Consider the following 53,624-nt stretch of genomic DNA (forward strand, 5'->3'; position numbering starts at 1 on the left):
CAGCAGCGCTTCGAGGACCTGGACTACCTGCACGACCTGGGCGATCTCAGCCTGAACATCTCCGGCTGCATGAACGCCTGCGGCCACCACCACATCGGCAACATCGGCATCCTTGGCGTGGATAAGAACGGCAGCGAGTGGTACCAGATCACCCTGGGGGGCGCGCAGGGCGTGAAGAGTGCGCTGGGCAAGGTGATCGGCCCATCGTTCGGTGCCGCCGAGGTGCCGGATGTGATCGAGGCGCTGGTGCAGACCTACGTGGAGCAGCGCGGCGCTGGCGAGCGCTTCGTCGAGACGGTCGAGCGCATCGGCCTGGAGCCTTTCAAGGCGCGGGTCTACCGCCAGGCGGAGGAACCGGCATGAAGAACCTGATTCGCCTGCGCGATGGTGTGGCCGAGCTGGCGCCGAATGATCCCTGGACCTTGCTGCGCGAGGTGCCGGAGGAACTGTCCGAAGGCCGACTGATCCTGCCGTTGAAGAGCTGGCTGGCGCTGGAGTCCGGTGACGGTTACGGCGTCTGGCTGGCGCCGGACGAAGACCCCGAGGAGTTGATCTGGCGGCTGAAGGAGCCGGCGCTGATCGCCATCGATTTCCCCAGCTTCCGCGACGGCCGCGGCTACAGCCTGGCCTACCTGCTGCGCAGCCGCCTGGGCTGGCGCGGCGAGTTGCGCGCGGTGGGCGATGTGTTGCGCGACCAGCTGGCGCACCTGCGCCAGTGCGGTTTCGACACCTTTGCCGTGCGCGAGGACAAGTCCGTGGAAGACGCCTTGAAGGGGCTCGCAGGGCTCAGCGTACTCTACGGGCGCTCGGTCATCGAGCCGCGCCCGCTGTTCCGGCGACGCTCCTAGGGCGTCACTATCGCGCACGGCCAGGGCTGCAGTGGGTCGGCCAAGCTTGACGCTGTGCCGGGGGGCAGGAAAAATGCGGGCATCATCCACGGCGCCCGCGCGCCGCTGGTAACCCACGTATTCGAGTGACCCCCAGAATATGCGCATGCGCCTGATGCTGTTGGGTGGCGGTAATGCCCTTGGACAGGCGCTGATCCGCCTGGGCGCCGAGGAAGACATCGGCTTCCTCGCCCCCCGACCGCCCGACCAGGGATGGGACGCCGCCAGCCTCACCGTGCTGCTGGACGAGACCCGTCCCGACGCGGTGATCAACCTTGCCTACTACTTCGACTGGTTCCAGGCCGAGGCTGTCGAGGCCGCCCGCCTGGCCAGCCAGGAGCGCGCGGTGGAGCGTCTGGCCGAACTCTGCCAGCACCACGAAATCCTGCTGATCCAGCCCTCCAGCTACCGCATATTCGATGGCGCCCGCGCCACTGCCTATAGCGAGAAGGACGAGCCGCTGCCGCTCGGCCCGCGTGGCCAGGCGCTGTGGCGCATGGAACAGTGGGTGCGGGCGACCTGCCCGCGCCACGTGCTGCTGCGTTTCGGCTGGCTGCTCGATGACAGCGCCAATGGCGTGCTCGGCCGCTTCCTCGAACGGGCGGAAAAGGAGCAGGTGCTGTTCCTCGCCGACGATCGGCGCGGCAACCCGACCCCGGTGGACGATGCCGCCCGGGTGATCCTCTCGGTACTCAAACAGCTCGACTGCCAGGCGCCGCTCTGGGGCACCTACCATTACGGCGGCCTGGAGGCGACCACCACCCTGTCCCTGGGCCAGGTGGTGCTCGGCGAGGCGCGCGCCTTCCGTGCGCTGGCCGTCCAGGAACCGAGCCCGCAGGCCCATGCCGCGCGCCCCGATGCCGGTGACGAACCGCAGCACGCGGTGCTCGCCTGCAAGAAGATCCTCCACACCTTCGGTATCAAGCCGCGCGCCTGGCGCGCCGGCCTGCCCGCCCTGCTGGACCGTTACTACCGCCATGTCTGATCGCCTCATTCCTTCCGCGCAGCCCATCCTCATCACCGGCGGCGCGGGGTTCATCGGTTCCCATCTGGCGGATGCCTTGCTGGCGCAAGGGTTTGCCGTGCGCGTGCTGGATGACCTGTCCACCGGCAAGCGCGCGAACCTCGATCCGCGCGTCGAGTTGATCGTCGGTGATGTCGCCGATGAAGCCGCGCTGCGCGGTGCGGTGAGCGGTTGCCAGGGCGTCGTGCACCTGGCGGCGATCGCTTCGGTGCAGGCCTCGGTGGAAGACCCGGTGGGTACCCACCGCGCCAACTTCATCGGTACGCTGAACCTCTGCGAAGCCATGCGCCAGGAAGGCATCCATCGGGTGCTGTTTGCTTCCAGCGCGGCGGTCTACGGACAGAACGGCGAAGGCAGCGCCATCGACGAGGACGTGGTCAAGGCGCCACTGACGCCCTACGCCTCGGACAAGCTGGCCAGCGAGTACTACCTGGACTTCTATCGCCGCGAGCACGCGCTGGAGCCGGCGATCTTCCGCTTCTTCAACGTCTACGGTCCGCGCCAGGATCCGTCTTCGCCGTATTCCGGAGTGATCAGCATCTTTGCCCAGCGCGCCGAACAGGGCTTGCCGATCACCGTGTTCGGCGACGGCGAGCAGACCCGCGATTTCATCTACGTCGGTGACCTGGTGAAGCTGCTGATGACCGCGCTACTGGCGGACGAGGTGGCCGAGTCGGCGATCAACGTCGGCCTGGACCAGTCCACCAGCCTGAACCAGCTGCTGGCCGAGATTGGCAAACTCACCGGCGGCCTGCCGCCAGTCACCTACCAGCCGGCGCGCCACGGCGATATCCGCCATTCCCGCGCCGACAACCGCCGCCTGCTGGCGCGCTATCGCCTGGATGAGCCGACGCCGCTGGCCGAAGGCCTGGCCCAGCTGATCACCACCAGGGTTTGTTGATTGCCAGGAAGAAAACGCCTGCCAGCGAACTCAGGGCGAGCACGCTGAAGACTGCCTTGGGTGCCCGCGAGGTACTGCGCAGGGCGAAGGCTGCGAGCAGGATATAGAGCACCAGCAGGCCGATCTTCACCTGCAGCCAGACCGGCAGCGGCCAGGGCATCGCCAGGTGCACCAGGCCCAGGGCGCTGAGCAGCAGCAGGGTGTCGATCAGGTGAGGCAGGCCGCGCTGCCAGCCCGAGGGCCGTTTGCCCCACCAGCTCAGTCCCAGCCGCAACAGGAAAAGGGCGGTGCTGATGATGGCGAGGCTGACGTGCAGTGCTTTGAGTTCGAGATACATACCGGTTCCCTGAAAATGAAAAAGGCGCCCTTGGGCGCCTTTTCATGTTTGCTCCGTTAGAAACGGTAGCCGAAACCAACCATGTAAACCCAGGGGTCGACGTCGACATCGACCTTGGTTTTCTGGATGCCCAGTGCGGACGGGCCGTCGACACTGGCCTTGGTGTCGATGTCCATATACCAGACCGCGGCGTTGACGAAGGCGTGCTCGTTGAGCATGTAGTCCATGCCCAGTTCAGCGGCCAGGCCCCAGGAGTCCTGCAGCTTCAGGTTGCTGAAGCCCTGGTCCTTGCGAGCACCGGTGAGGTCTTCGTCGAAGAAGGTGGTGTAGTTGACGCCGAGTCCGCCGTAAGGCTGGAAGGCCGAGTTGGTACCACCCATGGGGTAGTACTGCAGGAGCACGGTCGGCGGCAGCTGCTTGATGTCGGCGAGCTTGCCATCGAGACCGCCGCCCAGGCCTTTTACATCGACCTGATGCTTGAACGGAGTAGCGGCGACCAGCTCCACGCCGATCTTGTCGGTGAGCAGGTAGGCGAAGGTCAGACCCAATTGGGTGTCGCTATCGACGGTGGCCTTGGTGCCGCTGGCTTTTACGCCATCGAACTTGAGGGCGCTGCTGCTATCGTCCGGCGCAACGGTGGCGATACCGCCGCGGACGAGGAAGTCGCCAGCCTGGTGGCCACGGATGTCGGCGGCCTGGGCTGCGATCGGTGCTGCGACGGCGAGTGAGAGAAGCGAGGCGGTGAGCCAGGACTTACGCATGATGAGCTCCAATATCTCTTTGGTATAAGTGTTGGTGCTCAGAATAGTAGAGAGCGCTAAAAGCGCTCTTTTGATTTGGCTCAATAAAGACCCCAAGCTTCCCATGGCAAAGGCGTGCGGCAAGATGCCGCACGGTCGTCACTGCCCGGTGTATTCGTAGGGTTCGATGCTGCTGGCCTGCATCTGGTAGCCGGCCTCGGCGAGGTCGCTCTCCACCGCTTTCACGCTCAGCGTGCCGATGATCCAGAACGGTTGGTAAAGCTCGTCGACTTTTACACCCTTGCCGCCTCGAACATAGACGATCTGGTTGGACGGCGGCGGTGGCACGTGGATGCACGCGCCGTAGTAGGGCACCAGCAGGAAGTCGCGGACGGTCTGGCCGTCTTCCTCGACTTCCAGCGGCACGATGTAGCCGGGCATCTTCACCTGCTGGCCATCCAGCGCCTTGACCACCGGGGCGTCGGGTGTCTGTTGCTTCACCGCCGGGCCGCTCTCGGCGTTGAGCACGTCGGAGAGCTTGGACATGTCATGCAGCGGCACGGGCGGTGGAGGCGGCGGCGCGCCCTCGGGGATCAGCTCGGGCCAGGTCAGCTCGCGCGGCGCCGCCCAGACGGCGGCGCTGGTGAGCATCAGCAGCAGGAATAGCAGACGGCGCATGGGACTTCTCTGTAAGGGGCTGGCTCAGAGGCGGATCGACAGGCCATCGGCCAGCGATTGCCGATAGGCACGCCACGCCGGCACACAGCCGATCAGCAGCGCGGCCAGAAGTATGCCGCCCAGCAGCGACCATTCATAGGCGCTGGGCAGCGCCAGTGGCAGGAAGATGCCGTAGTTCGCCTGCACGTAGGCCTGGCTGCCGGCGACGCCGGCATACAGCAGCCCGACGCCCAGCGTCACGCCGGCCAGCGCCAGGGCAAAGGCTTCGGCCACCAGCAGGCTGAAGATGTGCCAGGGGCGTGCGCCCACCGAGCGCAGGATGGCCATTTCCCGGCGGCGCTCGTTGAGGCTGGTGAGAATGGCCGTGAGCATGCCGATCAGGCCTGTCAGTACGACGAACAGCGAGACCACGAACAGTGCCTTCTCCGCCGTGCCCATCAACCCCCAGAGTTCCTGCAACGCCACGCCGGGGAGAATCGCCATCAGCGGCTCGCCGTCGTATTCGTTGATCTGCCGCTGCAGGGTGAAGGTGGCGACCTTGCTCTTGAGGCCCAGCAGGAAGGCGGTGATGGCCTTGGGCTGCAGGTCCATCGTCCGCGCCTGGTCCTCGCTGATACGCCCGGCGCCACGGGCCGGTACGCCGTTCTTCCAGTCGACGTGCAACGCTTCCATGCCCTGCAGGGAAATGTGCAGGGTGCGGTCCACCGGAGTGCCGGTGCGCTTGAGGATGCCGACCACGGTGAACGGCTTGTCGTCGTGCTGCACCAGGCTGATGGTGCTGACGCCGTGGGCCAGGACGATCTTGTCACCCAGCTTGTAGTGCAGCGCTTGGGCCACTTCGGCACCGAGCACCACGTCGAACAGGTCCTGGCCGAACGGCCGGCCTTCGGACAGTTCCAGCATCTGCCCGCGGCCGAAGCGGTAGTGCTCGAAATAGCCGGTGTCGGTCCCCATGACGCGGTAGCCGCGGTGCGAGTCGCCCAGGGAAATCGGGATCGCCCACTTCACCAGGGGGCTGTGGGTGACGGTTTCGTAGCTTTGCCAGCGGATGTTGTTGGTGGCGTTGCCGATGCGGAACACCGAGTAGAGCAGCAGGTTCACCGAACCGGAGCGGGCGCCGACGATCAGGTCGGTGCCGGAGATGGTGCTGGCGAAGCTGGCCTTGGCCTCGGTGCGTACGCGCTCCACCGCCAGCAGCAGGCAGGCGGAGAGGGCGATGGCGAAGATGGTCAGCAGCGCGGTGAAGCGACGGTTGGAGAGGCTGGCGAGCGCCAGGCGCAACAGGTACATGCTCAGATTCCCGGGGCGCGGGCGGCGCGGTTGAGGTCGGCGAGCGAGACGCTGCGGTCGAACAGCGGCGCCAGGCTCTGGTCATGGCTGACGAACAGCAGGCTGGCTCCGGCCTCGCGGCATTCGGCGAACAGCAACTGGAGGAAGGCTTCGCGGGCGTCGGCGTCCAGTGCCGAGGTGGGCTCGTCGGCGATCACCAGTTCCGGCTGGCCGATCAGCGCTCGGGCAGCGGCGACGCGCTGCTGCTGGCCGATGGACAGGCTGTCGGCGCGGCGCTCGATCAGCGTCGCCTCGCCCAGCCCCAGGTGCTTGAGCAGTGCCTCGGCAGCCTTGGTCACGCTACCATGGCGCAAGGTGGCCCGTTCGGCGCGGCTGTGGGAGAAATGACAGGGCAGTTCGACGTTCTCGCGGACCGAGAGAAATGGCAGCAGGTTGAACTGCTGGAAGATGTAGCCGGTGTGGTCGACGCGGAAATGATCGCGGCGCGCCGACTTCATCTGCGCGATGTCCTCGCCCAGCAGCTTCACGCTGCCGCGCTGCGGGCGCTGCACACCGCCGAGCAGGCCGAGCAGGGTGGTCTTGCCGCTGCCGGAGGGCCCCTTGAGGAACAGGGTTTCGCCGCGGGCCAGGGTGAAGGCGGGAATGTCCAGCAGCTCCGCCTGGCCGGGCCAGGCGAAGCCGAGGTTGTCGAGTGCGAGCAATGCGGTCATCTCAGCGCGTCGTGATCAGAAGTTCAGGGTCGGGTTGGCGGCGGTCAATTCTGCACCTTGCTGGCCGCTCGGGCCGATCAGTTGTACCTGAATCTTCTGGGTCGCCGGGAAGCGCTTGAACAGCGGCGCGAAGTCGAGAGTGGCCAGGTCCTGCGGTTGGGCGCAGGTCAGCTGGTAGTGGGCGTCGATATCGGCGTGGTGGTGGCCTTCGTGTTCGTCATGGTCGCCGTCGTCATGGTCATGCTCTTCTGCCTTGGGCGCATCGCCGAACAGCGGGCTGGAAAGCTCCACCGACTGCACGCTGCACTTGGCCGAGGCGGGCAGGGCAAGCAGTTGCAGCGGTTGCTTGAGCTGGGCCTGCACGGTGGCGACCGTGGCCTTGTCGGCGTCGCTGGTGGCGGCATGCTCGAAGCCGACGAAGTTCATCGCCGGGCTGTCCACCTGCAGTTCCAGGGTCTTGCCGTCGAGGGCAACGTTGAGCTGGGCGACGCCATGCTCGTGCTTGCCGAGGCTGCCGTGTTCATGTTCGTCGTGGGCTTGGGCCGCGAGGGGCAGCAGGGCGACAGCGAGGAGCAGGGGGCGCATGGGAGACTCCGGTCTGATGAATGATTTTGTTACGTTATAACAGATGAAAAATTAAGGCCAGCTTAGCGTGCGTTTGGCGTGGCGCCGATGCCGTGGGAGCATGCGCGAAACCGCGTGAGGAGAAGGGCGATGCTGAGAATCAAGGGCACCATCGGCGACTGGCCGGTGGACCTGACTGTGGAGATGGATGACGCCGACTGGGCCCGGCTGGCGCAGAGCCTGCCGGTGGCGGCCGTTGTGCCGTCCGCGCCGGTTACCGCTCAGCCAGCGGCTGCTGGCCCGGCGGACAAGCTATGGCTGGCCGCGCAGGACCTGTTGCGCCGCAGCGGCAGCACGGAAGGGCCGGAGTTGATGGATGAGCTGGAAGCGCTGGCGGGCAGCACGGGAGCGGCGAAGGGATTGCTAGTGCGCCTGCGGCACAGCCCGCAGGTGAAGATCGAGGTGCGCGATGGCGTGCAGGTCTTCACCTGGGCAGATGAGTAGCCGGGAGACTACAGAAAGAAAAGGCGCCTCGCGGCGCCCTTTTCATCAATACAGCAGATTCGCCAGCTTGCGGCGGTAGGCGATCACCAGCGGGTGATCGTTGCCCAGCAGGTCGAACACCTGGACCAGCGTCTTGCGCGGCAGGTCCTCGCCGTAGCCGCGGTTGCGCGCGAAGAGCTTGAGCAGGGCATCCAGTGCCGCCTCGTACTGCTGGCGCGCCAGTTGCTGCACGGCCAGCTGGTAGGTGGCTTCGTCGTCGTTGGCGTCAGCGGCCAGGCGGGTCTTCAGGGTAGCGGCGTCGGGCAGGTCGGCAGCCTGGCGCAAAAAGGTCAGCTGGGCCTTGGCGGCGGCCAGCGCCTGCTTGTGGTCGTCGCTCTTCACCGCGTCGAGCACGGTTTCGGCTTCACCCAACTCACCGCGCTCGGCGAGGCAGCGGGCGTAGAGGATCAGCGCCGCAGCGTTGCTGTTGTCTTCGCCCAACAGGACTTTGAGCTGCGCTTCGGCCTCGGCGAAACGGCCTTCGTTGAAGGCTGCCTGCGCCAGCTCCAGCGGGTTGCCGGCGGCCGGGGCGGGCGGCTGGACGTGCTGCTCCAGCATCTGGCGGATCGCCGATTCCGGCTGCGCACCGGCGAAGCCGTCCACCGGCTGGCCGTCCTTGAACAGCACCACGGTGGGCAGGCTGCGGATGCCGAAGCGCATCACGATGTCCTGCTCGACGTCGCAGTTGACCTTGGCCAGCAGCAGCTCGCCCTGGTACGACTCGGTGATCTGCGCCAGCAGCGGCATCAGCGCCTTGCACGGGGCGCACCAGTCGGCCCAGAAGTCGACCAGCACCGGCTTGTGGAAGGAGTTCTCGATGACGACCTGATCGAAGTTAGCGATGCTGGCGTCGAAGATGTAGGGCGTATCGCTCATGGGAAATCTCGAATCGAGTGGGGCGATGAAGGTGGTTGCCACTATAAGTGGGGGCGCTGCCTGACGGAAACAACCCGCCCGGTCGGGCAGCGTAATTCCCTTCAGGAGCAATATGGGACGGTGATACGGCCGGGAAGGCCCCAGCGTGCCGATGTCACCCGCGGCGTGCGTGATACAGGCTTACATGGCGGAATTCGGCCGGCTCGGCCAGGTCCGGCCAGGTGCAACCGTCGAGTATGCCCAGGCGCTGGTACAGCGGATGGCTGAAGTCGCGGACCCGCGAATCCGCCACCAGGGCTTCGCGGCCGCGGCTGAGGAACTCGTCCAGCAGCGGCAGGTTGGCGCGGTCGTAGAGCACGTCGGCGACGATGATCAGATCAAAGCGGTCCTCTTCCTGGAAGAAATCCGCCGAGTAGGTCAGCTCCACGCCATTGAGCTCGGCGTTGGCGCGGCAGGCGTCCAGCGCCAGCGGGTCGAGGTCGCAGGCCACTACCTCGGCGGCACCGGCCTTGGCGGCGGCGATGGCGGCGATGCCCGAGCCCGCGCCGAAGTCCAGCACGCGCTTGCCCCGCACCCATTCGGGTTTCTCGGCCAACCAGTGCGCCAGCACCAGGCCGCTGGCCCAGCAGAAGCACCAGTAGGGCGGCTCTTCGAGGATGCGCCGGGTCTCGTCGGGGCTGAACTCGCGGTCCATGTTGTTCGCATCGATCAGCCACAGGTCGATGTCGGTACCCGGCAGGCGTTCTGCGCACAGGCGTGCGTCGCCGAGCAGTTCGCCCAGGGCCTGTTGCAGGGAAAACGGTGGCGTCACGGTGCGCGCTCCAGCCGCAGTTCGCCCAGAGCGCGGGTTTCCGGTTGGGTGATGCGCACCGGCGGCAGGCGCCAGGCCAGTTGGCCGGACTGCGAGACGCGGCCATGCAGTTCCACGCGGGCATTGGCCGGGAAGGACTGCGGATTGAAGATCAGCCGGAAGGGCAGCGCCTGGCCGTTGGCGATGAGCTTCTCGCTGGAAAGCAGTTGTTGCGGACGGTCGCGCTCGTCGATCACCAGCAGCGCGACTTCCACTTCACTACCCGCCGGCAGGTAGCCCTGGGAGCTGCTGAGCTGGCCGGAGAGGGCACGCATGTGCGCCGGCACCGGTTCCAGTGCGGCAGGCGCCGAGTTCTTCGGTGCGGGCGCCGGCGCAGCGGCGGGCACGGGTTTTTCGCTGGCGCAGGCGGCCAGCAGGGCGGTGAGGGACAAGCAGAGCAGGCGGGTGTACATGGCGGGCTCCATCGCGGCAGATTCCAGGCGGGCGCTTATATAGCGTAATGCCTGCGGCTTGTCTGCGGGGAGCAGGGTTTCTTCGGCCAGGCGATGCGCTACCATGGCCCCTTACCTCTTCCTCCGACAAGACTGCCCAAGACTCGCCATGCATTGTCCTTTCTGCGGCGCCCACGACACCAAAGTCATCGATTCGCGCCTGGTCGCCGAGGGCGACCAGGTCCGCCGGCGCCGCGAGTGCCTGGCCTGCGGCGAGCGTTTCACCACCTTCGAGACCGCCGAGCTGGTCATGCCGCGCCTGATCAAACAGGACGGCAGCCGCCAACCTTTCGACGAGGACAAGCTGCGCGCCGGCATGCAGCGCGCGCTGGAGAAGCGCCCGGTGAGCATCGAGCGGCTGGAAGAGGCGCTGGCGCACATCAAGCACAAGCTGCGCGCCACCGGCGAGCGCGAGATCAAGTCGCGGGTGCTGGGCGAGCTGGTGATGGCCGAGCTGCAGAAGCTCGATGAAGTCGCCTACATCCGCTTCGCCTCGGTCTACCGCCGCTTCCAGGACCTCAACGAGTTCCGCGAGGAAATCGAGCGCCTGGCCCGGGAGCCGGCGAAAGAATGAGCGGCGTCGATTCCGTGAACTGCCCGGATGAAGCCTGGATGGCCCGCGCCATCGAGCTGGCCCGCAAGGGCTGGTACACGACCCATCCCAACCCTCGCGTCGGCTGCGTCATCGTCCGCGATGGCGAAGTCGTCGGCGAAGGCTGGCATGTGCGCGCCGGCGAGCCTCACGCCGAGGTCCACGCCCTACGCCGGGCCGGCGACAAGGCCCGTGGCGCCACCGCCTACGTCACCCTGGAACCCTGCAGCCACTTCGGTCGTACGCCGCCCTGCGCCGACGCCTTGATCGGCGCCGGCCTCGCCCGCGTGGTCGCGGCCATGCAGGACCCGAACCCGCAGGTCGCGGGCAGCGGCATGCGGCGCCTTGCCGAAGCCGGTATCGAGGTGCGCTCCGGCGTGCTGGAAAACGAAGCCCGCGCCCTCAACCAGGGCTTCCTCAAGCGCATGGAGACCGGCCTGCCCTTCGTCCGCGTGAAGCTGGCGATGAGCCTGGACGGCCGCACCGCCATGGCCAGCGGCGAGAGCCAGTGGATCACCGGCCCGGCCGCTCGCCGCGCCGTGCAGCGCCTGCGCGCGCAGGCCAGCGTAGTGCTCTCCGGCGCCGATACCGTGCTGACCGACGACGCCCGTCTGACCGTACGCCCGGATGAGTTGGGCCTGGACGCCGAGCAGACCGAGCAGGCCTCGCAGCGCCAGCCGCTGCGCGTGCTGATCGACGGGCGCCTGCGGGTGCCGCTGACCGCTACTTTCTTCCAGGCCGGTCCGGCGCTGGTGGTGAGCACCCAGGACGACCCGAACTACGCGGTGGTCGGCCACGAACTGCTCAACCTTGCCGGCCTCGACGGCCAGGTCGACCTGCTGGCACTGCTGAGCGAGCTCGGCCGCCGTGGCGTCAACGAAGTGCTGGTGGAAGCCGGGCCACGGCTGGCCGGCGCCTTCGCTCGCCTCGGGTTGGTGGACGAGTACAACATCTTCATGGCGCCCAAGCTGCTCGGCTCCTCCGCGCGGCCGCTGCTGGAGTTGCCGCTGGAGCGCATGAGCGAATCCCGCGAGCTGAAGATCGTCGACATCCGCGCCGTGGGTGACGACTGGCTGGTCACCGCCAGACCGCTGTGATGGCGCGCCGGCGTAGCCCTCGCCGGCCAGTCGGCGGACGCGCAGTGATCAATAGGAAGCTTCCGACTTGCGCCGGCCTGTGGTAAAACGCCACACGCGGTCGACGCTGTAACGACCGCGATTGACGTTCTCAGGGCGGGGTGCAAGTCCCCACCGGCGGTAATGACGCGCAATGCGTCTAGCCCGCGAGCGCCTGTCCAGACCGGTTCGCCGGATGGCCAGGGTCAGCAGACCCGGTGTGATTCCGGGGCCGACGGTCATAGTCCGGATGAAGAGAGAACGGGATAGCCATCGGGGCGTGCCTGCGCGCGTCCGAGAAGTCCCTTCGATCCGATACGCCCTGTTTTCTAACGAAAAACAGGAGTTCGCCTCATGCAATACCTTTCCCTGTTGGCTTCGCGGGCCTGTCGGCCGGCTGCCTTCTCCGTGTGGGAGGCAACATGTTCACCGGCATAATCGAATCCATCGGAGCCATCGCATCCATCACCCCGAAAGGCGGTGACGTGCGCCTGTACGTGAAGACCGGCAAGCTCGACCTCGGCGACGTCAAGCTGGGCGACAGCATCGCCGTCAACGGCATCTGCCTGACTGCGGTCGAGCTGCCCGGCGACGGCTTCTGGGCCGACGTCAGCCGCGAGACCCTGGCGCGCACCGCGTTCGCGCAGCTCAAGATCGGCAGCCGGGTGAACCTGGAAAAGGCCCTGACCCCGACCACCCGCCTGGGCGGCCACCTGGTCAGCGGCCACGTCGACGGCGTCGGCGAGATCGTCAAGCGCGAGGAAAACGCCCGCGCCATCCAGTTCACCGTGCGCGCACCGCGCGAGCTGGCCAAGTACATCGCGCTCAAGGGCTCGATCACCGTGGACGGCACCAGCCTGACGGTGAACGCGGTCAACGGCGCCGAGTTCGAACTGACCATCGTCCCGCACACCGTGCAGGAGACGATCATGGCCGACTACCGCGGTGGCCGCCTGGTCAACCTCGAAGTGGACCTGCTGGCGCGCTACCTGGAGCGCCTGCTGCTCGGCGACAAGGCGGCTGAACCCAGCGCCGGCGCCGGCGGCATCACCGAAGCATTCCTGGCCGACAACGGCTTCCTGAAACACTGAAAAGGCTCGTCCCCGTATGGCACTCAACAGCATTGAAGAACTGCTCGACGACATGCGTCAGGGCAAGATGGTCATCCTCATGGATGACGAGGACCGCGAGAACGAGGGCGACCTGATCATCGCCTCCGAGTGTGTCCGCACCGAAGACATCAACTTCATGGCCCGCTTTGCCCGCGGCCTGATCTGCATGCCGATGACCCGTGAGCGCTGCGAGCGCTTGGGGCTCCCGCTGATGGTGCAGCGCAACGGTTCCGGCTTCGGCACCAAGTTCACCGTCTCCATCGAGGCCGCCGAAGGCGTCACCACCGGCATCTCCGCCGCCGACCGCGCCCGCACCGTGCAGGCTGCCGCGGCGAAGAACGCCGTCGCTGCCGACATCGTCAGCCCCGGCCACATCTTCCCGCTGATGTCCCAGCCCGGTGGCGTGCTGGCTCGCGCCGGCCACACCGAAGCCGCCTGCGACCTGGCGCGCATGGCCGGCTTCGAGCCGTCCGGGGTGATCTGCGAGATCATGAACGACGACGGCACCATGGCCCGTCGCCCGGAACTGGAAGAGTTCGCCCAGCAGCACGGCATCAAGATCGGCACCATCGCCGACCTGATCCACTACCGCCTGATCCACGAGCGCACCGTCGAGCGCCTCGCCGAGCAGCCGCTGGATACCGAGCTGGGCCAGTTCAACCTGATCACCTACCGCGACTCCGTGGAAGGCGACGTGCACCTGGCGCTGACCCTGGGCAAGGTCTGCGCGGAAGAGCCGACCCTGGTGCGCGTGCACAACCCCGACCCGCTGCGCGACCTGCTGATGGTCAACCAGGCGGGCCGCTGGAGCTTGCGTGCGGCCATGGCCAAGGTAGCCGAGGCCGGCACCGGCGTGGTCCTGCTGCTGGGCCACCAGGTTGGCGGCGACGACCTGCTGGCGCACGTCCGCGAGATCACCAATACCCCGGCGCCCGCGCAGAAACCGACCACCACCTACAGCACCGTGGGTGCCGGTTCGCAGATCCTGCGCGACCTGGGCGTGCGCAAGATGCGCCTGATGTCGGCACCGATGCGCTTCAATGCGATATCCGGCTTCGACCTGGAAGTAGTAGAATATCTGCCCGCTGACGGGCAGCCCTGATCGCTGCTGCGCTTGGTCAGGCCGCGTTGGAAGCCGCCTCAAAATGCTCATTTACTTCAGTAAACTGCGCTTTTTCGGCGACTTCCGCCTTGCCGGACCTGCGCTCGCGACGCGCTCAGGACTACCCGAATGAACCTCGCCGCCGTGCCCTGGCACGGCGGTGCCGTTCTTCTACCCTATTTGCGGAGCGTCACGCTGACGCTCCGGCTCTTTAACAGTGAGACTTGTCCATGACCCTGAAGACCATCGAAGGTACCTTCATCGCCCCCAAAGGCCGCTTCGCCCTGGTGGTTGGCCGCTTCAACAGCTTCGTGGTGGAAAGCCTGGTGGAAGGCGCCATTGACGCGCTGGTGCGCCACGGCGTTGCCCAGAGCGACATCACCGTGATCCGTGCTCCGGGCGCCTTCGAAATCCCGCTGGTGGCGCAGAAAGTCGCCCAGCGCGGCGAGTTCGACGCCATCATCGCCCTCGGTGCGGTGATCCGTGGCGGTACCCCGCACTTTGAATACGTTGCCGGTGAGTGCACCAAGGGCCTGGCGCAGGTTTCCCTGCAGTTCGGCGTGCCGGTCGCCTTCGGCGTCCTGACTGTCGACTCCATCGAACAAGCCATCGAGCGCTCCGGCACCAAGGCCGGCAACAAAGGCGCCGAGGCAGCCCTGTCCGCCCTGGAAATGGTGAGCCTGCTGTCGCAGCTGGAGGCCAAGTGAGCACCCAGGACGGCAACACCCCGGCCAAGCCCGCCAAGCCGAACAAGATCGCCATGCGTCGCAAGGCCCGCAGCCTCGCGGTGCAGGCCCTGTATTCCTGGCAGATGGCTGGCCAGCCGCTCAACGAGATCGAGGCGACCTTCCGTACCGACAACGATTTCAGCGATGTCGACGGCGCCTACTTCCACGAGATCCTGCACGGCGTGCCGCGCCTGAAGACCGATCTGGACGAGGAATTCACGCCTTGCCTGGACCGTGCGCTGGAAGAGATCGACCCGGTGGAGCTGGCCATCCTGCGCCTGGCCACCTACGAGCTGCGCAATCGCCTGGACGTGCCGTACAAGGTCGTCATCAACGAAGGCATCGAGCTGGCCAAGACCTTCGGCGCCACGGACGGACACAAGTTCGTCAACGGCGTGCTGGACAAGCTCGCTCCGCGCCTGCGCGCCGCCGAACTTCGGGGCGCCAAGCGCTGAGAACCTGCCCATGATCCTACTGCGAGACCGTGATCGGAGCTCATGCGCTGCTCGGAAGCCTCATTTATGGCTCATAAACTCCGGTTCCTGCGCTGCTCTTCGCTCCGCTGACGGCCTCTCGCTACAGATCCTGAACAGGTTCTGAGCATGGGTGAGTTCGAGCTGATCCGTCGCTACTTCGCCTCGGCCGCCTGTGCGGCCGGCGGCGAGGCAGTGGCTCTGGGGATCGGCGACGACTGCGCGCTCCTGGCGCCCCGCGCCGGCGAACAGTTGGCGATTTCCACCGACACGCTCGTGGTCGGTGTGCATTTTCCCACCGTCTGCGATCCCTTCCTGCTCGGCCAGCGTGCCCTGGCGGTGTCTGCCAGCGACCTGGCGGCCATGGGCGCTTCGCCCATCGGCTTCACCCTCGCCCTGACCCTGCCCGAGGCCGATCCGGCCTGGCTGGAGGGCTTTGCCCGTGGTTTGAACCAGAAGGCGCAGGAGTGCTCGCTGGCACTGATCGGCGGCGATACCACCCGTGGGCCGCTGGCGATGACCGTCACCGTGTTCGGCGGCGTGCCCGCCGGGCAGGCGCTGACCCGTGCCGGTGCGCGTCCCGGTGACCTGCTCTGTGTCGGCGGCCCGCTGGGCGAGGCGGGCGGGGCATTGCCGCTGGTGCTGGGCGAGATGACCGCCGAGCCGTCCGTCGCCGAGCCGCTGCTGGCGCGCTACTGGTCGCCGCAACCGCAGCTGGACTTCGGCCAGGCGTTGCGTGGCAAGGCGTCGGCGGCGCTGGATATTTCCGATGGGCTGCTGGCCGACTGCGGGCATATCGCCCGTGCTTCGGGCGTAGCGCTGGTCGTCGAGGCTGAAAAGCTGCCGCCCAGCCCCGCGCTGGAAGCCCTGCTGGGCGCCGAGCGGGCATTGCAGCTCAAACTGGGCGCTGGCGACGACTATGTCCTGGCCTTCACGCTGCCGCCTGAGCACCTGTCGGTGCTTTCGGCGAACTGGCCGCTGCTGTGCGTGGTCGGTAGGGTGGAAGCCGGTTCGGGCGTGTGCGTGCTCGACGGCAACGGTGCCGATATCACGCCGCGTCAGGGCGGCTACCTGCATTTCATGGAGTGACCGTGACAGAACACCCCAACCAGGCCCCGGCCCAACCCGTGCCCCATTCGGTATGGCGCAATCCCTGGCATTTCCTGGCCTTCGGCTTCGGCTCGGGCACCCTGCCGAAGGCGCCGGGCACCTGGGGTTCGCTGGTTGCGCTACCCTTCATACCACTCTGGCAGATGCTGCCGGACTGGGGTTACTGGCTGATGCTGGGCGTCACCATGTTGTTCGGCTTCTGGCTGTGCGGCAAGGTCGCCGACGACCTGCGCGTGCACGATCACGAAGGCATCGTCTGGGACGAGATGGTCGGCATGTGGATCACCCTCTGGCTGGTGCCGGAAGGCTGGTGGTGGCTGCTGGTCGGCTTCGCGGTGTTCCGCATCATCGACATCGCCAAGCCCTGGCCGATCAGCTGGATCGACCGCAACGTCCATGGCGGCGTCGGCATCATGCTGGACGATGTGCTGGCCGGCGTTTTCGCCTGGCTGGTGATGCAAGGCCTGACATGGGGTTGGGCCCACTGGCTGATCTGAGGACGTTCGATGCGCCGACTGTTGTGCCTGCTCCTGTGCCTGTGCTGGCTGCCGGTGGCGTTCCTGTCGATGGCCGTGCCCGCGGCCGCGGCTGCTGACAAGCCCGCCCGGACGCTTGCGGGTGTTCCCGGGGAAATCCAGGTGGTCAGCGAGGTCTGGGTCAACTACACCCAGGCTGACGGTCGTGGCCTGGCCTGGGACCTGTTGCGGGCCATCTACGAGCCAGAAGGCGTACGCCTGAAACTGCGCAGCGAGCCCTACGTCCGCTCGGTCGGGCTGGTGCAGCGCGCCGAGGCGGATGCCTGGGTCGGTTCCTACCGCCACGAAATCGACAACATCATCTATCCGCGCTGGCCTTACGACGTCGACCCCATCGGTGCGCTGGGCCTGAACACTTCTCCCCAACCGACGCTCGCCACGCTGGATCGCTACCGCTTGGCCTGGATGCGCGGCTACGCCTTCGACCGCTATCTCGATCACCTGAAGCAGCGCAATGAATTGCAGCGGCGCAGCTCGGCGCTGCCGATGCTCGATGGCCACCGCATCGACTACTTCATCGATGCCCGCCCCGAGCTGGAAGAGATGATCGAGGCCAAGGGTGTCGACGCCAGCGTCTACCACATCACCGATGTCGGCTCGATTCCGCTGTATCTTGGCTTCGCCAACAACGACCGCGGGCGGGCGCTGGCGAAGCTCTACGATTCGCGCATGCAGGCGCTTTACCGCAGCGGCGAGCTGGAGCGCATCTTTGCTCGCTGGCACTGGCCCTACGCCCCGCTGAAACCACTGCTGCCGCCCAAGGAGTGATCGAATGCGCCTGTCCGCCCTGATCTGCCTGTCCCTGTGTTCCATCGCTGCCGTGGCAGCCCCGCAGGTGCAGGTGGTCGGTCTGTTCCCCGGTGCTGCGGTGCTCAATATCGACGGCCAGCGCAAGCTGGTGAAAGTCGGCCAGAGCGGCCCGGAAGGCGTACAGGTGGTCAGCGCCGACAGCCACAAGGCGGTACTGCGTATCGGCGGGGTCGAGCAGACCTATGAGCTGAGCCGCGAGTACAACAGCGGCGGCTATGCCGCGCCCTCCGCCCGCACCGAGATGAGTATCGCCCGCGGCACCGGCGGCCACTATTGGGTGGCGGGCACCATCAACAACCAGAACGCGCAGTTCCTGGTGGATACCGGCGCCACCTCTATCGCCATGAACGAAGGCGAGGCCCGGCGCCTGGGGATCGATTACCGCGCCAGCGGTACGCCGATGATGGTCTCCACGGCCAGCGGCACCGTCAGGAGCTGGCGGGTGATGCTCAACAGCGTGAAGCTGGGCGGTATCGAGTTGCTGGGCGTCGAGGCGGCGGTGGTCGAAGGCGATTACCCCACCGAGATTCTCCTGGGCATGAGCTTCCTCAACCGCGTCGGCTGGCGGGAGGAACAGGGCATGATGTACATCCAGGCCAAGCACTGACGGCAGGGCTTCTATCAACCGCATCGATGCTTATCTTGCAGAATTCGCAATGACGGTGCGGCCGGCGCTGCTGCTACAATGCCGGTCCTCCTTCCTTAGATAAATCTTTCAGGAGTTTCCGGTGTCTGTCGTTTTCGTCGCCGCCTCCAAGCTGCCCACCCCCTTCGGCGAATTCACCATGCATGGCTTCCTCGACGAGGAAACCGGCAAGGAACACGTCGCCCTGACCATGGGCAAGCTCGATGACGGCCAGCCGGTGCTGGGGCGTCTGCATTCCGAATGCCTCACCGGCGATGCGCTGTTCAGCCTGCGCTGCGACTGCGGTTTCCAGCTCGAGGGTGCACTGTCGGCCATCGCCAAGGAAGGCCGCGGCGTGCTGCTGTACCTGCGTCAGGAAGGCCGTGGCATCGGCCTGATCAACAAGATCCGCGCTTATGCTCTGCAGGATGAGGGCGCCGATACCGTGGAGGCCAACCTGGCACTGGGCTTCGGCGCCGACCAGCGCGACTACGCCATGTGCCTGCCGATGCTCAAGCACCTGGGCGTCTGCTCGCTGAAGCTGATGACCAACAATCCGCGCAAGGTCAAGGCGCTGGAAGGATATGGCCTGACCGTCGCCGAGCGGGTGCCGCTGCACAAGGGCCTGAACCCGCACAACAAGCGCTACCTGCAGACCAAGGCAGGCAAGCTGGGCCATATGCTGGGCAATATGCATCAGGGCGAAGCCGAGGCCGAGGTCTCCGCGTCGTGAATCGCGCCGCTGCCCGGCGCCGGCTGAATCTGATCTGGTGGCTGCTGCTGGCGCTCGCACTGGCACCGCAGCACCTGATGCTGGCGCTGGTGGGCGATGCGCCGTTCTCGGACAAGCTGGCCACGCCGGTGTTCGTCGTCGGCCTGGTGTCGATGTTCCTCACCCTGCCGTTGTTCCGTCGCTACAAGCACGCACTGATCGCTACCGGTAAGGCTCGCGATGGCGCGGACGAGCCTGCGGCCTGGCAGGCACTGGGTGCCGCGCAGCGCCGTGGTGCGCTGGTGGGCAGTATCCCGGCCTGGATCGGCGCCCTGGCGGTGCTGGTCGACCTGCATGGTGTGCCGGTCCTGCTGCTGGGCTTCGCCAGCCTGGTCATCCTCTGGCTGTATCGCCTGCCGCGCCAACTGGCCTGATGCGCCGCTTCCTGTGCCTGCTCCTGCTGATCGCCGGTTTGCCGGTGGCGGCGGCAGAGCGGGTGATCAGCCTGGCGCCCTCGCTCACCGACATGGTCCTCGAACTGGGCGCCGCCGACCGGCTGGCCGGCCTGCTCGACGGCGGGCCACGTCCCGAGCCCCTGAAAGGCCTGCCGTCCGTCGGACGTTACGGTCAGGTCAATCTCGAACAGATTCTCGCCTTGCATCCCGACCTGTTGCTGGTCTGGCCTGGCGCGGTGCCTGATGCGCAGTTGCGGCGCCTGAAGGCCGTGGGTATTCCGCTCTACGTGGCCGATCCGCACCGTCTGGACGATATCTCCCGGCAATTCCGCGAATTGGGCGAGCGCCTGGGGCAAGCGGAGAAGGGCCGCGCGTTGGCGCAAGCCTTCGATGTGCAAATGGCGCAGTTGCGTGCGCAATACCGGCGCGAGCAGCCACTCAGGGTGTTCTACCAGGTGTGGGACCGCCCGCTCTACACCGTCGGCGGTCGACAGATCATCAGCGAGGCGCTGGAAGTCTGCGGTGGCCGCAACCTGTTCGCCGATCTCGACCTGCCGGCGCCACAGGTGGGGCAGGAGGCCGTACTGGCCCGTGATCCGCAAGTGATCCTGGCGGCCAGCGACGAGCAACTGAGCAGTTGGACCGGCATGCGGCAACTCAGCGCTACGCGGCTCAAGCAGCTCTGGGTAGTGCCGGATCGCAACCTGGAGAAGCCGAGCTTCGCGATGCTCGATGCCACCGGGAAGCTTTGCCGGTTGCTCGCGGGTGCCAAGGCCGACGACTGAGTCGGCCGGGTTCGCGAGCAAGCTCGCTCCTACAGGTAACCGGAAGCACCAGTGCGCTCTTTGTAGGATCGACGGGGACGCCTAGTTCTTGCTCGCGAACCTCCGTATCCGGCGACAAGGAGCAGACCGCAGGGCGGAAAACCCCGAACGGGTTATCCGCCCTGCGTCCACGCCCCTCGGGGCCTGAGGTCAGAACCCCTCCAGTACGATCTTGCCCTTGGCCGTGTTGCTCTCCAGCAGTGCGTGGGCGCGGCGCAGGTTGGCGGCGTCGATCTTGCCGAAGTGCTCGCCCAGGGTGGTTTTCAGCACGCCGCTGTCGATCAGCCCGGCCACGCGCTGCAGCAGCTTGTGCTGTTCGATCATGTCGTCGGTCTGGAACATCGAGCGGGTGTACATGAACTCCCAGTGCAGCGACAGGCTCTTCTGCTTGAGCAGGCGCACGTCGAGGTTCTCCGGGTCGTCGATCAGCGCCAGGCGGCCCTGCGGGCGCAGGCTGGCGACGATTTCGGGCAGGTGCTGCTCGGTCTGGTTCAGGCTGGCCACGTGGGTGACTTCGCCGATGCCGATGCGCTTGAGCTCTTCGCTCAGCGGCTTGCGGTGGTCGATCACGTGGTGCGCGCCGAGGTTACGCACCCATTCCTGTGTTTCCGGGCGCGAGGCGGTGCCGATCACGGTCATGCCGGTGAGCTGGCGCGCCAACTGGGTAAGGATCGAACCGACGCCGCCGGCCGCGCCGACGATCAGCAGGCTCTGGCCTTTGCTGGCGCTGCCCGCGGCCACCTGCAGGCGGTCGAACAGCAGTTCCCAGGCGGTGATGGTGGTCAGCGGCAGGGCGGCGGCGTGGGCGAAGTCCAGGCTCTGCGGCATGGCGCCGACGATGCGCTCGTCGACCAGTTGCAGTTCGGCGTTGCTGCCGGGGCGGGTCAGGTCGCCGGCATACCAGACCTTGTCGCCCGGTTTGAACAGGCTGACCTCGCTGCCCACGGCGCGGACCACGCCGCTAGCGTCCCAGCCGAGCACCTTGTGCTGGCCTTCGGCGGGCTGTGCGCGCTGGCGCACCTTGGTGTCCACCGGGTTGACGGAGACGGCGCGCACCTCCACCAGCAGGTCGCGCGGGCCGGGCGTGGGTTCGGGCAGCTGGATGTCGAGCAGCGAGTTGGCGTCGCTGCTGGGCAGGCTCTGGGTGTAACCAATGGCTTTCATGGGAATTCCTATTCGCTTTGAACGGTCAGTCGATGCGGTTCATCAGGCGGATATCGAGTTCCGCCAGGTCAGGTTCGGCGGCCTTCACGAAGGCCTGGAAGTGTGGGCTGGCCTCGTGCTCGGCCAGGGCATCCTCGTCGCGCCACTGCTCGATCATGTAGATCAGCTCGGCGTCCTTGATATCGCGGTGCAGGTCGTACTGCAGGCAGCCGGCCTCGGCGCGGGACGGCGCGAGCATGCCGTGCAGGCGCTCCTGCAGGCTGTCGGCGCGGCCGGGCTTGGCGCGAATGATGGCGATCAGGGTCAGGCTCATCCGGGTATCTCCAGTTGGGCAGGGAAGGTGAGGGCATGCTGCTCTCTTTCATCGGGAAGAAAAACCGCGTAAGTAGAGAGTCTCTTTCAAAGGATTTTTGAAAATGCTGCGCTTCGACGACCTGCAGATATTCGTCCGCACCGCGGAGCGCGGCAGTCTCTCTGCTGCCGCCCGAGAGCTGGAGCTGTCGCCAGCCGTGGCCAGCGCCGCGCTCAAACGCCTGGAAAGCGAGCTGGACGTGCGCCTGTTCGCCCGCTCGACCCGCAGCCTGCGCCTGACCGCCGAGGGTGAGCTGTACCTGGCCCACGCCCGCGCTGCGTTGCAAAGCCTGGATGACGGTCGTCAGTTGCTGGCGGGCGGCAAGAGCGAGATCGCCGGCAACTTCCAGGTATCGGCGCCCTCGGATTTCGGCCGCAACGTGCTGCTGCCCTGGCTGGACGAATTCCAGGCGCTGCACCCGCGCATGAACCTGCGCCTGCTGATCAGTGACCGTCAGGCCGATCTCTACCGGCAACCGGTGGACGTGGCTTTCCGCCTGGGGTTGCCGGGGGACTCGAACCTTGTCGCGCTTCCGCTGGCGCCGGACAACCGTCGGGTGCTCTGCGCCGCGCCCGAGTACTTCGCTCGCCACGGCAAGCCGCAGCACCCGGACGAGCTGCAAAAGCACAACTGCCTGCTGTACATGCTGGGCGGCCGAGCCCACGAGCGCTGGCGTTTCAGCGACAGCCGCAAGCAACACGAGGTGACGGTGCGCGGCGATCGTCTCTGTGACGACGCCGACGTGGTGCGGCGCTGGGCCGTGGCGGGGCAGGGGCTGGTCTACAAGTCCTGGCTGGACGTGGCGGCCGATGTGCGTGCCGGCCGGCTGGAGGTGGCGCTGGCGGATTACCTGGGCGAAGCCACGCCGATGAACCTGTTCTGCACCCACCGCGCGCAGCTCAGCCGGGCGGTGACCCAGCTGCGCGAGTTCGTCCAGTTGCGCTGCGCCGAACTGATGCGCGAGCGCCCCTGGGCCTGAAGCCGGGTCAGAGCGGTGTGTAGCGGTGAATGGCCGACGACAGCCCCCAGGCGCTGGCTACCGCCAGCAGCACCATGGCGGTCGGCAGCAGGCTCCACCAGACGCGCGGCGCCAGGGCCGGCAGCTCGCTGCGGCGCTGGCTTATCCACAGGCTGGCGGCGCACACCGCCGCGCCGAGCAGGGCGCCGGCGATGATGTCGCTGGGCCAGTGGGCGCCCAGATAGACGCGGGACAGCGCAATGCTCGCCGCCGGAATCACCGCCAGCAGCATCCAGGTCAGGCGCACCCGCGGGGATTTCTCCCGGCTGGCCAGCACCCCGAGTACCAGGAAGAAGGCGAAGGACGCCGAACTGTGGCCGCTGGGCATGCTGAAGGCGGACAGCGGATCGGCGATCACCTCGGGCCGGGCGCGGCCGAAGAGATGCTTGAGCGCGGTGTTGAGCAGCGCGGTGCCGACCATGGTGCCAGCCGCGAAGAAGGCATGGCGCCAAAGTCGCAGGGCGGCCAGCAGCGCCGCCAGCAGCGCACCGGCGATGAACTGGGTGCGGAAGTCGCCGACGCGGGTGACGGCCACCATCACATGGTCCAGCCACGCGTGGCGGTGTTCCTGCACCAGCGCCATCAGGCCCTTGTCCAGGGCGTCCAGGTGCGGCCAGCCGATCAACATGGCGAACAACAATACGAAGCAGCCGACGGCGCCGATCAGCGGAGCATTGCGCTCCTTGCGCAGCTCGGCGTGGATCACCAGGGCGAACACCACTGCGATGCACGCGGCAACCACACCGGCCTCCGGCCAGAAGCCTTCGGGCAGCGGCAGGCGCATGGCCGCACCGGTGGCCCAGCCAGGCACCAGGTAGGCGATGGACCAGCCGGCGGCGGCGATGATGGAAACGCTGACGAAGCGGCCGAACGGCATGTCCAGCATGCCCGCAACCATCGGCAGGAACGGCCGCAGCGCGCCGATGAAGCGGCCCACCAGCAGGCTCGCCACGCCATAGCGGTGGAAGAACCCTTCCGCGCTGGCAATCCATTCCGGATGGTGGCGCAGTACTGGCAGGCGGCGGATGTCCTGGTGGAAGTGGCGGCCGATCCAGTAGGACGACAGGTCACCGAGCAGGCCGCCGAGGAACGCCAATGCCAGGGTTTCCCCCAGCCCCAGGGCGCCGCTGCCGGCCAGCACGGCGATGGCGAAGAGCATCACCACGCCGGGCAGGATGATGCCGATGATGGCGGCGCATTCGAGGAAGGCGACCAGGAACAGGACCAGGGCGAGCCATTGCGGATGGGTGGCCATCCAGGTGTTGAAGGCGGCGAGATCGATCATCGGAAGGTGGCGTCCTGGGTTCCGAGCAGGTGGTAGTCATGGCCTTCGACCTGGCCGCGGCGCAGTGGGTTGCGCGTGCAGAAGGGCGCGAAGGCGGCATCGACGAAGCGGTACTGCAGGTGTTCGTCGCGGCCGTGGGGAATGCCCAGGCGCGCGGCCTGGATAACGTGCGCGGGCGTTTCGCCAAGGTCGTCGACGAACAGGCGCTGCGGGTCGAAGCGCTGGGCGTCCCACTCCGGCACTTTCAGGCCCATGGAGCGGCAGAGCAGGGTCTGGCCGTTGCACAGCTTGCCCAGCGGGCGCTCGCTGCCGTCGGCGGCGGGGTTGAGCCGACGCATGGCGGCCAGTGATTCGTCACCGGAGATGCGATCCATCCAGGGGTGCCCGGACTTGATCAGTACGGCATTGCCGGCGCCGCCGGCGCTGAAGTTCAGCGAGTCGCCGCCACGCGCGTAATACATGTAGATGTGCCCGCCATCGAGGAACAGCGCCTTGCGCTTCTCGGTGTAACCGAGCGATGCGTGGCTGCCTTTCTCGGCCAGGTAATAGGCCTCGGTCTCGATGATCCGCGCGGAGAGCCACAGGTCGCCGACCCGATGGCGGATCACCTTGCCCAGCAGTTCGCGGGCGACGGTCAGGGCATCGCGATTGAAGAAGGCGTCCGGCAGGGGATTGGCCCCTGGCCAGGGCAAACTTAGGTTGGGTTCGGCGGGCATCGGATTGTCGCGGTTCTCGGGCCGGTCTTAGGCTGGGGAATCATAACAACAAGATTCTTAAGCATGGCTGAACGGATCCGGGCCGACAGCGCCCACATTACCCCCAGCGCGCACTACACCGGTTACGTCTGGTATCGCCACCAGCTTGCCGATCCGGCCTTCGCCACGGCGTTCGGCCGCTGGGTGCACGGTTGCGTGGCGCCGATCAACTGGGGCGCGCGGGTCGGCTTCGGACTGAATATCGAAGACTTCCTGTTACAACGTCACCTGCTGATCGATGCCCGGCTGACCCAGGCCATCGAGTCGCGCGGCGTTTCCCAGGTGGTCGAGATAGCCTGCGGTTTGTCGCCCCGGGGCCGGCGTTTCCGTCAGCGCTATCCCCAGCTGACCTACCTGGAAGCCGACCTGCCGCCCATGGCCGCGCGCAAGTCGGCGTTGCTGCAGGAGCAGGGCTGGCTGGACGGCAAACATCGCGTGCGTGCTGTGGATATCCTTGCCGAAGACGGCGAACAGAGCCTCGCCGCGTTGCTCTCCGGACTGGACCCTGAGCGCCCCGTGGTGGTGATTACCGAGGGGCTGGTGAATTACTTCCAGCGCCCGGTGATCGAGGGCTTCTGGCGTCGATTGGCCGTGGCCCTGCGGCGTTTCCCCGAGGCGACCTACCTGACTGAACTCTATCCCGACCTGCGCGAACACCCGCGCTACCGGCAGATTCGCTGGGGCGTCGGGCTGATCGGCAAGCTGACGCGGGGTGGCTATCCGCTGCATTACCGCAGCGCGGCGGAAATCGAGCAGGCGTTCGTTGGTTGCGGGTTTGGCCGGGTGGGCGTGCTCGATCCGCAGGTGGACGGTGTGGGGCTGGGCTTGCCGAAAGGGCGGATGCCGAGTCTGGTGCGGGTGATCGAGGCGCGGCTTTAGGTTCGGGACTGTTCGGGGCTGGGCGGTTCGCGAGCAAGAACTAGGCGTCCCCCTCGGTCCTACGAAGAGCCGCCGCGGCTTATTCGGGGGGCATGCAGGGGCGAGCTTGCTCGCGAACAATATCAATGCAGGACGCTTGTGCCCGCGCTTCCCCCTCACCCCAGCCCTCTCCCAGGGGGAGAAGGAGTCATCCGGTGCAGGCCTGCGCAGCTGACGCTTCGCATGATGCCGTTCCAGTCCCCTCACCCTTCAGGGAGAGGGAAGAGCCCGGCCTCCGAAATCGCCACATTCAAACCGTCAAGCCGCACACGCCCCCTGCTGCATCGGCACCACCATCGCCGCCAGCGCTGCGCTGGCCTGCGGGTCGCCGTGGGCGAAGATGAACGCCAGTCCGTCGCCGCTGTAGCGCAGCGGCAGGATATCCAGTTCCGGCAGCCCGGCGGCGGCGAGCTTCCAGCCGCGCGCAGGGCGATCCGCCGGCAGCGCGACGCGGATCAGGCCACCGAAATAGCCCAGCTCCGCCAGCTCGCAGCGCCATTCGCCGCCCTCGCCGTTGCGCAGTACGGCGCGCCGATCGGCCGGCGCCAGGCGCGCTTCGAAGCGGCGCTCCAGGTGCAGCAGTTGCTGGCGCTGAAAGCGCGTGCTGCCGGCGGCGCTGCGTGGCAGCGGCTCGCCGAGCAGGAACGGGTTGTAGAGCCGCGCACAGGCATCGCGGCGTTCGAACTGGGCCAGGTGGTCGGCGTCGTGGATCAACGCAAACTCGGCATCGGCGCATGCATGGGCGAACTCGGCGTGCTCCCACGGCTGGGTGAAGTGGTCGTACTCGCCGGCCAGCACCAGGGTTGGGCATTGCGGGTGACGTTCGAAGCCGCCGAAGGCCAGCAGGCGCTGGCTGTTCTGCCGGTAGCGTTCGATTTCCGCTGGTGTCAGGCGCTGCAGCTGGCGCAACAGGGCCTTGCGGAACACCGGGGATACACCGGTATCGCCCAGGCGCAATGGGTTGATCAGGCCGGTCAGCACGCCATGGGCGAAGGGCTCCTGCTCGCCCAGCTCCAGGCGCGCCAGGGCTTCGACCAGCAGGGCGCGGGCGCCGGGTCGGCCGAAGGCGGTGATGCCGGCTAGCAGCAGGCGACCACAGCGCGCCGGGTGGCGGGCGGCGAACAGCGCTGCCAGCGCCGAGCCGTACGACAACCCGATCGGCATCAGGGGCGGCAATTGCAGGGTTTCGGCGAAGGCGGCGATGAGGTCGGCCAGGTCTTCCAGGCTCAGCTGGGGCGCCAGTTGCAGGTTGCCGCCCTGGCTGGGCAGGTCGAGGAGGATCACCGGGTGCCCGGCGAGCAGCTCGGAAACCTCGCTGGCGAAGGAGCGGAAGCTCTGGAAGGCACCGCCCAGCAGCAGGACCGGCGGGCGGGTGTCATCTTCCCTGGAGGAAAAGGCCTGATAGTGCAGTTGCCAACCGTCCAGTTCCAGCGCCGCCGGGGCGGCGGTCAGGGCCTGGGCGCTGTAATCGGTGCGATAGCGCATGGCAGTTCTCCGGCGGTGGGCCGCCTCTTGTTGTTCTTCCCTGGCGTGCCTCCCTGGCTATGCGATCGCAACGGGGGCAATGAGCCATGCTTGCAAGGTAACCAGCCGATACGAATTTGGTTACCCAACCTTCGGGCGGCAGAAGCGGGCGGGGGATGGGCGGATGTCACCGTTTGGCCGATGGGGCGCGGCGTGGGAGGGGGTTGGCGTTACGTGCGGTGCGCCGCTGACCGGCCGGCTGCTGTGGCTGGCCGCTGAGGGGGCGCTCCCGCTATACTTGCGCATTTCCCTCACGCAGACGCGTTTGATCATGACCGAGTCCGTTCTCGACTATATGAGCCGCCTGGGCCGCGCCGCCCGTGAAGCGTCGCGCGTCGTCGCGCGCGCCACGACCGCGCAGAAGAACCAAGCCCTGCTGGCCGCTGCCGATGCCCTGGATGCCGCCCGCGCCCAGCTGACCGAAGCCAACGAGCAGGATCTGGCCAATGGCCGTGCCAATGGTCTGGAGCCAGCCATGCTGGACCGCCTGGCCCTGACTCCGGCACGCATCGACGACATGATCGAGGGCCTGCGCCAGGTCGCCACGCTGCCGGACCCGATCGGCGAGATCCGCGACATGCGCTATGTGCCGTCCGGTATTCAGCTGGGCAAGATGCGCGTGCCGCTGGGCGTGGTGGGGATCATCTACGAGTCCCGTCCGAACGTGACCATCGACGCCGCCAGCCTGTGCCTGAAGTCGGGCAACGCCACCATCCTGCGCGGCGGCTCCGAGGCGATCCATTCCAACCAGGCGATTGCCGCGTGCATCCAGACGGGCCTGGCCAAGGCCGGCCTGCCGGCCAGCGTCGTACAGGTGGTGGAAACCACCGACCGCGCCGCCGTGGGCGCGCTGATCACCATGCCCGAGTACGTGGACGTCATCGTTCCGCGCGGCGGCAAGGGCCTGATCGAGCGCATCAGCCGCGATGCCAAGGTGCCGGTGATCAAGCACCTGGACGGCATCTGCCACGTCTACATCGACGTCGCCGCCGATCTGGACAAGGCCATCCGCGTCGCCGACAACGCCAAGACCCAGCGCTATGCGCCGTGCAACACCATGGAGACGCTGCTGGTGCACGCCGGCATTGCCGACCGCGTGCTGCCGCCGCTGGCCGCCATCTACCGCGACAAGGGCGTTGAACTGCGTGGCGACGCCGCCACCCGCGCGCTGCTGGGCGCCGACGTGCTGGAAGCCACCGAGGAAGACTGGCGCACTGAATACAACGCGCCGATCCTGTCGATCCGCATCGTCGACAACCTCGATGCGGCTATCGAGCACATCAACACCTACGGCTCACAGCACACCGACGCGATCATCACCGAGAACTTCACCGATGCCCGCCGCTTCCTCACCGAAGTGGACTCGGCCTCGGTCATGGTCAACGCCTCGACCCGCTTTGCCGATGGCTTCGAGTACGGCCTGGGCGCGGAGATCGGCATTTCCACCGACAAGCTGCACGCCCGCGGTCCGGTCGGCCTGGAAGGGCTGACCAGCGAGAAGTACGTGGTGTTCGGCGACGGTCACGTGCGGACCTGATGAACAAGGCGCGTTCCCGGCGTGTCGGTCTGTTCGGCGGCACCTTCGATCCGGTGCACATCGGCCACCTGCGCAGTGCGCTGGAGATGGCAGAGCAGCTCGAATTCGACGAGCTGCGCCTGATCCCCAACTTCCGCCCGCCGCATCGCGACACCCCCCAGGTGCTACCTGCGCAGCGGCTGGCGATGGTCGAGCTGGCGGTTGCCGGCGTAGACCCGCTGGTGGTCGACGACCGCGAGCTGAAGCGTGACAAACCCTCCTACACCATCGACACCCTGGAGTCGCTGCGTGGGGAGCTGGATGAGCAGGACCAGTTGTTCCTGCTGGTCGGCTGGGACGCATTCTGCGGCCTGCCGACCTGGCATCGCTGGGAAGAGTTGCTGGAGCACAGTCATATCGTCGTGCTGCAGCGCCCGGATGCCGACAGCGAGCCGCCGGAAGACCTGCGCGACCTGCTGGCGGCGCGCAGTGTTGCCGACCCGAAGGCGATGATCGGCCCCGCCGGGCAGATCACCTTCGTCTGGCAGACGCCGCTTGCAGTTTCCGCCACGCAGATCCGCCAACTCCTGTCGCAGGGGCGCTCGGTGCGCTACCTGGTGCCGGATGCGGTATTGAACTATATCGAGGCGCACGGCCTGTACCAGGCGCCCCACTGAACAAGTCAGAGAGTCATACATGCAAACCGAACAACTGGTCGAACTGACCATCGCCGCCCTGGAAGATCTCAAGGCGCAGGACATCACCGTCATCGACGTGCGCGAGAAGACCAGCATCACCGACGTCATGGTCATCGCCACCGGCGCCTCCAGCCGTCAGGTCAAGTCGCTGGCCGACAACGTGCTGGAAAAGGTCAAGGAACAGGGCGTGCGCCCGATCGGCAGCGAAGGCCAGGAAGGTGGCGAGTGGGTCCTGATCGACCTCGCCAACGTCGTGGTCCATGTCATGCAGCCGGCCACCCGCCAGTTCTACGACCTGGAGCGTCTGTGGCAGGGCGCCGAGCAGAGCCGCGCGTCCCACAGCGCCGAGTAAGCGTGCCGTGCGCCTGCGTCTGATCGCGGTTGGCTCGCGCATGCCGCGCTGGGTGGAAGAGGGCTGGGCGGAGTACGTCAAGCGCCTGCCCTCGGAGCTGTCCCTGGAACTGGTGGAAATCCCGTTGAACACGCGCGGCAAGAATGCCGACGTGGCACGGCTGATCCGCCAGGAAGGCGAGGCCATGCTGAGCAAGGTCCAGCCCGGGGAACGCATCGTCACCCTGGAAGTCGAAGGCAAGCCCTGGAGCACCCCCCAGCTGGCGCAGGAACTCGACCGCTGGCGCCTGGACGCGCGCACCGTCAACCTCATGGTCGGCGGGCCGGAAGGCCTGGCGCCGGAGGTCTGCGCGCGCAGCGAGCAGCGCTGGTCGCTGTCACCGCTGACCCTGCCGCACCCGCTGGTGCGCATCCTGGTCGGCGAGCAGATCTACCGCGCCTGGACAGTGCTGTCCGGGCACCCCTACCACAAGTAGTCGTAGCCGTTTTCGATGCCGCAGCCGATACAGCTCAAGGACCACGAGAAGGACGCCCGCCTGGTCCGCGCCCGCGTCATCGTCGGCGGGGTGGCGATCTTCCTGCTCGCCCTTGTGCTGGTGGCGCGTATGTATCACCTGCAGGTGACGCAGTACGACTACCACTCGACGCTGTCGGAGAACAACCGCGTCCACGTGCAGCCGATTCCGCCCAATCGTGGGCTGATCTTCGACCGCAACGGGGTGATCATCGCCGACAACCGTCCCAGCTTCAGCCTGACGATTACCCGCGAACGTACGGAGAACCTGCAGGATACGTTGAAGAACCTCGTCGAAATCCTCGGATTGACCGAGGAAGACAAGGCCATCTTCGAGAAGCGCATGAAGCAGGGGCGGCGGCCGTTCGAGCCGGTGCCGATCATGTTCGAGCTGTCCGAGGAGCAGATCGCCCGCATCGCGGTGAACCAGTACCGCCTGAACGGCGTCGACGTGGCCGCGCAATTCGTCCGCCATTACCCGCTGGGCGAGCACTTCGCCCACTCGGTCGGCTATGTCGGGCGGATCAACGAGGCGGAACTGAAGAAGCTCGACCCGGTGGCCTATTCGGGCACCCACCACATCGGCAAGACCGGCGTGGAAAAATTCTACGAGGATGCGCTGCACGGCACGGTTGGCTACGAGGAAGTCGAGACCAACGCCCGCGGTCGCGTCCTGCGCGTGCTCAAACGTACCGAGCCGGTCTCCGGCCGTGACATCGTGCTGAGCATCGACAGCAAGCTGCAGGCTGCCGCGGAAACCGCACTGGCCGGCCGCCGCGGCGCCATCGTGGCGATCCAGCCGTCCACCGGCGAGGTGTTGGCGATGGTCAGCCAGCCGGCCTACGACCCCAACCTGTTCGTCACCGGCATCAGTTTCAAGGATTACGCGGCGTTGCGTGACTCCGAAGATCGCCCTCTGTACAACCGCGTGCTGCGCGGCCTGTACCCGCCGGGCTCGACGGTGAAACCGGCGGTGGCCATTGCGGGGCTCGACGCGGGTGTGGTGACGCCCACCAGCCGTGTGTTCGACCCCGGCTTCTACCAATTGCCCAACTACGACCACAAGTACCGCAACTGGAACCGCACCGGCGACGGCTGGGTCACCCTGGAAACCGCGATCATGCGGTCCAACGACACCTACTTCTACGATCTCGCCCACAAGCTGGGGATCGATCGGCTGCACGACTACATGAGCCGGTTCGGCTTCGGCCAGCGCGTGGCCCTGGACATGTATGGCGAAGCTGACGGCCTGATGCCGTCCCGCCAGTGGAAGCGTGCCCTGCGCCGGCAGGCCTGGTTCCCAGGGGAAACCCTGATTCTGGGCATCGGCCAGGGCTACATGCAGTCCACCCCGCTGCAACTGGCGCAGATGACCGCGCTGCTGGCGAACAAGGGCAAGTGGATTCGCCCGCACCTGGCCAAGACCATCGACGGCAAGCCGCCGGTGGACGAAGACCCGATGCCGGACATCCAGCTCAAGGATCCGAACAACTGGAACCTGGTGGACTACGGCATGCAGCAGGTGGTCCACGGCGCCCGTGGTACCGCCCACAAGGTCGGCGCCACGTCCGTCTACCGCATTGCCGGCAAGTCCGGTACCGCGCAGGTCGTGGCGATCAAGCAGGGGGAGAAGTACAACCGCTCCAAGCTGCTGGAGCGCCATCGTGACCACGCGTTGTTCGTCGGCTTCGCCCCGGCGGACAATCCGCAGATCGCCGTGGCGGTGATGGTGGAGAACGGCGAGTCCGGCTCCGGCGTCGCCGCCCCGGTGCTCAAGGCCGTGACCGATGCCTGGCTGCTGGACGAGACCGGCAAGCTCAAACCCGAATACGCACCTCAGGCCACGGCGGAGGCGCCCAAACCATGACCAAGAACGGAAACTTCGACCGCACGCTGTCCAGCGAAGATGTGATGAAGCGGCGCTCCAGTCTGCTGCAGCGCCTGCATATCGACGGCCTGCTGCTGCTGTTGCTGGTGACCCTCGGCTCGGTCGGCCTGTTCGTCCTGTACTCTGCCAGCGGCAAGAGCTGGGACCTGCTGATCAAGCAGGCGTCTTCCTTCGGCCTGGGCCTGGGCGCGATGTTCGTGCTGGCACAGATCGAGCCGCGCTTCCTCGCTCGCTGGGTGCCGCTGGGCTACCTGATCGGCGTGGCCCTGCTGGTGGTGGTGGACGTGATGGGCCACAACGCCATGGGCGCGACCCGCTGGATCAACATTCCCGGGGTGATCCGCTTCCAGCCGGCGGAATTCATGAAGCTGCTGATGCCCATGACCATCGCCTGGTACCTGTCCAAGCGCGCCCTGCCGCCGGGTTTCAAGCACAGCGTGATCGGCCTGGCGCTGATCGTCGTGCCCTTCGTGCTGATCCTCAAGCAGCCGGACCTGGGTACCGCCATGCTGGTGCTGGCCTCCGGTTCCTTCGTGCTGTTCGTCGGCGGCCTGCGCTGGCGCTGGATCATCACCGCCGTCTCGGCAGCGGTGCCGGTCGCGGTGGGCATGTGGTACTTCGTCATGCACGACTACCAGAAACAGCGCGTGCTGACCTTCCTCGACCCGGAAAGCGACCCGCAGGGCACCGGCTGGAACATCATCCAGTCCAAGGCAGCCATCGGTTCGGGTGGCGTCTTCGGCAAGGGCTGGCTGCTGGGTACGCAATCCCATCTGGATTTTTTGCCCGAAAGCCATACGGACTTTATCATTGCCGTGCTCGGCGAAGAGTTCGGCCTGGTCGGGGTGTGCCTCCTGCTGGTGCTGTACCTGCTGGTGATCTACCGGGGGCTGGTGATCACGGCGCAGGCGCAGACGCTGTTCGGCAAGTTGCTCGCCGGCAGTATCACCATGACCTTCTTCGTGTATGTGTTCGTCAACATTGGTATGGTCAGCGGGTTGTTGCCAGTGGTGGGGGTACCGCTGCCCTTCATTAGTTACGGCGGAACTTCGCTGGTGACCCTGATGTCAGGGTTCGGCGTTTTGATGTCGATCCATACCCATCGGAAGTGGATCACCCAGGTTTGATGACAAGAGTGAAGAACGGAATGCAAGTACTGCGCGCCTGGGCTGCCAGGGGGGTACATTGGGTCGGAATCGCGGGGGCGATCGGCGTGTCCGGCGTTGCTGCCGCGGGCGACTACGATGGTTCGCCCCAGGTCGCCGAGTTCGTCAGCGAGATGACCCGTGACTACGGCTTCGCCGGCGAGCAGCTCATGGGCCTCTTCCACGATGTGGAACGCAAGCAGTCCATCCTCGACGCCATCTCCCGCCCTGCCGAACGGGTGAAGACCTGGAAGGAATACCGTCCGATCTTCGTCACCGACGCGCGCATCAACCGCGGCGTGGACTTCTGGAACCAGAATGCCGAAGCCCTGGCCCGCGCGGAGCAGGAATACGGCGTACCGGCCCAGTACATCGTCGCCATCATTGGCGTCGAGACCTTCTTCGGCCGCAACACCGGCAACTTCAAGGTGATGGACGCGCTGTCCACCCTGGGCTTCGACTACCCGCCGCGTGCCGAGTTCTTCCGCAAGGAGCTCAAGCAGTTCCTGCTGCTGGCCCGCGAACAGCAGGTCGACCCGCTCAGCCTGACCGGCTCCTACGCCGGTGCAATGGGCCTGCCGCAATTCATGCCGAGCAGCTTCCGTGCCTATGCCGTGGACTTCGACGGCGACGGCCACATCAATATCTGGAGCGACCCCACCGATGCCATCGGCAGCGTCGCCAACTACTTCAAGCAGCACGGCTGGCACACCGGCGAGCCGGTGGTGTCGCAGGCGGAAATCGGTACATCCACTGCCGAGGACGCGCTCACCCAGGGGCTCGAGCCGCAAATGAACCTCGGCCAGCTACGCTCTCAGGGCTGGCGTACCCATGACGTGATCCGCGATGACCTGATGGTCACCGCCATGCGCCTGGAAGGCGCGCAGGGCACCGAGTACTGGGTCGGCCTGCCGAACTTCTATGTGATCACCCGTTACAACCGCAGCGCCATGTACGCCATGGCGGTCCATCAGCTGGCCGGCGAGATCGCCAAGGCACGAGGTGTCCATTGAGCAAGCGAATCGCAAGTCCCGGCCTCTGGTCGTTGGCCGCCTGCGTTGGCCTGAGCACTGTGTTCCTCGCCAGTTGCACCGGCAACCGCGCGCCTCAACCGCAGCCGCAGGTGAACAACGGCATTTCCGGCCCCTATGACTACAACCGTCCGCACCGCGACGGCGCGCCCTGGTGGGACGTCGACGTCTCGCGCATCCCGGACGCCGTGCCGATGCCGCACAACGGGCCGTTCAAGAACAACCCCTACACCGTGCTGGGCAAGACCTACTACCCGCTCAATAACGCCAGTGCCTATAGCGTGACCGGCACGGCGTCCTGGTATGGCACCAAGTTCCATGGCCAGGCCACCGCCAATGGCGAGCAGTACGACCTGTACGGCATGACCGCCGCGCACAAGACCCTGCCGCTGCCCAGCTACGTGCGCGTCACCAACCTGGACAACGGCAAGAGCGTCATCGTCCGCGTCAACGACCGCGGCCCGTTCTACTCCGACCGGGTGATCGACCTGTCCTTCGCCGCCGCCAAGAAACTCGGCTACGCCGAAACCGGCACCGCGCATGTCAAGGTCGAGGGTATCGACCCCGACCGCTGGTGGGCTTCCCAGGGCAAGCAGCCGCCGATGATCATGGCCTTGCCGAAGATGGCCTCGCAGCCCGCCGCCGCGCAGCCACAAGCGGTCGCCATGGCCCAGCCCATCGAGACCTACACCCCGCCGCCGGCGCAACACGCCGTACCGGTGGCGCCGGTCCAGATCGACTCAAAAAAAAACGCTTCATTACCAGCCGATGGCCTGTATCTCCAGGTGGGTGCCTTCGCCAACCCGGACGCTGCGGAGCTGCTCAAGGAGAAAGTCGGCGGCCTGACGGGGGCGAAATCCTTTATCAGCTCGGTCGTGGTCAACCAGCAGACCTTGTACCGGGTGCGCCTGGGGCCGATCGGAACGCAGGATGAAGCAAGCCGGATGCAGGACAGCATCCGCGTGGCCAACCTTGGCCAACCCAAGCTCGTGCGCCTGGACTGAGATTCCACCGTACGTGCGATAGCGGCACATAGAGGCCGCCTCACGAGATCCCCCCGCGGGGGATTGTTTGACCATTAGTGAACCCCAGAGAGACGGATGAACATCTTCAACTTCGCCAAACGCCTGTCCTTGCTCGTGCTGTTCAGCGCCCCCGTGGCCAGCTGGGCAGCTGAAGTCGTTCCCGCCGCCCCGCAACTCGCGGCCAAGGCCTGGGTGCTGATGGACGGCGCCAGCGGCAACATCCTGGTCGAGAACGCCGGCGACGAGCGCCTGCCGCCCGCCAGCCTGACCAAGCTGATGACCGCCTACATCGCCACCAAGGAAATCGAAGGCGGCCGCATCGCCGAATCCGACCTGGTCACCGTCAGCGAACATGCCTGGCGCACCGGCGGTTCGCGCATGTTCATCAAGGTCGGCTCCCAGGTCTCGGTGAGCGACCTGCTGCACGGCATCATCATCCAGTCCGGCAACGACGCCTCGGTCGCACTGGCCGAGCACATCGCCGGCAGCGAAGACGCCTTCGCCGACATGATGAACACCACCGCGCAGAAGCTGGGCATGACCAATTCCCACTTCATGGACGCCACCGGCCTGCCCAACCCGGACCATTACTCGTCCGCCAAGGACATGGCTGTACTGGCCCGTGCCATCATCTACGGCGAGCCGACCCACTACGCCATCTACGCGCAGAAAGAGTTCTTCTGGAACAACATCAAGCAGCCCAACCGCAACCTGCTGCTGTGGCGTGACAAGACCGTCGACGGCCTGAAGACCGGCCACACCGACGAAGCCGGCTATTGCCTGGTGGCTTCCGCCGTGCGCGACGGCCAGCGCATGATCGCCGTGGTGTTCGGCACCAACAGCGAACAGGCCCGCGCCGCCGAGACCCAGAAGCTGCTGACCTACGGCTTCCGCTTCTTCGAATCGCAGACCTTCTACAAGAAGGGCGCCGAGCTGACCAAGGCCATGGTCTGGAAAGGCTCCGACCACGAAGTGAAGGCCGGCCTGTCCGAAGACCTGACTATGACCGTACCGCGCGGCCAGCTCAAGCAGCTGCAGGCCAACATGGTTGTCGAACCGAACCTGATGGCGCCGATCCAGCAGGGCCAGGTGATCGGCAAGGTCGAGGTCAAGTTGGGTGACAAGGTCGTCCGCACCTCTGATCTGGTCGCCCTGAACGCCGTGGAAGAAGGCGGTTTCTTCCGCCGTATCTGGGACAGCATCCGCCTGTTCTTCTTCGGTCTGTTCAACTGACCGCCTGTCCCGGCCTTGTACTTTTGTATACAAGGCCGGGATTGACCCGCCCGCGCAGTCGCAAACTCGGGTAAAATGCCCGCCTGCGACTGCCTGGTCCCCCCGTGGTCCGGCAGTTGCCGTCCGATCCACCCGGAGCGCCCCCCGGACGCTCATGCGGAGGCGGGCCATCCGCCCGCGACAGCCATGACTGATACCCCTGATACCGCTGACACCCCAGAACAGCCTGCACCGAAGATCGAGTTCCCTTGCGAACGCTATCCGATCAAGGTCATCGGTGATGCCGGGGAAGGCTTCCCGGACCTGGTCGTCGAAGTCATCCAGCGCCACGCGCCGGATCTCGACATTACCACCCTGGTCACCCGTGACAGCCGCAACGGCCGCTTCCTGTCCGTGCAGGTGCTGATCACTGCCACCGGCGTCGACCAACTGCAGAACATCCATAAAGATCTGCGCGCCACCGGCCGCGTCCACATGGTGCTCTGATGGGCGAAACGCTGGGCTTTCGTGAGCTGGGCATCCTGCCTTACGAGCCGACCTGGCACGCCATGCAGCGCTTCACCGCCGAGCGCGAACCTGTCACGCCCGATGAAGTCTGGCTGCTCGAGCACGAGCGCGTATTCACCCAGGGGCAGGCCGGCAAGGCCGAACACGTGCTGTTTCCCGGCGACATCCCGGTCGTCCAGGTCGACCGCGGCGGTCAGGTGACCTACCACGGCCCCGGCCAGTTGGTCGCCTACCTGATGCTCGACGTGCGCCGCTCCGGCATCGGTGTGCGCGACCTCGTCTCGCGCATCGAACAGAGCCTTATCGGCCTGCTGGACAGCTACGGTGTTACCGCTGTGTCCAAACCCGATGCTCCGGGCGTCTATGTGGACGGCGCGAAGATCGCATCCCTCGGCCTGCGCATCCGCAATGGCCGCTCCTTCCATGGTCTGGCCTTGAACGTGGACATGGACCTGGAACCCTTTCGACGCATCAATCCCTGCGGTTACGCAGGCATGGCCATGACCCAGCTCAGTCAGCTGGCTGGCCCCATCGCATTGGCCGATGTGCGCGAGCGCCTGCGTGGCGAACTCGTCGAACGCCTTGGCTACGCGGCACAGAAGACCCTAACGGGCGGGATCTAACCTAGATGAGCACTGTTGTGGAGAACTCCGGTCAGGCCGCCCCGGCTGCCAAGCCCGGCAAGGTGGAAGTTGGCGTCAAGCTGCGCGGCGCAGAAAAGGTCGCGCGCATTCCGGTGAAGATCATCCCCACCGACGAACTGCCGAAGAAGCCCGACTGGATTCGCGTGCGCATCCCCGTTTCCCCCGAGGTCGACCGCATCAAGCAACTGCTGCGCAAGCACAAGCTGCACAGTGTCTGCGAGGAAGCCTCCTGCCCGAACCTGGGCGAGTGCTTCTCCGGTGGCACCGCGACGTTCATGATCATGGGCGACATCTGCACCCGTCGCTGCCCGTTCTGCGACGTCGGCCATGGACGTCCGAAGCCGCTGGATGTCGACGAGCCGACCAACCTCGCCATCGCCATCGCCGACCTGCGCCTGAAGTACGTGGTGATCACCTCGGTGGACCGCGACGACCTGCGTGACGGCGGCGCTCAGCACTTCGCTGACTGTCTGCGCGAGATCCGCAAGCTGTCCCCTGGCGTCCAACTGGAGACCCTGGTGCCGGACTATCGCGGCCGCATGGACATCGCCCTGGAAATCACCGCCAACGAGCCGCCGGACGTGTTCAACCACAACCTGGAAACCGTCCCGCGCCTGTACAAGTCGTCCCGTCCGGGCTCCGACTTCGAGTGGTCGCTCGACCTGCTGCAGAAGTTCAAGCAGATGGTGCCGCACGTACCGACCAAGTCCGGCCTGATGCTCGGCCTGGGCGAGACCGACGAGGAAGTCATCGAAGTCATGCAGCGCATGCGCGAGCACGACATCGACATGCTGACCCTCGGCCAGTACCTGCAACCCTCGCGCAACCACCTGCCGGTGCAGCGCTTCGTCCACCCGGACACCTTTGCCTGGTTCGCCGAGGAAGGCGAGAAGATGGGCTTCAAGAATGTCGCTTCCGGCCCGCTGGTACGTTCGTCGTACCATGCCGACCAGCAGGCGCACGGCACCAAGATCGGCTGAGCCGTCGGTTCTGCTAGGAAAAAGGCGCCCTTGGGCGCCTTTTTCGTTCAGCTCTTTTGCCGGAGCTGTCCGAGTAGCGCCGGGGTCGGATAGCCGTCCGCCGGCGAGCCGATCGACTGCTGGTAGGCCCGGATTGCCTTGCGGGTATTGGCGCCAATGATGCCGTCGGCAGTTCCCGGCTGGTAACCGCGCTGCACCAGCAGTTGCTGCAGTTCGATACGCTCCGAGCGGCTCAGCGGCGTGTCCTCCAGCGGCCAGCTCCCCGCCAGTTGTCCGCCGCCCCTGAAACTGTCGGCCAGGAGGCCCACAGCGAGCGCGTAGGAGGTCGAATTGTTGTACTTGAGGATGGCGCGGAAGTTATCGGTCACCAGGAAGGCCGGGCCGCGATAGCCGGCGGGCAACAGCAGTGAAACACTGGCTTGCGGGTCGCTCGGCAGGTTCCCGCTGGCTACCTTGATGCCCTGGCGCAGCCACTCGTTCATCGGTTTGCGGATGTCCATGTCGGCCTGGGCATAGTCGAAGCCCTGCGGCAGGCGCACTTCGAAACCCCAGCTCTGGCCTTGCTGCCAGCCGGAACTCTTCAGGTAGTTGGCGGTGGAGGCCAGGGCGTCGGGGGACGAGCCCCAGATATCGCGGCGACCGTCGCCATCGAAGTCCACGGCGTAGCGGTTGTACGTGGTCGGGATGAACTGCGTCTGCCCCATGGCGCCGGCCCAGGAGCCGATCATGTTGCTGGCGGGCACGTCGCCGTGCTGGAGGATCTGCAGCGCGGCGATCAACTGGTCGCGGCCGAAGTCCGGGCGACGGCCCTCGTAGGCCAGGGTGGCGAGGGAGCGGATGACGTTCTTGCTGCCCATCTGCTGGCCGAAGTTGCTTTCCATGCCCCAGATCGCCACGACGGCCTCCCGCTCTACGCCGTAGGTTGCGTCGATGCGCTGCAGTACCTCGGCGTTCTGTTGCAGGCGGTCCTGTCCGTTGTGTACTCGCGCGGATGACACCGCGCTTTCCAGGTATTGCCAGACGGGACGGCTGAACTCGGGTTGGCTGCGGTCGGCAGTGACAACCGATTCATCCGGCTCGATGCCTTCGAATGCGCTGTCGAAGGTTGAAGCGCTGATGCCTGCGGCGAGTGCCTGTGCGCGGAAGCCGTCGCGCCATTGGGCGAAGCTCTGCGTGGGTTGCGCGCGCTCGGTGGCGGCGCCTTTGGGCGGTGGCTCGGTGCAGGAGGTCAGCAGGCCGAAGCTGGCCAGGGACAGGGCGGCGACGAGCAGGCAGCGTTGGCCGACAACGGGTGAAACAGGCTTGCGCATTGCTCTCCTCGGGTACTGGCAGGCGAGGGGCCACCTTAACATGGCCATTGTGACGCGTCTGCGCTGGGCAGAGGCGACGGATACGCAAGGTTCGACGGCCGCCGCGGTGGAAAATTCCCGCCACCGGGCGGCCGAGCCCGCGGGTGAACCGTCAAGGCATTCCTGCCAGCGTGATCCTGGTTATTGCGTGGGGCTGGCGCCGGTTTCCTTGTCGACCTTCGGGGCGCTCTGGTCGAGTTCCTTGAGCATGTCGTCGTAGGCGGCACAGTCGTCCGGGCGCTGTTCGCTGGAACGGGACTTCTTCATTTCCGCGAGTTTTTCGTTGAGTTTCTGTGCGCGCTGGGGATCGCTGCGGGTGACTTCGGTGACCTTGGCGGCGACTTGCTTGCCTTTGGCTTCGGCTTCCTGGTCGGAGCAGAACGCGTGGGCGGAGAGGCTGAAGGGAAGAGCGAGGATGGCGGCTATCAGGGGCGTTTTCATGGTCGGACCTCCAGGTGCGTGGCTGTCCGGTTGAAAGCGAAAGGGCAGGGGTGGTTCAGGTTTTCTGCTGTTTCAGGCCGCCAGAAGCGAAGAAGCCTCCCAGTTACGGGAGGCTTCGCGGCGGTAGCTGCCTTTGCCTTTGGCCGGCTGTTCCTGGCGGCTGCGGAACAGGGGCTGTGCGATCAGAGACTTGGCCTTGTTCGGCCGTTTGGATTTCTTCGCCATGGGGCTTTCCTCGTTGAGGCCGGCGCCGTTGCCGGCGCGCAAATGTTCCGCCTATCTGGCACGCCTGTCCAATGCCTTTGGTCAGCCGGCGCTCGGGCCAAGGCCGCGGAAGGTCATTCGGGACTACGCTGGCTGCGGCGCACCTTCCTGGCGCATCGGACAGCTACGAGGACCAGAGCGATGAAGTTTCTCTGCATGATCTATTTCGACGAACACAAGGCGGCAGGGCTGCCGGAGGCCGAACTGCGCGGCATTGTCGATGAGTGCATGACCTACAGCGAGCAGCTGCGCCGCAGCGGCAACTACATTGCCGCCAACGCGCTCCTGCCCACCGCCACGGGGCGCACGCTGCGCGGCCAGGGTGAGAGGCTGGCAGTGACGGACGGGCCATTCGCCGAGACGCGGGAGCAACTGGGCGGTTTCTACCTGATCGAGGCCCAGAGCATGGAGGAGGCCGAGCGTATCGCCGCGAAGATTCCGCCGGGGCGGTTGGGGTGTGTGGAGGTGCGCCAGGTTCGCGAGTGGGAGTGAGGTCGTTGGGGTAAGTCAGGTCCTGCAGGTTGCGAGGTGACTGCGGCGCTTTGTCGCAAAATTTGTAACAGATCTTTTCAGTCGGACGGCTGTGGCGCGTACTGGAGCTCGGCTAGCTTAATAGCTGGCTAACTATCGCTCTGGCGTGCAGGGACCGCGGCGCCGCCGGCTGGAGATACGTCATGCAGCAATGGTCCCCGACCCAGCGCAATGTGGTGATCGCTTCGGTGCTCGCCTGGACGCTGGATGCCTTCGACTTCTTCCTTCTGGTCTTCGTCCTCACCGATATCGCCCAGACCTTCCACGTCGATCTGCCCCAGGTATCGCTGGCGATCCTGCTGACCCTGGCCGTGCGACCCATCGGCGCGCTGCTGTTCGGTCGTGCGGCCGAGCGCTACGGGCGTCGGCCGGTGCTGATGATCAACATCCTGATCTACTCGCTGCTGGAGCTGGCCTCGGCGTTTTCGCCGAACCTGGCGACCTTCCTGATCCTGCGGGTGGTCTACGGTGTGGCCATGGGCGGAATCTGGGGCGTGGCCTCGTCGCTGGCGATGGAAACCATTCCCGAGCGCTCGCGCGGAATGGTGTCCGGGCTGTTCCAGGCCGGTTATCCCGCGGGCTACCTGATCGCCTCGATCATCTACGGCCTGTTCTTCGAGGTGCTGGGCTGGCGCGGGATGTTCATCGTCGGTTGCCTGCCGGTGGTGCTGGTGGCGTTCATCTGGTTCAAGGTCCCGGAATCACCGATCTGGCAGGCGGCACGCGAACGCAAGGAGTCGACACCGCTATGGCCGGTGCTGCGCAGTCAGTGGAAGTTGTGCCTGTATGCCGTGCTGCTGATGGCCTGCTTCAACTTCTTCAGCCATGGCACGCAGGACCTCTACCCGACCTTCCTGAAGCTGCAGCACGGGTTCGATACGCACACGGTCAGCCTGATCGCGGTGGCCTACAACGTCGCGGCGATCCTGGGCGGCATTCTTTTCGGCAGCCTGTCCGAGCGCATCGGGCGGAAGAAGGCGATCATCTGCGCTTCGCTGCTGGCATTGCCGGTGCTGCCGCTGTGGGCCTTCAGCCATGGCGCGGTGGCGCTGGGCGTCGGTGCCTTCCTCATGCAGTTCATGGTCCAGGGCGCCTGGGGTGTGATTCCGGCTTATCTCAACGAGCTGGCGCCGATGGGAACCCGTGCGGTGTTGCCGGGGTTCGTCTACCAGTTGGGCAACCTGATCGCTTCGGTGAACGCGCCGCTGCAGGCGGAAATTGCCAAGAGCTACAGCTATGGCACGGCGATGGCCATCGTGGCCGGGACGGTGGCGATCCTCATCTGCGTGTTGATCAGCACCGGCCGCGATACGCGTGGTGTGGCGCTGGACCGCGCGGAAGGACAGGCGCACCGGGCAGTGCCGTCGCGATCCTGAAGCTCCGGGCGCTGGGCAGGAGAAAGGGCAAGCGCGCTCCTACGGAGAGCCTCGGAGGCTGCGTTACTTGGCGGCGGGCTTCTCTCAGCCACTCCCGCGGGCGGGGCATGAAACGCGGTAATCAGGCCGAAGGCAGGCTGATGCGCAGGCCGGCCACCAGCAGGGCGAGGCGTGCGAGGCTGTTCCAGACGTTGCCGGGAGCCTGGCCCTTGATCTGTGCATCGATCAGCTGAGCGTCCTGCAGCATCTGGTTCCAGCGTTGCGTGGTGTGCCGTTGCAGGGCCTTGCTCATCAGCGGGCGGCGCTTATCCCAGATCGGCGGGCGACACTGGCTGAAGGCCTTGTCCAGCGGCACGCCCTGGCCGAACTGCTGGGCGAGGCTGGCCAGCACGCGAACTTCCCGCGCCAGCGCCCAGAGGATCACCGGCGGCTCCACGCCTTCGCCGCGCAGGCCTTCGAGCATGCGCAGGCAATGGGCGGCTTCGCCGTTCAGGGCGGCATCGATCAGGCCGAAGACATCGAAGCGCGCACTGTCGGCCACGGCGGCCTGGACGGTATCGACGTCGATCTGCTGGCCTTCGGCGAGCAGCTTGAGCTTTTCGATTTCCTGCGCGGCAGCCAGCAGATTGCCTTCCACGCGCGCGGCGATCAGGTCGACCGCTTCCTGGCTGGCAGCGAGGCCAGCCTGGGACAGGCGCTGGCGAATCCACTGCGGCAACTGGTGCGCGTCGATGGGCCAGACCTGGATGAACTGGGCGGCATCGCCGTCGATCAGTGCCTTGGCCCATTTGGTCTTCTGCGTGTTGCCGTCGAGCTTGGGCAGGCTGACCAGCAGGACGGTGTCTTCCGGCGGGCGCTGCAGGTATTCCTGGAGAATGGCCGCGCCCTTGTCGCCGGGCTTGCCGGAGGGCAGGCGCAGCTCGATCAGGCGCTTTTCGGCGAACAGCGAGAGGCTGGCGCCGGCTTCGATCAGCTGGCCCCAGTCGAAGTTGGCTTCGGCGTTGAACACCTGGCGCTCGCCGAAATCACGCTGGCGACAGGCGGCGCGGATGGCATCGCAGGCTTCCTGGCAGAGCAGGGGCTCGTCGCCGCTGACCACGTAGACGGGCGCGAGGTTGCCTTGCAGGTGCTTGGCGAGTTGTCCGGGATTGAGCTTCATAATGAGAAAGGGGCCGGTTGGCCGGCCCCTTGTCGCTTACTGCGCTTTCGGGAATTCGATCGGCGATTGCTGCGGCTGAGACTTGGCAGCCTCGTCCGCGGCCTTCATCGCGTCCGCTTCGGCCTTGGCCTTGGCTTCCGCCTTGGCCTGCAGGTCGTCGAGCTGCGCCGGGGTGATCAGCTGCAGGCGGGTGACCATCTGCTGGACCAGATCACGACGCATTTCGGCACGAATCTGCTGGGCTTCCTGGTCGGAGCCGATCAGGTTGTTCTCATCCTGCACGTAGACCTTGCGGACCTGGACCTGGTTGGCGAGCAGCAGCAGGTTGTCGGTGCCACGAATCTCGTAGCTCAGGGTGTTGGTCAGTTCGTTTTCCGCGCTACGGGCGGAACTGGTGTAACTGACGCTGCGCTGGGTTACGTCCTCGCGGGCCAGGATCAGGTGGTAGGGCGCGCGGGAGACGACTTTCACGCCGCTGCCTTCAAGCACCTGCTTGAGCTGCGTGACGGTCTCGCCATAGGCGTTGCGCGCACTCACGTCGATTTCCTTGAGCGCAAAGTTCGTATCGCCCAGGCCGCGCAGTTGGAAACCGCAGGCGCTCAGCACGCTGGCCAGGCCGATCAGCGCGAGGCTGGTCAGGATACGTTTCATCAAGCTTCCTCACTCCTGTTGATCCGATATGCCCGTGGCGAAGGTGCCACGGGCGAATGGGTCTTTTCCAGCGTTGCTTTTAGTTGGCGACGATATTGACCAGCTTGCCGGGCACCACGATGACCTTGCGAATGGTCAGGCCGTCGGTGAAGCGCAGCACGTTTTCGTTGGCGCGGGCGGCCGCCTCGACCTCCTCGCGGCTGGCGCTGGCGGGCATTTCAATGTGGCCGCGCAGCTTGCCGTTGACCTGTACCACCAGTTGCAGGCTGTCCTGCACCAGCGCGGCTTCGTCGACCTGCGGCCAGCTGGCGTCGATCACGGCGCCTTGCTTGCCCAGTTCTTCCCAGATCACATGGCAGATGTGCGGGGTGATCGGGGCCAGCAGCAGGATGACGGTTTCCAGGCCTTCCTGCAGCAGGGCACGGTCGGCGGCGGATTCGGCCGGGGCCTTTTCCAGCACGTTCATCAGGGTCATCACGGCGGCGATGGCAGTGTTGAACTTGTGGTGCTGGCCGACGTCCTGGCTGGCCTGGCGGATGGCCAGGTGGATGGCGCGGTGAATGGCCTTCTGCGCATCGTCCAGGGCGGATTTGTCCACGGCGCCGGCCGGGCCTGCGTTGACGTGGGCCTGGGCCAGGCGCCAGACGCGGCGCAGGAAGCGGTTGGCGCCTTCGATGCCGGAGTCGGACCATTCGCAGCTCATGTCCGGCGGCGAGGCGAACATCATGAACAGGCGGCACGTGTCGGCGCCGTAGGCGTCGATCATGGCCTGGGGGTCCACGCCGTTGTTCTTGGACTTGGACATCTTCTCGGTACCGCCGATTTCCACCGGCAGGCCGTCGGTCTTCAGGCGCGCGCCGATGACCTTGGCCTTGGCGTCACGCTCGACTTCCACGTCTGCCGGGTTGAACCACTCCTTGCCACCGTTGGCGGCGACGCGGTAGTAGGTCTCGGCGACCACCATGCCCTGGGTCAGCAGGTTCTTGAACGGCTCGTCGGAGTCGATCAGGCCTTCGTCGCGCATCAGCTTGTGGAAGAAGCGCGCGTAGAGCAGGTGGAGAATGGCGTGCTCGATACCGCCGATGTACTGGTCGACCGGCAGCCAGTAGTTGGCGGCCTTCTTGTCCAGCATGCCGTCTTCGAACTGCGGGCAGGCGTAGCGGGCGAAGTACCAGGAGGACTCGACGAAGGTGTCCATGGTGTCGGTTTCGCGCTTGGCCGGCTGGCCGCATTTCGGGCAGCTGCACTCGTAGAACGACGGCAGTTTGGCCAGCGGCGAACCGGCGCCATCCGGCACCACGTCCTCGGGCAGGACGACCGGCAGTTGGTCGGCCGGGACCGGCACGTCGCCGCAGCTGTCGCAATGGATGATCGGGATCGGGCAGCCCCAGTAGCGCTGGCGACTGATGCCCCAGTCGCGCAGGCGGAACTGGGTACGCTGCTGGCCGAGGCCCTTGGCGGCGAGGTCGGCGCCGATGGCATCGAAGGCGGCTTGGTAGCTCAGGCCGTCGTACTTGCCGGAATTGACGGTGATGACGCTCTCGTCCTTCAGGCCGTACCACTCTTTCCAGGTGCCGGCCTCGAAGTCGTTGTCGCCGGAGGCCTGTGCGATGACCTGGACGATGGGCAGGCCGTACTTGTTGGAGAATTCGAAGTCGCGCTCGTCGTGGCCCGGAACGGCCATCACGGCGCCTTCGCCGTAGGTCATCAGGACGTAGTTAGCGATCCATACCGGCAGCTTGTCGCCGGTCAGCGGATGCTCGACGAACAGGGAAGTGGCGACGCCTTTCTTCTCCTGGGTGGCGATGTCGGCTTCGGCGACGCCGCCGCGCTTGCACTCGTCGATGAACGCCTGCAGCGACGGATCACGCTGGGCAGCCAGGGTGGCCAGCGGGTGCTCGGCGGCCACGGCGACGTACGTAGCACCCATCAGGGTGTCCGGACGGGTGGTGAAGACCTTCAGTTGGCCGGCTTCGCCGATGGAGGCCTGGTCATAGGGGAAGGCGATCTCCATGCCGCGGGACTTGCCGATCCAGTTGCGCTGCATGGTCTTGACCTGTTCCGGCCAGCCCGGCAGGTCGTCGAGACTGGAGAGCAGCTCTTCGGCGTAGGCGGTGATCTTGAAGTAGTACATCGGGATTTCGCGCTTCTCGATCAGCGCGCCCGAACGCCAGCCACGGCCGTCGATGACCTGCTCGTTGGCCAGTACGGTCTGGTCCGCCGGGTCCCAGTTCACGGTGCCGTTCTTGCGGTAGATCACGCCCTTCTCGAACAGGCGGGTGAACAACCACTGTTCCCAGCGGTAGTAGTCCGGCTTGCAGGTGGTGACTTCGCGGGACCAGTCGATGGCCAGGCCCAGGCTGTTGAGCTGGGACTTCATGTAGGCGATGTTGTCGTAGGTCCAGGCCGCCGGCGCGACGTTGTTCTTCATCGCGGCGTTTTCCGCCGGCATGCCGAAGGCGTCCCAGCCCATCGGCTGCAGGACGTTCTTGCCCTGCATGCGGTGGTAGCGGCTGATCACGTCACCGATGGTGTAGTTGCGCACATGCCCCATGTGTAGCTTGCCGCTCGGATACGGGAACATCGACAGGCAGTAGAACTTCTCCTTGCCGGCGACTTCGTCGACGCGGAAGGAATTGTGTTCGTTCCAGAATTTCTGGGCCTGGGATTCGATCTCGAGGGGCTGATATTGCTCGTGCATGGCGCGATTTGAACCTGTACGGAAAAGAAATGTGCAGCCGGGGAGGTCGAGTGGCCCTCCGCTTCGCCGACCCCCGAGAAAACACGGGTCAGGCGGCTACAGAAAGCCTCGTAGCATACATGACCCCCACCCGAGCCGGTAGCCCGCGCCGTTTGTCGCACGCTCGGTCTGGCGCGGGGTGGGCCGCTAAGCTTTGCCTGAAGGCGGGAGGTTTCCGCCTGTCTTGAGGTGACTGATGGCTGAGCTGCATCGTGCAAGTGCTTCGGGTTCCGGTCTGTATGAACGGTTGTTGCAACGGCTCGCACTGGCCCTGGATGAGGCCGATACCGCTGAGCGGCTACGTGACGAATGCCCGATGGAGCTGGAGTTGCGCGGCTTGAGCAGTGCCGAGATGGAGTTGATCCGGGCCTATCTGGATCAGGATGTGAATTGGCTGCGCGGTTGGCATGCCGCAGCGGAAGAGCTGGCGCTGCTGGAGCATTCCCCGGCCCGCGCGCCGCGCCCTGTGCGCCACGCTGTGCCTCCGAGTCGTCCGCGCCTGGTGCCGCGCCCGCAGCAGCTGCAATGCGCGCTGTGTGGCTCGCCGGTCGCCTGGAGCCGCAGCCAGGGTGTGTTGCCTTGTACGTCCTGCGGCTCGCAGTTGTTCCGCAACGCGAAAGCGCGCTGATACCCCATCGATCCGTTAGGCTTGGTGCCTCGACAAGGAGTCGCCAATGCCGATCCGCTTCATCCTCAAACAGCTCTTCATGCCGCCGGGACTGCTGCTTCTGTTGTTGCTCCTGGGCTTCGTGCTGCGCCGCCGCTTTCCGCGCTTCTCCATGCTCTGTTTCCTTTCCGGCTTCCTGGGCCTGCTGGTGATGAGCCTGCCGGTGACCGTGGACTGGGGCGCGCGCCAGTTGGAGCCGCAGCAAGCGCTGAGGCAGGCGCAATGGCCAGGGCTGGCGCAGCGTGCCGACGCCATTGTGGTGCTGGGCGCCGGGCGGGTACGCGGCGACCGCGCCTGGGACGAAGACCAGCCCGGCCTGATGGCCCGCGAGCGTATTCGCTACGCGGCCCGGCTGGCCAAGGCCAGCGGCCTGCCGGTACTGACCTCCGGCGGCCTGCACTACGGCACGCCACCTTCCGAGGCGCGGATCATGGCGCAAAGCCTGCTGGACGATTACGGCGTGCCGGTGCGCTGGGAAGAGGGTCGCAGCCGCACGACCTGGGAGAATGCGCGGTTCAGCGCCGAGATGCTGCGCGAGGCGGGTATCCGGCGGGTAATCCTAGTCACCAGCGCCATTCATATGCCACGTTCGATCTGGAGCTTCGAGAAGGCCGGGCTGGAAGTGGTGCCGGCGCCTTCGGGGTATATCGGGACGGACGATGCCGTGCCCATGGGGGGCTGGTTGCCGGAGGGGCGGGCGATCTGGCAGAGCGGGCAACTGCTGAACGAGGCGATCGGGCTGGTCGGGTATCGGTTGTTCTACCGCTAGCCTTCGCCATGAAAAAGGGCCTCGCAATGAGGCCCTTTTCGCTTGAATCAGCCGAACAGCCGACGCTCTTCCGGGTGTGTGCGACGGCGCACCAGCGCCCAGACCAGCAGTACGGCGCTGAGAGTCGCCAACGGCCAGACGCGCCACTTCAGGTAGGGGGTCAGGCCCTGCATCGGCACGACTTCGCCCTGCAGGACGCCTTGCTGGAATTGCGGGATCTGCACCGCCAGTCTGCCGAACGGGTCGATCAGCGCGGTCACGCCGTTGTTGGTGCCGCGCACCATCCAGCGGCCGGCTTCCAGCGCGCGCATCTGCGCCATCTGCAGGTGCTGCAGTGGGCCGATGGAGGTGCCGAACCAGGCATCGTTGCTGATGGTCAGCAACAGCTGGCTATGTGCCGCGAGCTCGGCGGCGAACTCCGGGTAGACCACTTCGTAGCAGATGTACGGCGCCACGGAATAACCCTTGGCCTTGAGCAGCGGCTGGTCGGCCGGGCCGCGCGCGAAGTCGGACATGGGCAGGTCGAAGAAGGCGATCAGCCCGCGCAGCACGTCCTGCAGCGGAACGTATTCGCCGAAGGGCACCAGCTTCTGCTTGAGGTAGTTGCCGCTGCCTTCGCCGACCACGGTAATGCCGTTGTAGTAACGGATGCCATCCGCGGTCTTCTCCCGCACCGGCACGCCGGTGATGAGCGCGGCCTTCTTGGCGGTGGCGACGCCGTTGATCATCTCCAGGTAGCCGGTGGCCTGGTCCTTGAGCACGGGCACGGCGGTTTCCGGCCAGACGATCAGGTCGACGCCATTCTGCTCGGCGGTCAGGTCGCGGTACAGCTCCAACTGGTGGGTGATGGCCTTGGGATCCCACTTCATTTCCTGGGCGATGTTGCCCTGCAGTGCGGCGACCTTCAGCGGTGCGCCGGCTGGGACGGTCCAGGCGTGGCCCTTGTAAGCCAGGCCGACGGCCCAGGGGGCGATCAGCAGGACTAGGCCGGCGGCCAGGCGCACCGGGCGCCGGGTCAGGGCCGGGATGTTGATGATCAGCGCGCCGGTCAGGGCGATGGCGAAGGACACCAGCCACACGCCGCCCAGCGGGGCGAGGCCGGCCAGCGGTCCTTCCAGCTGGCTGTAGCCGGCGTAGAGCCAGGGGAAGCCGGTGAGGAACCAACTGCGGAACAGCTCTAGCACCATCCACAGCGCGGCGAAGGCCAGTGCGTCGCTCACCGGGGCATTGTTGCGGCGCAAGAAGCGCGCCCAGACCCAGGCGGGGAGGGCGAAGAAGAACGCGACACCGGCACTGAAACCCGCTACCAGGAAGCCGGCCAACGGCCCGGAGGCGCCACCGAAGTTGTGGATGCTGAAGTAGATCCAGCTCGTCCCGGCGATGAAGGCGCCGAAGCCGTACCACCAGCCGCGCCACAGCGCCGAGCCGGCGGTGGTGCCGCGCAGGCCGAGGTAGAACAGGGCCAGCGACAGCACCGCCAGCGGCCAGTAGCCGAATGGTGCCAGGAACAGCGGAGTGAGCGCGCCGGCGGCCAGGGCGAGCAGGTGGCCTGGCAGGCCGGGGCGGGTGATCCAGCGCATCGGAAATCCTTGTTGCGGTTAAGCGATGCGCAAGAGTAATGGAGAGACGAACGGTAGGCTATGGGGATGAGGGCCAAAAGCCATGAGCTGAGTGCGGCGGTGTGTTGCAGGATAGGTCGGAACTTATTGTAGGAGCGAGCTTGCTCGCGAGCTGCCCTCGCAGCGGAGTTGGTTCGCGAGCAAGCTCGCTCCTACAGGTGTCTGCCTCTTAATCCTGCAGCGGGGTCAGACGCAGCAGGTGCAGGCGGCGGCTGTCCGCGTTGAGCACGCGGAAACGGAAGCCGCCCAGTTCGGTGGTTTCGTTGCGCTTGGGCAGGTGGCCGAAGGCGCTCATCACGACGCCGCCGACGGTGTCGAATTCTTCGTCAGAGAATTCCGCGCCGAAGAAATCGTTGAAGGCTTCTACCGGGGTCAGTGCCTTGACGATGAAATCGCCGCTGGGCAATGGCTTGATGTAGCTGTCTTCCTCGACGTCGTGCTCGTCCTCGATATCGCCGACGATCTGCTCCAGCACGTCCTCGATGGTCACCAGTCCCGCCACGCCGCCGTACTCGTCGATGACGATGGCCATGTGGTTGTGGTTCGCACGGAATTCGCGCAGCAGCACGTTCAGGCGCTTGGACTCCGGCACGAAGGTGGCCGGCCGCAGCAGGTCCTTGATATTGAAGGAGTGGGCGTTGTCGTGAAGGATCAGCGGCAGCAGGTCCTTGGCCAGCAGCACACCCATGACGTCGTCCAGGCTCTCGCCCACCACGGGGTAGCGCGAGTGCGCCGCGTCGATGATCGCCGGCAGGAACTCGCGCGGGGTCTGGGTGGCCTTGATGCTGATCATCTGCGAGCGCGGCACCATGATGTCGCGGACTTGGAGGTCCGCTACCTGGATTGCGCCTTCGACGATGGACAACGCTTCGCTGTCGAGCAGCTTGTTGTCGTGGGCTTCGCGCAGCAGCTCCAGCAGCTCCTGGCGGTTTCTCGGCTCATGGGCAAAAGCCTGGGTGATCTTGTCCAACCACGACTTGTGCCCATTGCTCGATCGGTCTTCGCTCATCATTCCTGCTCAGTGGCTTTTATTCTTCATCGGCCGCATAGGGGTCCGGGTGACCCAGTTCAGCCAGCAATTCCCGTTCCAGGCCTTCCATTTCCTCTGCTTCCACATCGTCGATGTGATCGTAGCCGAGCAGATGGAGGCAGCCATGGATGACGAGGTGGGCCCAGTGGGCCTGCACGGATTTGCCCTGTTCGGCGGCCTCGCGGATAACCACGGGGGCGCAGATCACCAGGTCGCCCAGCAGCGGGATATCCAGCAGCTCATCGGGAACATCGGCGGGGAAGGACAGTACGTTGGTGGCGTAGTCCTTGTGCCGCCAGGTCTTGTTCAGTTCGCGCCCTTCGGCTTCGTCCACCAGGCGGATGGTGAGTTCAGAATCATTCTGGCGCTGGCGCAGGGCCAGTTCGCACCAGCTTCTGAACTCGGCTTCGCTTGGCAGGCCGGCCGCGTCGGAGGCGACCTGCAGGTCCAGTTCAAGCATTCTTGTTGCCCTGGCCTTCTACGCCGGTCAGGCGGTTCTCATAGGCGTCGTAGGCATCGACGATGCGCTGCACCAGTGGGTGGCGCACGACGTCCTTGGACTTGAAGTGGGTGAAGCTGATGCCGGGGACGTCGCGCAGCACTTCCATCACGTGCTTGAGGCCCGAGCGGGTGCCTTTGGGCAGGTCGACCTGGGTGACGTCGCCGGTGATCACCGCGGTGGAGCCGAAACCGATCCGGGTGAGGAACATCTTCATCTGTTCCATCGTGGTGTTCTGGCTTTCGTCGAGGATGATGAAGCTGTTGCTCAGCGTGCGGCCGCGCATGTAGGCGAGCGGCGCGACCTCGATGACCTGGCGTTCGATCAGCTTGGCCACGGTCTCGAAGCCGAGCATCTCGTAGAGCGCGTCATACAGCGGGCGCAGGTAGGGGTCGATCTTCTGCGACAGGTCGCCGGGCAGGAATCCGAGCTTCTCGCCGGCTTCCACCGCCGGGCGCACCAGCAGGATGCGGCGGATCTGCTCGCGCTCCAGGGCGTCCACGGCGCAGGCGACGGCGAGGTAGGTCTTGCCGGTGCCGGCCGGACCGATGCCGAAGTTGATGTCGTGGTCGAGGATGGCCTTGACGTAGCGCTGCTGGTTCGCGCCGCGCGGGCGAATGTGTGCCTGGCGGGTCTTGAGCGTCACCAGCGGGGCCACGGGCTCCACGGAGAGTTCTTCCAGGCCGGATTCCTGCAGGAACAGGTGAACCAGGTCGGGCGTCATCTCGGTGCCGTTCTGCACTTCGCGGTAGAGGCGTTGCAGGAGGTTTTCGGCTGCCTGGGTGCGCTCGGGGTCGCCGACCAGTTCGAACTGGTTGCCGCGGTTGCGGATCTCGATGCCGAGGCGCTTCTCGATCTGGTGCAGGTGTTCGTCGAACTGGCCGCACAGGTTGGCGAAGCTGCGGGCCTCGAAGGGCTCGAGCATGAAACGATGGATGTCCAGGGGGGCGTTCAAGGGCTGTCTAGGTCGCCGTGCTGCAAAGGGAGATGGTCGAAGAATAACCCCCGGCGAGCGAGTACGAAAGTTCAGTCGCCAACGGGGGATTCAACGGTCGAGGTTCAGTGACGTGCTTCCACCAGGGTCGCGCGCAGGGAATTGGGCAGTGCCTCGTAGATTTCCACGTCGACGAACTGGCCGATCAGGCGCGGATTGTCGCAGCGGAAGTTGACCACGCGGTTGTTCTCGGTGCGGCCCTGGAGCTGGCCCGGGTCGCGCTTGGCGTAGTCGGTGACGAGGATGCGTTGGATGGTCCCGACCATCCGTCGGCTGATCTCGAAGCCTTGCTGGTTCAGGCGGCTGTTGAGGATCAGCAGGCGCTGCTTCTTCACTTCGTCGGGGGTATCGTCCACCAGGTCGGCAGCCGGGGTGCCCGGACGCGAGCTGTAGATGAAGGAGAAGGAGAAGTCGAAACCGACGTCCTCCACCAGCTTCATGGTCTGCTCGAAGTCCTTCTCGGTCTCGCCGGGGAAGCCGATGATGAAATCCGAACTGATGCAGATATCCGGCACCGCCGCCTTAAGCTTGCGGATGCGCGACTTGTATTCCAGCGCGGTGTGGTTGCGCTTCATCGCCGCCAGGATGCGGTCCGAACCGGCCTGCACCGGCAGGTGGACGAACTTCACCAGTTCCGGCACCTCGGCGTGGGCGGCGATCAGCGAGTCGGAGAATTCCAACGGATGCGAAGTGGTGTAGCGGATGCGCTCGATGCCATCGACTTCGGCGACCACGCGGATCAGTTCGGCGAAGTCGGCCAGGCGGCCGTCGTGGGTCTGGCCGCGGTAGCCGTTGACGTTCTGGCCCAGCAAAGTGACTTCCTTCACACCGTTCTCGGCCAGGTGGATGACCTCGGCGAGTACGTCATCGAACGGGCGGCTGACTTCTTCGCCGCGGGTGTAGGGCACCACGCAGAAGGTGCAGTACTTGCTGCAGCCTTC

General features: G+C 65.9%; 61 protein-coding genes and 1 riboswitch (2 of these 62 running past the window's edge). Of the genes, 36 read left to right on the top strand and 25 right to left on the bottom strand.

The window, feature by feature from the left end; translation table 11 throughout:
* From nirA to PNI01S_RS09355, 4 genes are all read left to right on the top strand, one after another.
* Nucleotides 1–363 carry the end of a nitrite reductase NirA gene (nirA, locus tag PNI01S_RS09340; RefSeq protein ID WP_024764026.1) on the top strand. Its footprint begins 1,302 nt before the window's first position, so the window shows 363 of its 1,665 coding nt (coding positions 1,303–1,665); its start codon lies beyond the left edge, outside the window; its stop codon occupies nt 361–363.
* Nucleotides 360–848, top strand: coding sequence for a DUF934 domain-containing protein (locus PNI01S_RS09345; protein ID WP_024764025.1), 489 nt, complete (start codon nt 360–362; stop codon nt 846–848). Before nirA ends, PNI01S_RS09345 begins: the two co-directional genes overlap by 4 nt.
* A 139-nt stretch (nt 849–987) precedes the next feature.
* On the top strand, nt 988–1,872 hold the full coding sequence (locus PNI01S_RS09350; RefSeq protein WP_024764024.1) for a sugar nucleotide-binding protein: 885 nt from the start codon (nt 988–990) through the stop codon (nt 1,870–1,872).
* A complete protein-coding gene (locus tag PNI01S_RS09355; protein ID WP_084357998.1) occupies nt 1,865–2,812 on the top strand; it encodes an NAD-dependent epimerase/dehydratase family protein in 948 nt (315 codons plus the stop codon). The genes PNI01S_RS09350 and PNI01S_RS09355 overlap by 8 nt, the downstream gene beginning before the upstream one ends.
* Here PNI01S_RS09355 and PNI01S_RS09360 read toward each other — a convergent pair.
* From PNI01S_RS09360 to PNI01S_RS09385, 6 genes are all read right to left on the bottom strand, one after another.
* Nucleotides 2,793–3,149, bottom strand: coding sequence for a SirB2 family protein (locus PNI01S_RS09360; RefSeq protein WP_024764022.1), 357 nt, complete (start codon nt 3,147–3,149; stop codon nt 2,793–2,795). The two genes, PNI01S_RS09355 and PNI01S_RS09360, sit on opposite strands and share 20 nt — an antisense overlap.
* A 56-nt stretch (nt 3,150–3,205) precedes the next feature.
* Nucleotides 3,206–3,910, bottom strand: coding sequence for an OmpW family outer membrane protein (locus PNI01S_RS09365; protein ID WP_024764021.1), 705 nt, complete (start codon nt 3,908–3,910; stop codon nt 3,206–3,208).
* A gap of 138 nt (nt 3,911–4,048) precedes the next feature.
* Nucleotides 4,049–4,567 (bottom strand): DUF3299 domain-containing protein, encoded by a 519-nt coding sequence (locus PNI01S_RS09370; protein WP_024764020.1) that lies wholly within the window; start codon nt 4,565–4,567, stop codon nt 4,049–4,051.
* A gap of 24 nt (nt 4,568–4,591) precedes the next feature.
* Nucleotides 4,592–5,857, bottom strand: coding sequence for an ABC transporter permease (locus PNI01S_RS09375; RefSeq protein ID WP_084358000.1), 1,266 nt, complete (start codon nt 5,855–5,857; stop codon nt 4,592–4,594).
* A gap of 2 nt (nt 5,858–5,859) precedes the next feature.
* Nucleotides 5,860–6,567, bottom strand: coding sequence for an ABC transporter ATP-binding protein (locus tag PNI01S_RS09380; RefSeq protein WP_024764018.1), 708 nt, complete (start codon nt 6,565–6,567; stop codon nt 5,860–5,862).
* Between the two features lie 15 nt (nt 6,568–6,582).
* Entirely contained in the window at nt 6,583–7,152 is a 570-nt protein-coding gene (locus tag PNI01S_RS09385; protein ID WP_024764017.1) for a DUF2796 domain-containing protein, read from the bottom strand.
* Nucleotides 7,153–7,281: 129 nt separating this feature from the next.
* Between PNI01S_RS09385 and PNI01S_RS09390 the strand changes: the two genes are divergently transcribed.
* Entirely contained in the window at nt 7,282–7,635 is a 354-nt protein-coding gene (locus PNI01S_RS09390; protein WP_024764016.1) for a hypothetical protein, read from the top strand.
* A gap of 45 nt (nt 7,636–7,680) precedes the next feature.
* On the opposite strand, the gene trxA is transcribed toward PNI01S_RS09390, so the two are convergent.
* From trxA to PNI01S_RS09405, 3 genes are all read right to left on the bottom strand, one after another.
* Nucleotides 7,681–8,550, bottom strand: coding sequence for a thioredoxin (gene trxA, locus PNI01S_RS09395; RefSeq protein WP_024764015.1), 870 nt, complete (start codon nt 8,548–8,550; stop codon nt 7,681–7,683).
* A 154-nt stretch (nt 8,551–8,704) separates the two neighbouring features.
* On the bottom strand, nt 8,705–9,361 hold the full coding sequence (locus tag PNI01S_RS09400; protein ID WP_084358002.1) for a class I SAM-dependent methyltransferase: 657 nt from the start codon (nt 9,359–9,361) through the stop codon (nt 8,705–8,707).
* On the bottom strand, nt 9,358–9,825 hold the full coding sequence (locus PNI01S_RS09405) for a YbaY family lipoprotein (RefSeq protein ID WP_024764013.1): 468 nt from the start codon (nt 9,823–9,825) through the stop codon (nt 9,358–9,360). The genes PNI01S_RS09400 and PNI01S_RS09405 overlap by 4 nt, the downstream gene beginning before the upstream one ends.
* A 136-nt stretch (nt 9,826–9,961) precedes the next feature.
* Here PNI01S_RS09405 and nrdR point away from each other — a divergent pair, with 136 nt between their 5' ends.
* The 13 genes from nrdR to PNI01S_RS09470 all read left to right on the top strand — a co-directional run bounded on the left by nrdR (nt 9,962) and on the right by PNI01S_RS09470 (nt 20,007).
* Nucleotides 9,962–10,426 carry a transcriptional regulator NrdR gene (gene nrdR / locus PNI01S_RS09410; RefSeq protein ID WP_024764012.1) on the top strand — a complete coding sequence of 155 codons (465 nt, stop codon included), beginning with the start codon at nt 9,962–9,964 and terminating at the stop codon, nt 10,424–10,426.
* Nucleotides 10,423–11,541, top strand: a complete 1,119-nt coding sequence (gene ribD, locus PNI01S_RS09415) for a bifunctional diaminohydroxyphosphoribosylaminopyrimidine deaminase/5-amino-6-(5-phosphoribosylamino)uracil reductase RibD (protein WP_089285823.1) — start codon at nt 10,423–10,425, stop codon at nt 11,539–11,541. Before nrdR ends, ribD begins: the two co-directional genes overlap by 4 nt.
* Nucleotides 11,542–11,663: 122 nt before the next feature.
* A riboswitch (FMN riboswitch) is annotated at nt 11,664–11,826 on the top strand.
* Between the two features lie 155 nt (nt 11,827–11,981).
* A complete protein-coding gene (locus tag PNI01S_RS09420; protein WP_084358004.1) occupies nt 11,982–12,650 on the top strand; it encodes a riboflavin synthase in 669 nt (222 codons plus the stop codon).
* Between the two features lie 16 nt (nt 12,651–12,666).
* Nucleotides 12,667–13,773 (top strand): bifunctional 3,4-dihydroxy-2-butanone-4-phosphate synthase/GTP cyclohydrolase II, encoded by a 1,107-nt coding sequence (gene ribBA / locus PNI01S_RS09425; RefSeq protein WP_065084351.1) that lies wholly within the window; start codon nt 12,667–12,669, stop codon nt 13,771–13,773.
* 230 nt (nt 13,774–14,003) lie between these two features.
* The gene (gene ribH, locus PNI01S_RS09430) at nt 14,004–14,480 is read left to right on the top strand and encodes a 6,7-dimethyl-8-ribityllumazine synthase (RefSeq protein WP_015475395.1); all 477 of its coding nucleotides are present in this window, start codon (nt 14,004–14,006) and stop codon (nt 14,478–14,480) included.
* Nucleotides 14,477–14,956: a transcription antitermination factor NusB gene (nusB, locus tag PNI01S_RS09435; RefSeq protein WP_024764009.1), complete on the top strand. Its 480-nt coding sequence runs from the start codon at nt 14,477–14,479 to the stop codon at nt 14,954–14,956. Before ribH ends, nusB begins: the two co-directional genes overlap by 4 nt.
* Nucleotides 14,957–15,103: 147 nt before the next feature.
* Entirely contained in the window at nt 15,104–16,063 is a 960-nt protein-coding gene (thiL, locus tag PNI01S_RS09440) for a thiamine-phosphate kinase (protein WP_024764008.1), read from the top strand.
* 2 nt (nt 16,064–16,065) lie between these two features.
* The gene (locus PNI01S_RS09445) at nt 16,066–16,581 is read left to right on the top strand and encodes a phosphatidylglycerophosphatase A family protein (RefSeq protein ID WP_024764007.1); all 516 of its coding nucleotides are present in this window, start codon (nt 16,066–16,068) and stop codon (nt 16,579–16,581) included.
* 9 nt (nt 16,582–16,590) lie between these two features.
* Nucleotides 16,591–17,388 (top strand): substrate-binding periplasmic protein, encoded by a 798-nt coding sequence (locus PNI01S_RS09450; RefSeq protein ID WP_024764006.1) that lies wholly within the window; start codon nt 16,591–16,593, stop codon nt 17,386–17,388.
* 4 nt (nt 17,389–17,392) lie between these two features.
* Nucleotides 17,393–18,037 (top strand): retropepsin-like aspartic protease family protein, encoded by a 645-nt coding sequence (locus tag PNI01S_RS09455; protein ID WP_024764005.1) that lies wholly within the window; start codon nt 17,393–17,395, stop codon nt 18,035–18,037.
* A gap of 121 nt (nt 18,038–18,158) precedes the next feature.
* A complete protein-coding gene (gene ribA / locus PNI01S_RS09460) occupies nt 18,159–18,788 on the top strand; it encodes a GTP cyclohydrolase II (protein WP_024764004.1) in 630 nt (209 codons plus the stop codon).
* A complete protein-coding gene (locus PNI01S_RS09465; protein ID WP_024764003.1) occupies nt 18,785–19,201 on the top strand; it encodes a hypothetical protein in 417 nt (138 codons plus the stop codon). Before ribA ends, PNI01S_RS09465 begins: the two co-directional genes overlap by 4 nt.
* Nucleotides 19,201–20,007, top strand: a complete 807-nt coding sequence (locus PNI01S_RS09470) for a cobalamin-binding protein (RefSeq protein WP_084358006.1) — start codon at nt 19,201–19,203, stop codon at nt 20,005–20,007. The genes PNI01S_RS09465 and PNI01S_RS09470 overlap by 1 nt, the downstream gene beginning before the upstream one ends.
* Nucleotides 20,008–20,196: 189 nt before the next feature.
* Here the strand turns inward: PNI01S_RS09470 and PNI01S_RS09475 are convergent, their stop codons facing one another.
* Both PNI01S_RS09475 and PNI01S_RS09480 read right to left on the bottom strand, forming a co-directional pair.
* Entirely contained in the window at nt 20,197–21,210 is a 1,014-nt protein-coding gene (locus PNI01S_RS09475) for a zinc-binding alcohol dehydrogenase family protein (protein ID WP_084358007.1), read from the bottom strand.
* A gap of 25 nt (nt 21,211–21,235) precedes the next feature.
* Nucleotides 21,236–21,523 carry a putative quinol monooxygenase gene (locus PNI01S_RS09480; protein ID WP_024764000.1) on the bottom strand — a complete coding sequence of 96 codons (288 nt, stop codon included), beginning with the start codon at nt 21,521–21,523 and terminating at the stop codon, nt 21,236–21,238.
* A gap of 103 nt (nt 21,524–21,626) precedes the next feature.
* Between PNI01S_RS09480 and PNI01S_RS09485 the strand changes: the two genes are divergently transcribed.
* Entirely contained in the window at nt 21,627–22,541 is a 915-nt protein-coding gene (locus PNI01S_RS09485; RefSeq protein ID WP_038803588.1) for a LysR family transcriptional regulator, read from the top strand.
* Between the two features lie 7 nt (nt 22,542–22,548).
* Here PNI01S_RS09485 and PNI01S_RS09490 read toward each other — a convergent pair whose 3' ends face one another.
* Both PNI01S_RS09490 and PNI01S_RS09495 read right to left on the bottom strand, forming a co-directional pair.
* A complete protein-coding gene (locus PNI01S_RS09490; protein ID WP_084358009.1) occupies nt 22,549–23,865 on the bottom strand; it encodes a bifunctional DedA family/phosphatase PAP2 family protein in 1,317 nt (438 codons plus the stop codon).
* Complete coding sequence (locus tag PNI01S_RS09495) at nt 23,862–24,581, bottom strand: DNA-3-methyladenine glycosylase (RefSeq protein ID WP_065084343.1); 720 nt, start codon at nt 24,579–24,581, stop codon at nt 23,862–23,864. Before PNI01S_RS09495 ends, PNI01S_RS09490 begins: the two co-directional genes overlap by 4 nt.
* A gap of 63 nt (nt 24,582–24,644) precedes the next feature.
* Between PNI01S_RS09495 and PNI01S_RS09500 the strand changes: the two genes are divergently transcribed.
* Nucleotides 24,645–25,499, top strand: a complete 855-nt coding sequence (locus PNI01S_RS09500) for a class I SAM-dependent methyltransferase (RefSeq protein ID WP_024763998.1) — start codon at nt 24,645–24,647, stop codon at nt 25,497–25,499.
* A 297-nt stretch (nt 25,500–25,796) separates the two neighbouring features.
* Here the strand turns inward: PNI01S_RS09500 and PNI01S_RS09505 are convergent, their stop codons facing one another.
* On the bottom strand, nt 25,797–27,023 hold the full coding sequence (locus PNI01S_RS09505) for an alpha/beta fold hydrolase (protein WP_084358011.1): 1,227 nt from the start codon (nt 27,021–27,023) through the stop codon (nt 25,797–25,799).
* A gap of 310 nt (nt 27,024–27,333) precedes the next feature.
* Here PNI01S_RS09505 and PNI01S_RS09510 point away from each other — a divergent pair, with 310 nt between their 5' ends.
* From PNI01S_RS09510 to lipA, 12 genes are all read left to right on the top strand, one after another.
* Nucleotides 27,334–28,599, top strand: a complete 1,266-nt coding sequence (locus tag PNI01S_RS09510; protein WP_024763996.1) for a glutamate-5-semialdehyde dehydrogenase — start codon at nt 27,334–27,336, stop codon at nt 28,597–28,599.
* Nucleotides 28,599–29,255: a nicotinate-nucleotide adenylyltransferase gene (gene nadD, locus PNI01S_RS09515; protein ID WP_024763995.1), complete on the top strand. Its 657-nt coding sequence runs from the start codon at nt 28,599–28,601 to the stop codon at nt 29,253–29,255. Before PNI01S_RS09510 ends, nadD begins: the two co-directional genes overlap by 1 nt.
* A gap of 19 nt (nt 29,256–29,274) precedes the next feature.
* Nucleotides 29,275–29,628: a ribosome silencing factor gene (gene rsfS, locus PNI01S_RS09520; protein ID WP_024763994.1), complete on the top strand. Its 354-nt coding sequence runs from the start codon at nt 29,275–29,277 to the stop codon at nt 29,626–29,628.
* A 7-nt stretch (nt 29,629–29,635) separates the two neighbouring features.
* Nucleotides 29,636–30,103 carry a 23S rRNA (pseudouridine(1915)-N(3))-methyltransferase RlmH gene (rlmH, locus tag PNI01S_RS09525; RefSeq protein ID WP_015475414.1) on the top strand — a complete coding sequence of 156 codons (468 nt, stop codon included), beginning with the start codon at nt 29,636–29,638 and terminating at the stop codon, nt 30,101–30,103.
* Between the two features lie 15 nt (nt 30,104–30,118).
* Complete coding sequence (gene mrdA / locus PNI01S_RS09530) at nt 30,119–32,008, top strand: penicillin-binding protein 2 (RefSeq protein ID WP_024763993.1); 1,890 nt, start codon at nt 30,119–30,121, stop codon at nt 32,006–32,008.
* A gap of 44 nt (nt 32,009–32,052) precedes the next feature.
* Nucleotides 32,053–33,156 carry a rod shape-determining protein RodA gene (rodA, locus tag PNI01S_RS09535; RefSeq protein ID WP_099051253.1) on the top strand — a complete coding sequence of 368 codons (1,104 nt, stop codon included), beginning with the start codon at nt 32,053–32,055 and terminating at the stop codon, nt 33,154–33,156.
* Nucleotides 33,157–33,164: 8 nt separating this feature from the next.
* Entirely contained in the window at nt 33,165–34,187 is a 1,023-nt protein-coding gene (mltB, locus tag PNI01S_RS09540; RefSeq protein ID WP_089285821.1) for a lytic murein transglycosylase B, read from the top strand.
* Nucleotides 34,184–35,209, top strand: a complete 1,026-nt coding sequence (locus PNI01S_RS09545) for a septal ring lytic transglycosylase RlpA family protein (protein ID WP_024763990.1) — start codon at nt 34,184–34,186, stop codon at nt 35,207–35,209. The genes mltB and PNI01S_RS09545 overlap by 4 nt, the downstream gene beginning before the upstream one ends.
* Nucleotides 35,210–35,305: 96 nt before the next feature.
* Nucleotides 35,306–36,463 (top strand): D-alanyl-D-alanine carboxypeptidase family protein, encoded by a 1,158-nt coding sequence (locus PNI01S_RS09550; protein WP_024763989.1) that lies wholly within the window; start codon nt 35,306–35,308, stop codon nt 36,461–36,463.
* A gap of 186 nt (nt 36,464–36,649) precedes the next feature.
* Entirely contained in the window at nt 36,650–36,949 is a 300-nt protein-coding gene (locus PNI01S_RS09555; RefSeq protein WP_024763988.1) for a DUF493 domain-containing protein, read from the top strand.
* Nucleotides 36,949–37,593, top strand: a complete 645-nt coding sequence (lipB, locus tag PNI01S_RS09560; protein ID WP_024763987.1) for a lipoyl(octanoyl) transferase LipB — start codon at nt 36,949–36,951, stop codon at nt 37,591–37,593. The genes PNI01S_RS09555 and lipB overlap by 1 nt, the downstream gene beginning before the upstream one ends.
* A 5-nt stretch (nt 37,594–37,598) precedes the next feature.
* On the top strand, nt 37,599–38,594 hold the full coding sequence (gene lipA / locus PNI01S_RS09565; RefSeq protein WP_084358015.1) for a lipoyl synthase: 996 nt from the start codon (nt 37,599–37,601) through the stop codon (nt 38,592–38,594).
* 47 nt (nt 38,595–38,641) lie between these two features.
* Here lipA and PNI01S_RS09570 read toward each other — a convergent pair whose 3' ends face one another.
* From PNI01S_RS09570 to arfA, 3 genes are all read right to left on the bottom strand, one after another.
* Nucleotides 38,642–39,904 (bottom strand): lytic murein transglycosylase, encoded by a 1,263-nt coding sequence (locus PNI01S_RS09570; RefSeq protein ID WP_084358017.1) that lies wholly within the window; start codon nt 39,902–39,904, stop codon nt 38,642–38,644.
* Nucleotides 39,905–40,084: 180 nt separating this feature from the next.
* Nucleotides 40,085–40,384 carry a hypothetical protein gene (locus tag PNI01S_RS09575; protein WP_084358019.1) on the bottom strand — a complete coding sequence of 100 codons (300 nt, stop codon included), beginning with the start codon at nt 40,382–40,384 and terminating at the stop codon, nt 40,085–40,087.
* A gap of 72 nt (nt 40,385–40,456) precedes the next feature.
* Nucleotides 40,457–40,609 carry an alternative ribosome rescue factor ArfA gene (gene arfA, locus PNI01S_RS09580; protein ID WP_037006939.1) on the bottom strand — a complete coding sequence of 51 codons (153 nt, stop codon included), beginning with the start codon at nt 40,607–40,609 and terminating at the stop codon, nt 40,457–40,459.
* Between the two features lie 180 nt (nt 40,610–40,789).
* On the opposite strand from arfA, the gene PNI01S_RS09585 reads away from it, so the two are divergent.
* Nucleotides 40,790–41,140 carry a YciI family protein gene (locus PNI01S_RS09585; protein WP_024763983.1) on the top strand — a complete coding sequence of 117 codons (351 nt, stop codon included), beginning with the start codon at nt 40,790–40,792 and terminating at the stop codon, nt 41,138–41,140.
* A gap of 182 nt (nt 41,141–41,322) precedes the next feature.
* Nucleotides 41,323–42,555, top strand: a complete 1,233-nt coding sequence (locus PNI01S_RS09590; protein WP_084358021.1) for an MFS transporter — start codon at nt 41,323–41,325, stop codon at nt 42,553–42,555.
* A 121-nt stretch (nt 42,556–42,676) separates the two neighbouring features.
* Here the strand turns inward: PNI01S_RS09590 and holA are convergent, their stop codons facing one another.
* The 3 genes from holA to leuS all read right to left on the bottom strand — a co-directional run bounded on the left by holA (nt 42,677) and on the right by leuS (nt 47,066).
* Nucleotides 42,677–43,714, bottom strand: coding sequence for a DNA polymerase III subunit delta (gene holA, locus PNI01S_RS09595; RefSeq protein WP_084358023.1), 1,038 nt, complete (start codon nt 43,712–43,714; stop codon nt 42,677–42,679).
* Nucleotides 43,715–43,750: 36 nt separating this feature from the next.
* Nucleotides 43,751–44,365, bottom strand: a complete 615-nt coding sequence (locus tag PNI01S_RS09600) for an LPS-assembly lipoprotein LptE (RefSeq protein WP_024763980.1) — start codon at nt 44,363–44,365, stop codon at nt 43,751–43,753.
* 79 nt (nt 44,366–44,444) lie between these two features.
* Nucleotides 44,445–47,066, bottom strand: a complete 2,622-nt coding sequence (gene leuS / locus PNI01S_RS09605) for a leucine--tRNA ligase (RefSeq protein WP_084358026.1) — start codon at nt 47,064–47,066, stop codon at nt 44,445–44,447.
* A gap of 235 nt (nt 47,067–47,301) precedes the next feature.
* Here leuS and PNI01S_RS09610 point away from each other — a divergent pair, with 235 nt between their 5' ends.
* Both PNI01S_RS09610 and PNI01S_RS09615 read left to right on the top strand, forming a co-directional pair.
* The gene (locus PNI01S_RS09610; protein ID WP_024763978.1) at nt 47,302–47,733 is read left to right on the top strand and encodes a hypothetical protein; all 432 of its coding nucleotides are present in this window, start codon (nt 47,302–47,304) and stop codon (nt 47,731–47,733) included.
* A gap of 46 nt (nt 47,734–47,779) precedes the next feature.
* Nucleotides 47,780–48,541: a YdcF family protein gene (locus PNI01S_RS09615; protein WP_024763977.1), complete on the top strand. Its 762-nt coding sequence runs from the start codon at nt 47,780–47,782 to the stop codon at nt 48,539–48,541.
* Nucleotides 48,542–48,588: 47 nt separating this feature from the next.
* Here PNI01S_RS09615 and lnt read toward each other — a convergent pair whose 3' ends face one another.
* The 5 genes from lnt to miaB form a co-directional block, all read right to left on the bottom strand.
* Complete coding sequence (gene lnt / locus PNI01S_RS09620; protein WP_084358028.1) at nt 48,589–50,121, bottom strand: apolipoprotein N-acyltransferase; 1,533 nt, start codon at nt 50,119–50,121, stop codon at nt 48,589–48,591.
* A 208-nt stretch (nt 50,122–50,329) separates the two neighbouring features.
* Nucleotides 50,330–51,169 carry a CorC family transporter gene (locus tag PNI01S_RS09625; protein ID WP_024763975.1) on the bottom strand — a complete coding sequence of 280 codons (840 nt, stop codon included), beginning with the start codon at nt 51,167–51,169 and terminating at the stop codon, nt 50,330–50,332.
* 19 nt (nt 51,170–51,188) lie between these two features.
* Nucleotides 51,189–51,650, bottom strand: a complete 462-nt coding sequence (gene ybeY / locus PNI01S_RS09630) for an rRNA maturation RNase YbeY (protein ID WP_084358030.1) — start codon at nt 51,648–51,650, stop codon at nt 51,189–51,191.
* A complete protein-coding gene (locus PNI01S_RS09635) occupies nt 51,643–52,644 on the bottom strand; it encodes a PhoH family protein (RefSeq protein ID WP_065084334.1) in 1,002 nt (333 codons plus the stop codon). The genes ybeY and PNI01S_RS09635 overlap by 8 nt, the downstream gene beginning before the upstream one ends.
* 104 nt (nt 52,645–52,748) lie before the next feature.
* On the bottom strand, nt 52,749–53,624 hold the 3' portion of the coding sequence (gene miaB / locus PNI01S_RS09640) for a tRNA (N6-isopentenyl adenosine(37)-C2)-methylthiotransferase MiaB (RefSeq protein ID WP_084358032.1). 462 nt of this gene lie beyond the right edge of the window; only the last 876 of its 1,338 coding nucleotides appear in the window; its start codon lies off the right edge, out of view; its stop codon occupies nt 52,749–52,751.

This window comes from Pseudomonas nitroreducens NBRC 12694 (assembly GCF_002091755.1).
In the GTDB taxonomy this organism is placed as follows: Bacteria; Pseudomonadota; Gammaproteobacteria; order Pseudomonadales; family Pseudomonadaceae; genus Pseudomonas; species Pseudomonas nitroreducens.

Bases quoted from the DNA above. Each gene is read 5' to 3' on its own strand.
- PNI01S_RS09345 (WP_024764025.1), top strand. From the start codon at position 360: ATGAAGAACCTGATTCGCCTGCGCGATGGTGTGGCCGAGCTGGCGCCG.
- PNI01S_RS09350 (WP_024764024.1), top strand. From the start codon at position 988: ATGCGCATGCGCCTGATGCTGTTGGGTGGCGGTAATGCCCTTGGACAG.
- PNI01S_RS09355 (WP_084357998.1), top strand. From the start codon at position 1,865: ATGTCTGATCGCCTCATTCCTTCCGCGCAGCCCATCCTCATCACCGGC.
- PNI01S_RS09360 (WP_024764022.1), bottom strand. From the start codon at position 3,149: ATGTATCTCGAACTCAAAGCACTGCACGTCAGCCTCGCCATCATCAGC.
- PNI01S_RS09365 (WP_024764021.1), bottom strand. From the start codon at position 3,910: ATGCGTAAGTCCTGGCTCACCGCCTCGCTTCTCTCACTCGCCGTCGCA.
- PNI01S_RS09370 (WP_024764020.1), bottom strand. From the start codon at position 4,567: ATGCGCCGTCTGCTATTCCTGCTGCTGATGCTCACCAGCGCCGCCGTC.
- PNI01S_RS09375 (WP_084358000.1), bottom strand. From the start codon at position 5,857: ATGTACCTGTTGCGCCTGGCGCTCGCCAGCCTCTCCAACCGTCGCTTC.
- PNI01S_RS09380 (WP_024764018.1), bottom strand. From the start codon at position 6,567: ATGACCGCATTGCTCGCACTCGACAACCTCGGCTTCGCCTGGCCCGGC.
- PNI01S_RS09385 (WP_024764017.1), bottom strand. From the start codon at position 7,152: ATGCGCCCCCTGCTCCTCGCTGTCGCCCTGCTGCCCCTCGCGGCCCAA.
- PNI01S_RS09390 (WP_024764016.1), top strand. From the start codon at position 7,282: ATGCTGAGAATCAAGGGCACCATCGGCGACTGGCCGGTGGACCTGACT.
- trxA (WP_024764015.1), bottom strand. From the start codon at position 8,550: ATGAGCGATACGCCCTACATCTTCGACGCCAGCATCGCTAACTTCGAT.
- PNI01S_RS09405 (WP_024764013.1), bottom strand. From the start codon at position 9,825: ATGGAGCCCGCCATGTACACCCGCCTGCTCTGCTTGTCCCTCACCGCC.
- nrdR (WP_024764012.1), top strand. From the start codon at position 9,962: ATGCATTGTCCTTTCTGCGGCGCCCACGACACCAAAGTCATCGATTCG.
- ribD (WP_089285823.1), top strand. From the start codon at position 10,423: ATGAGCGGCGTCGATTCCGTGAACTGCCCGGATGAAGCCTGGATGGCC.
- PNI01S_RS09420 (WP_084358004.1), top strand. From the start codon at position 11,982: ATGTTCACCGGCATAATCGAATCCATCGGAGCCATCGCATCCATCACC.
- ribBA (WP_065084351.1), top strand. From the start codon at position 12,667: ATGGCACTCAACAGCATTGAAGAACTGCTCGACGACATGCGTCAGGGC.
- ribH (WP_015475395.1), top strand. From the start codon at position 14,004: ATGACCCTGAAGACCATCGAAGGTACCTTCATCGCCCCCAAAGGCCGC.
- thiL (WP_024764008.1), top strand. From the start codon at position 15,104: ATGGGTGAGTTCGAGCTGATCCGTCGCTACTTCGCCTCGGCCGCCTGT.
- PNI01S_RS09450 (WP_024764006.1), top strand. From the start codon at position 16,591: ATGCGCCGACTGTTGTGCCTGCTCCTGTGCCTGTGCTGGCTGCCGGTG.
- PNI01S_RS09455 (WP_024764005.1), top strand. From the start codon at position 17,393: ATGCGCCTGTCCGCCCTGATCTGCCTGTCCCTGTGTTCCATCGCTGCC.
- PNI01S_RS09470 (WP_084358006.1), top strand. From the start codon at position 19,201: ATGCGCCGCTTCCTGTGCCTGCTCCTGCTGATCGCCGGTTTGCCGGTG.
- PNI01S_RS09475 (WP_084358007.1), bottom strand. From the start codon at position 21,210: ATGAAAGCCATTGGTTACACCCAGAGCCTGCCCAGCAGCGACGCCAAC.
- PNI01S_RS09480 (WP_024764000.1), bottom strand. From the start codon at position 21,523: ATGAGCCTGACCCTGATCGCCATCATTCGCGCCAAGCCCGGCCGCGCC.
- PNI01S_RS09485 (WP_038803588.1), top strand. From the start codon at position 21,627: ATGCTGCGCTTCGACGACCTGCAGATATTCGTCCGCACCGCGGAGCGC.
- PNI01S_RS09490 (WP_084358009.1), bottom strand. From the start codon at position 23,865: ATGATCGATCTCGCCGCCTTCAACACCTGGATGGCCACCCATCCGCAA.
- PNI01S_RS09495 (WP_065084343.1), bottom strand. From the start codon at position 24,581: ATGCCCGCCGAACCCAACCTAAGTTTGCCCTGGCCAGGGGCCAATCCC.
- PNI01S_RS09500 (WP_024763998.1), top strand. From the start codon at position 24,645: ATGGCTGAACGGATCCGGGCCGACAGCGCCCACATTACCCCCAGCGCG.
- PNI01S_RS09505 (WP_084358011.1), bottom strand. From the start codon at position 27,023: ATGCGCTATCGCACCGATTACAGCGCCCAGGCCCTGACCGCCGCCCCG.
- PNI01S_RS09510 (WP_024763996.1), top strand. From the start codon at position 27,334: ATGACCGAGTCCGTTCTCGACTATATGAGCCGCCTGGGCCGCGCCGCC.
- nadD (WP_024763995.1), top strand. From the start codon at position 28,599: ATGAACAAGGCGCGTTCCCGGCGTGTCGGTCTGTTCGGCGGCACCTTC.
- rsfS (WP_024763994.1), top strand. From the start codon at position 29,275: ATGCAAACCGAACAACTGGTCGAACTGACCATCGCCGCCCTGGAAGAT.
- mrdA (WP_024763993.1), top strand. From the start codon at position 30,119: ATGCCGCAGCCGATACAGCTCAAGGACCACGAGAAGGACGCCCGCCTG.
- rodA (WP_099051253.1), top strand. From the start codon at position 32,053: ATGAAGCGGCGCTCCAGTCTGCTGCAGCGCCTGCATATCGACGGCCTG.
- PNI01S_RS09550 (WP_024763989.1), top strand. From the start codon at position 35,306: ATGAACATCTTCAACTTCGCCAAACGCCTGTCCTTGCTCGTGCTGTTC.
- PNI01S_RS09555 (WP_024763988.1), top strand. From the start codon at position 36,650: ATGACTGATACCCCTGATACCGCTGACACCCCAGAACAGCCTGCACCG.
- lipB (WP_024763987.1), top strand. From the start codon at position 36,949: ATGGGCGAAACGCTGGGCTTTCGTGAGCTGGGCATCCTGCCTTACGAG.
- lipA (WP_084358015.1), top strand. From the start codon at position 37,599: ATGAGCACTGTTGTGGAGAACTCCGGTCAGGCCGCCCCGGCTGCCAAG.
- PNI01S_RS09570 (WP_084358017.1), bottom strand. From the start codon at position 39,904: ATGCGCAAGCCTGTTTCACCCGTTGTCGGCCAACGCTGCCTGCTCGTC.
- PNI01S_RS09575 (WP_084358019.1), bottom strand. From the start codon at position 40,384: ATGAAAACGCCCCTGATAGCCGCCATCCTCGCTCTTCCCTTCAGCCTC.
- arfA (WP_037006939.1), bottom strand. From the start codon at position 40,609: ATGGCGAAGAAATCCAAACGGCCGAACAAGGCCAAGTCTCTGATCGCA.
- PNI01S_RS09585 (WP_024763983.1), top strand. From the start codon at position 40,790: ATGAAGTTTCTCTGCATGATCTATTTCGACGAACACAAGGCGGCAGGG.
- PNI01S_RS09590 (WP_084358021.1), top strand. From the start codon at position 41,323: ATGCAGCAATGGTCCCCGACCCAGCGCAATGTGGTGATCGCTTCGGTG.
- holA (WP_084358023.1), bottom strand. From the start codon at position 43,714: ATGAAGCTCAATCCCGGACAACTCGCCAAGCACCTGCAAGGCAACCTC.
- PNI01S_RS09600 (WP_024763980.1), bottom strand. From the start codon at position 44,365: ATGAAACGTATCCTGACCAGCCTCGCGCTGATCGGCCTGGCCAGCGTG.
- leuS (WP_084358026.1), bottom strand. From the start codon at position 47,066: ATGCACGAGCAATATCAGCCCCTCGAGATCGAATCCCAGGCCCAGAAA.
- PNI01S_RS09610 (WP_024763978.1), top strand. From the start codon at position 47,302: ATGGCTGAGCTGCATCGTGCAAGTGCTTCGGGTTCCGGTCTGTATGAA.
- PNI01S_RS09615 (WP_024763977.1), top strand. From the start codon at position 47,780: ATGCCGATCCGCTTCATCCTCAAACAGCTCTTCATGCCGCCGGGACTG.
- lnt (WP_084358028.1), bottom strand. From the start codon at position 50,121: ATGCGCTGGATCACCCGCCCCGGCCTGCCAGGCCACCTGCTCGCCCTG.
- PNI01S_RS09625 (WP_024763975.1), bottom strand. From the start codon at position 51,169: ATGAGCGAAGACCGATCGAGCAATGGGCACAAGTCGTGGTTGGACAAG.
- ybeY (WP_084358030.1), bottom strand. From the start codon at position 51,650: ATGCTTGAACTGGACCTGCAGGTCGCCTCCGACGCGGCCGGCCTGCCA.